Below are 56,069 nucleotides of genomic sequence, written 5' to 3'. Positions count from 1 at the left end.
ATGCTGCCGATGCTACTGCGCCTGTCGTCGCAGACCGGCCAACTCAACGAATTCGGTTGTGGGGCATCACACTCGGGTGAACACAAGTTCACCCGACAGGACGGTCGTGGGGCCGACCATCCCGAGCAGGTCGCCTGACACACCGAAGTCGTCACGCTGGACCTCGCACTGCCCCGACAGTCGACGTGTGGTGTCGTCGAGAACCTCGACATCGACCGGCAACTCGACCGGCTTCGACACGCCGCGGACCGTCAGGACGGCCGTCAGGCGGATCCTCTCGTCGGATGGCTCCAAACCCGTCACCTCGACGGTGATATCGGGATGAGTTTCGACGTCGAAGAAATCGGCCGACCGCAGGTGTGCATCGCGTTTCGCGATCCCGGTGCGCACCGACGCCGCCGTGACCACCACGCGGCCGGTTACCCCGGCACCGGCGGAGCCTTCGCCGCTGAATTCGGTGAACCGCCCGGTCACGGTGGCCAGGCCCCACAGGGTCTTGTTCCGGAATGCCACGGTGGACCGGTCTGGTACGAGCGTCCAGTTTCCGGCACTGGCGGTCAGGATGTCGCTGGTCGTGGACATGGCAGCTCCAATGCGTCGGGTCAGGCAAACAGGGGCGCGATGTCCCTCGGATCGAAGTATTCGTCGATGCGGTGGATCAGACCGTCCCTACCCACTTTGATCACGATGCACACCCGCAAGGCGATCAACGTGCCGTCGGGCGCGCCCGCGTGCAGCACATGCTGCTGGACGAACCCTCCCTCGAAGAATCGCCGCTCGAGCACTTCGTAACGGCGCTCGGTGGTGGTGTTGACGAACCAGTCGATGACTTTCAACGCCCGGACTCGGTCGTTGTCCTTGGAATCGCCGGCGTGCCATACCGCGACGTCGTCGGCCCACAACTGGGCCACGCCGTCCGTGTCGCCACGTGCGATCGCATCGAACAGCCGGTGCGCGATGTCGTCGACGCGTTCGGCTTCGGAAGGGGACATCATCGGCTCCTCGGTAGGGCTTGACCTCAACGGCTATTCAGGTTTCAGACTCGAATCATGAACTCCACGCCCGCACACTCCCTGTTCGACGAAGCCTACGAGTCCGGCACCGCGCCGTGGGTCATCGGTGAGCCGCAGCCGGCGATCGTCGAGTTGGAGCGGACCGGCCGCCTGGGAGGCAAGATGCTGGACGTCGGTTGCGGCGCCGGTGAGCACACCATGCTGCTGACGCGATTGGGTTATGACGTACTCGGCATCGACTTCTCCGAACATGCTGTTGCCCAGGCCCGCGAGAATGCCGCACGGCGGGGAATCGACGCGCGGTTCGCGGTGGCCGATGCGACCCGCCTGGGAGAGGCTCCGGGCCCGCGGTACGACACGATCGTCGACAGCGCGCTGTTCCACGTTTTCGACGATGCCGACCGGCCGCGCTACGTCGCGAGCCTGCACCGAGCGGCCCGAACCGGGGCGACGGTGCACGTCCTGGCCCTGTCCGACGCAGGTCGTGGATTCGGACCCCAGGTCAGCGAGGAAGTGATCCGTCGGGCCTTCTCCGAGGGCTGGGACCTGGAGTCGCTGGAGACCACGACCTATCGCGGTGTGGTGGGTCCGGCGCATGCCGAGGCCATCGGTGAGTCGGTTGGCGCCCGGGTCGACGAGCCGGCGTGGCTCGCCCGGATCCGCAGGCTCTGACGTGGTCACGGCTCGTCGTAACCCGGATGCGCGGCGGCCAGCCGTTGCCGTACCAGGGCGCGCAGGCAGGCGGTGACGTCGTCGGCCCGGTCATCGAGTTCGCCGGCCCGGATCGCCGACGCCAGCGCGGCCTCGTCGGTGAACCCGAGGCCGGCCAAGGCCTCGGCGGCCGGGCCAGGAGCATCGGCCAGCAGTTCGCGTTCGACCATGCGCAGCGCATTGGCTGCCACCCGGGCCTGAAATTTGACCGGAGCCGCGACCGACGCTCCGTCGCGCACCTCGGTGTCCAGGAACTCGGCGACCGCGGCGACGAGCTCGGCGGAGGTCGGGCGTCCGTACAGGTTGCTCACCAACTGCTCCCGTCCAGTAGGCACAGCAGGTCCCACTCGGTTTCACAGACACGACGGCCGATGGTCGCCAGCTCAACCGATGGGGTCTGCCCGCTCAGGTGGCGCTCGGCCTGGTAGCGGCAGATGACGCCCCAGCGCAGCGTGGCCAGCACCAGCCACCAGCGGATCGCCGACCGGTCCAGCGTGGCGCCGCCGGCGTCCTCGTAGGCGCCCAGAAAGCTCTCGATGCTGCCCAGGCCGCCGGCCCCGAGCTGCGCCGGCGCCCCGAACCGCCAAGCCCGGATGCAGAACCAGGCCAGGTCCTCATAGACCTCGCCGAGGTGTACCAACTCCCAGTCCAGCACCGCGGCCAGGCCGGAGTCGTCGACGATGACATTGCCCATCCGGAAGTCGCCGTGCACCAACCCGAGCGGCGACGCAGGCGGGCGGTTGGCCTCCAGCCAGCGAAAAACCCACTCGAAAGTGGCAGTGGTATCGCCCATCTCGTCGAGTTGTCCGCGCCATTGGGACACCTGGTCCTGTTCGACGAGGCTGGGCAGGGCGGGAGGTGAGGCCCGGTGGATTGCGGCAAGCGCCTGCGCGCACTGAGTGAGCAGCCGTGCCCGGCCGGCATCGTCGAGCGTGCGCTGAATCCGCCGCACGATGGTCTGGCCCCCGATGAAGTCGCAGATCAGGAACGGATCCCCAAGGGCGGCAACGGAATCGTCGGCGACCAGCACGTGCGGGACCGGTGCCCCGGCCAGTGCTGCCGCCCGTTGCGCCTCGGCCTCCAGTTCCATCCCGGCATGCACCTCATCGGGTGCACCGGTGCGCAGGATCAGCGGGCGCCGAGCGGTGCCGGTGATCGCGTCGAAGGACCAGGTGGTGCGGCTGGCCCCGCCGGTCAGCTCGCGCAGGTTCTCCACGGCCACGCCGTCACCGAGCACTCCGGTGAGGACCTGGACCAACTTAGGGGCGAGAAGGGCGGGCTCGGTCACCGCTTGGCCTTGCCGAACCCGAACAACCGCTGCGCCACTCGCCGCATCTGGATCTCCTCGGCTCCCTCGGTGATCCGGTAGCGCCGGTGGTGGCGGTAGATGTGCTCGAAGGGCTCGTGACGGCTGTAGCCGATGCCGCCGTGTACCTGCATGGCCCGGTCGGCGGCCTCACACACCAGACGGTTGGCGCGGTAATTGGCCATCGAGACCTTGTCGGACACCTCCATGTGGTGGTTCTGGTCTAGTTGAGTTGCCGCATAACGGACAAGCAGCCGGACCATCTGTGCCTCGGTCTGCAGTTCCACCAGCGGCCACTGCACGGCCTGGTTCACCGCCAGCGGCTTGCCGAACACCTTGCGCTCGTTGGCGTAGCTCACGGCGCGGTCGATACAGAACTGGGCGGCGCCCAAACTGCTGGCGGCCTGACGAATTCGGTTCTCGTGAAGGAAGGTCTGGCCGACCTCCAGGCCGCGGTCCACCTCGCCGAGCACCGCATCTGCGGCCACCCGCACATTGTTCAACTCGACCTCGCCGTGATCGGTGGGCATGTTGAACGTCCACCAGTAGAACGGGACGGTGAAGCCCTCCGAATCGGTGGGCACCAGAAACGCGGTGATCCCACGGGCCTGCCCTGGCTCACCCGAGGTCCGGGCAAAGATCAGATCGTGCGTGGCCCGGTGTACCCCGGTGTTCCACCGCTTGCGGCCGTTGATGATCCAGCCGTCTCCGTCCGGCACCGCGGTGGTCTCCAGCCAGGTGGCATCCGAGCCGTGGTCGGGCTCGGTCAAGCCGAAGGCCATCGAGCGCTTGCCGGTCAGCATCGCCTCGACCCATTCGGACTTCTGGGCCTCGGTGCCGAACCGGTCCATCATGATCACCTGCGGAAAATTGCCGACGATCGAGGACTCGTCCTGCAGATCGTTGTGCAGGCCGAGGCCCTTGTGCGCCAGATGTTCCCGGATCACTGCCATGTCCAGGTTGCTGCCGTCGCGGCCGCCGAACCGGGCGGGCAGACCGTAGCGCAGCCAGCCGGCGGCATCAGCGCGCCGACGCATCTCGCCGAGCAGGTCTTCCCAGGCCCGGGCAGGTATGCCGCCGTTCTCCCAATCGGTGCGGGCATATTCGCGGCGCTGGTCGAAATACTGCATGTGCTCGCGCTCGAGCGGCTTGATCTCGGTCTCGATGAACTCGTCCATGTCGGCGAGGACGGTTGAAAGATGTTCGGGTAAAGCAAAATCCACGATGATCTCTCTTTCTCGGGTCGAAAGCTCGGGTCAGAAGCCGTACAGGGTTCGTTTCCAGATGGTGGACAGGGTGGTGATGGCGTCGGCATCGTTGATCTCGATGCCGAGCCCGGACTGGCCTACGAAGACCGTGGTGAAGTTCTCGAACAACAACGCGATGGCCGCTCCGGCATGTTCGGGTTGCAGTCCCTGAGCGTGGCCCTGTCCCTGGGCGTGGTGCACCGATGCGATGACGATGTCGATACCGAACCGCCGGAACTTGTTCTGCACGTCGGCGAAACGCTGCTGCGTGGCCGCCAGCTGGGCGACCGCGATCATGATGCCGATGTTCTGTTTGAAGATGTTCCAATAACCCGTGACCACCGTGGTGAAGAACTCGGTGTCGTCGGGGGAATCCGGCAGGTGCAGGTTCAGTCCGGACGGCTCGACCACATCGTGCAGGAAGGACTCCGCCAGCGCGGCCAGCAGATCTTCTTTGTCGCTGAAGTATCGGTAGAACACCGCCGGGCTCTTACCCGCGGCCGAGGTGATGTCGGCCAGGGTGGTGCCGTGAAAGCCGCGCTCGGCGAACAGTTTCCGTGCGGCCAGCTCGATGGCGGACCGGGTCTGACGGCCCTTGGTGCCCAGCTCGGCGGCGGTCATCGACGTCTCAGCCCAGTATCCGGTCGCCGGCCCGAAGTAGTGCGCTGGGCAACTCATGGCCCACGGCGTCCTGGGCGATGCGGGCCGCGTCGACGGCCGCGGCCAACTCGACGTCGACGGCGATGTCGCTGTCGCGCAGCAGGTACACCAGGTCCTCGGTGGCGATGTTGCCGCTGGCACCGGGGGCGAACGGGCACCCCCCGAGCCCGCCGACCGACGCGTCCAGCCGGGTGACGCCGGCTTGCACGGCTGCGTAAGCACTGGCCAGTCCGGCCCCGCGGGTGTTGTGGAAGTGCGCGCCCAGTGGCAGGTCCGCGATCAGCGGCCGGACCTTCTCGATCAACGAGCTGACCCGTCGCGGGGTGGTGGTGCCGATGGTGTCGGCGATCGCTATCCGGTTCGCACCGAAACCAGCAGCCGCCGAGGCGATGTCGAGTACCCGCTGCGGATCGGTCGGACCGTCGAACGGACAGTCCCACGCGGTGGCGATGATCACCTCGACCGAGGTGTCGCTGTCGTGCGCGATGGCCACGATGTCGGCGATCTGTGCGGTGGCCTCGGCCGACGTGCGGCCGACGTTGGCATGGGAATGCGCATCCGATGCGGACACCACGTACTCGATCGACCGCAGGCCCGCGGCTATGGCTCGTTTGGCACCGTTGGGGCTGGCCACCAGCGCGGAGAACTCCACGTCGGGAAACCTGTGCAGTTCTTCGGCGAGCTCGGCCGCGTCGGCCAGCGCCGGCACCTTCGAGGGTGAGACGAATGCCGTCGCCTCCACCTCCCGCACTCCGGTGGCGACGATGGCTTCAAGGATCGCGACCTTGGCGGACAACGGAATCGGCGCCTCGATCTGGAGGCCGTCCCGTAGGCACACCTCGCGGATGTCGACCTTGTCGGGCAGGTTCATCTCACAGCACCCCCTCGGAGCGCAGGGTTTCCAGGTCTTGTGCACTGCGGCCGAGCAGGTCGCCGTACACCTCGTCGTTGTGCTGACCGGGCCGTGCCGATCCGGCGTTGCGGATGGTGCCGGGCGACTCGGAGAGCACCGGGACGACGCCGGGGCCCTTCACGGTCCGTCCGATCCGCTCATCGAAGTGGTCGGCGATCATGCCGCGGGCCTGCATTTGCCGATCCTGCACCACCTCGGCAACGGTGTTGATCGGCCCGCTGATCACTCCCGCCTCGGACAAGGTCTCGATGATCTCCTCGGGTTGCCGTTTCCCGGCCCATTCCCCGATGATCTTGTCCAGTTCGTCCTGATTGCGGCCGCGGGCAACGTGATTGGCGAATCGGTCGTCGGTCGCCAGCTCGGGGGTGCCCATCGCCGCACACAACCGGCGGAACACGGTGTCCTGGTTGGCCGCGATCACCACCCAGCTGCCGTTGGCGCTCTGGTAGATGTTGGACGGCGCAATGCCCTCCAACCGCGTGCCAGACGGTCCGCGCACCACCCCACCGATGTCGTAGTCGGGGATGGTGGATTCCTGTATCGCCAGACAACTTTCGGTCAGCGCGGTGTCGACGATCTGGCCCTCGCCGGTGACGGTCCGCCGATACAGCGCCGCCAAGGCGCCCTGGGCGGCGAACATGCCGGCCAGGCTGTCGCCGAGGGACAGGGCCAGCCGCGGTGGGGGACCGCCGGGGAAGCCGTTCATGTGGCGCAACCCGCTGGACGCCTCGGCCACCGAGGCGTAGCCGGCTTTGCCGGCGTCGGGCCCGGTCTGCCCGTAGCCGGATACCCGCACCAGGATGATGCCCTTGTTGCGTTCGCGCAGAACGTCGTAACCCAGGTTCCATTTCTCCAGGGTGCCGGGCCGGAAGTTCTCGACGATGATGTCGGATCGCTCCATCAGGTCCAGGAAGAGTTCGCGTCCTTTCTCGGTGCGAAGGTCCAGCGTGACGGCCTTCTTGTTGCGGGCATGCACGGTCCAGAAGAAGTGGTGCCCGTCGAGTTCGGCCTGGCCCCAGGTGCGCAGTGGATCCGGGGTGGCCGGCAGCTCGATCTTGATGACCTCGGCGCCCATGTCGCCGAGCAGGCGGCCGGCGAAGGGGCCGGAGATCAGGGTGCCGAGCTCGATCACCCTGATGCCGTCCAGCGCGCCCGCCGCTGTCACAGCGAAAACCCGTGCCGGTGCAGCCAATCCGTGCAGATCGAGACGGCCTGGCGCAGGGTATCCCGCTGATCCGGGCCTGAGTAGTAGTGGTTGGCGCCCGGGATCTCGTGCATCTCTTTGTCCTCATGCCCGATGGCCTCGTAGAGGCGACGGGTGTGGCTCGGTGTGCAGGCGTCGTCGGCGAGGTTTCCGATCACCAGAGCGGGCACCGCGATATCCGGTCCGGCCTTGACCGCGTCACCGTTGGCGTCGTCGTAGCTCCACTGCGACAACCAGCTGCGCAGGGTGCAGAACCGGGCCAGGCCGACCGGGCTCATGTTGACCACCTGGGGATCGCCGAGATAGCAGGTGCCCGGGGTGCGTTCATTGGGATCGACGGTCGGGTCCAGCCAGCGCGGGTCGGCCATGGTGCCGTGCACGACGAAGGCGAACTCGTCATCGGGACGTCCGGCGGCCTTGAGCTCGGCCAGCTTATCCTTGACCCACTTGGTGATTCGTCGGTTGCGGGCGATCTGAGCCTGGTGGTAACGCTCGAGGAAGTCGGGTGTGTACGGCGGCTGGTTGGGGTTGTCCGGGTTGTAGAGGTCGAGCTCGGGATCCCGCTTGGAGGGATCGTTCTCGTCCAGGATGGAGGCGTCCATCCATTCGGTCATGGTGCCGTGCCGGCTGATGTGTGCGGCCAGCAGCATGATTCCGTCGGCCGGGATCAACCCCAGTTTGGTCAGATCGGGCCCGTCCCCGGACGGGCTGGCCGTCACGGTCGGGTTTTGCGCCTGCTGTTGGTAGAACACCGACAGTGAACCGCCGCCGCTCCAACCGGCCAGCACCACCTTCTCGTAGCCCAGTCGGTTCTTGGCGTCCTTGATGCACTCGCCGAGATCCTCGACCACCTTCTCCATCAACAGGGCCGAGTCGGTGCCGCGGAACCGGCTGTTGCAGTAGATGACGTGGTGCCCGGCCCGGGCCAGGGCATTGATCATCGGCAGGTAGGCACCGCCGCCGATCGGGTGCATGAACACCAGCACGGTGTCGGACGGTTTCGCTTTTGGCCGCAGCAGGTAGCTCTCCAGCACCACGAGCTCGGCGACCCCGCCGTACACGTCGCGCACCGACGAGTTGTTCTGGTAGGCAACCAGATACGGGATGCGGTCGTACTCGTGCTTTACAGGTGCTTCAACTGTTGTCATTAGTGCTGCCCCAGGTCGTTGGCGAGGATTTCGGCGGACGGGATAAGACGACGACGGGTGTCGATGGCGATCACCGACCAGTCGACCCGGTCGTAGTCGTCGAATTTGCGGCGGGCGCGTTCGCGCGCCTTCTCGGGCGCCCCGTGGTGCACACCCTGCGGTGCATGGGAAACCAGGCCGGGCGGCATCGGGATGCCGTAAAGCGAGCCGCCGTGGAAGAACGCGATCTCGTCGTAGTCGACGTTGCGGTGATACCACGGGGTGCGTTCGGTGCCCGGCACGCTCTCGGCGGGCTTGGGCAGGAAGTTCATCACGTACACGCCGGTGGCCTGCATGAAGAGGTGCACCGTGGGTGGCAGGTGCACGCTTTCGGAGGTGATGACGGTGTAGTCCTCGATGTTGAAGGTGAACGGGAAGTTGTCGCCCCGCCAGCCTTCCACGTCGAGCGGATTGTGTTGGTAGAACAGCGAAGTCGGACCACCTTCATGGACCAACCGGACCTCGTACTCCTCCCGGCCGTCATCGTCGACGGGCTCCGGCTCGGGGATGGTCACCTGCGCCGGGTCGAACGGGAAGTGCCGCCCCAGGGTGCCCGCCGGCGGGACGCGGAAATCGTCGGTGGCTTGGATCATGAGGAAAGTGCTCGCTCCGTCCTCTCCACTGTCGGGCACCTGACGGAACGTGCAGGCTTTCGGGATGTAGACCCAGTCGCCCTCGCGGTAGCGCAGGGGGCCGAATTCGGTTTCCAGCAGACCTGCCCCCTTGTGTACGAACAACAGCAGGTCGCCGTCGACGTAGCGGACGAAGAACGGCATTTCCTCACTGCGCCGGCTCAACAGCACCTGGCAGTCGGCGTTGGAGAACATCAGCAGCGGGCCGCCTTGTGCATCGGTGGCATCGCTGGGTTTGAGCTCACTGGACAACACGTCGGTGGGGCGCAGGGGACCCACGGTGCGGTAGGCGGTGGGGTCGTTGCGCCGGTACATGTTGGCGGTGCGGCCGACGAATCCGCCGCGACCGAGCTCGTCGTCCTTGAGGCCGTCGAGGTCGGCATGTACCCGTTTCGGGGTCTTGCCTTTTCGCAGGTGGACGAAGGATTCCATGCTCGACTCCTGAACGGTGTGGGGCGAAAACTGAAAGTGACTTTACTTTTTGTTACCACTGGTGACAAGGGGTGCACGGGACTGAATCACCGGGTTTTGGCCTCGGCGCGCCGGGGTAGCCCTGGAGCGGGCGCCCAGGCTCGCTGCTGCCCGTCGGTGTCAACGGAAAGGACTCTGATGCGAAAGGAATTGGAAGGCCGCAGGGTGGGAATCCTTGCCGCCGACGGTGTGGAGCGCATCGAACTCGAACAACCTCGCGCGGCCGTCGAGAACGAGGGTGGCCACGTCGAGTTGCTGTCGCTCAAGGCCGACGACATCCAGGCCCGCGATCACGATCTCGAACCCGCAGGAACCTTTTCCGTGGACCGCACGGTCGCCGAGGCGAAGGTCGATCAGTTCGACGCGCTGATTCTGCCCGGGGGGACGGTGAACCCGGACAAGTTGAGGCTCGACGAGACCGCGGTGACGTTCGTCCGCGACTTCGTCCGATCGGGCAAGCCGGTGGCGGCGATATGTCACGGTCCGTGGACCCTGGTGGAGGCCGACGTGGTGCGCGGTCGCACGCTGACCAGCTATCCGAGCATCCGCACGGACCTCGGCAATGCCGGCGCCACCGTGGTGGACCGTGAGGTCTGCATCGACGGCAATCTGATCACCAGCCGGTCGCCACGGGATCTTCCGGCGTTCTGCGAGGCCATCACAGAGGCGTTGGCCTGCACTCCGGCCCAGACCTGACCGCTAGTCAGTGAAGGTTGGCAGGGTGATGCCCACTGCCGCGTTTTCCTCCGGAGTTCCGAGCCGGTACCCATACCGATGTGCGGTCTGGACGAAATGGTCTACGTCTTCCGCGGTTCGCGCTGGGGCATCGGCCGGGCGGCCGACCTCCTGAAAGAAGCGGCCCATCCGGGGCGTGGTGATCACCAGGTCAACGGCGGGCCGATCAGAGGTGTTGCGGTGCGCGTGGGGTACCTCACCGGGCACCTGGATGTAGTCACCGGGACGCGCGTGCCGCCACCGCAGGCCGTCTGGACCGGCCACCAGGACATCGTGGCCTCCGGAGACGACGTAGAAGTCCTCGAAGTCGTCGTGGCTGTGCAACGGGACGGTGACGCCAGGCGGGATGACCGCACGCATCACGCAGATCTGATTGGCGCCGTCGTCGGTCAGGGTGAGGAACTCGATCTGCGGTCCGAGGACTTCGAGAGCATGCCCACCGGTGCTCTCGGCGAGGTTCGTGATGATGCTGGAATCGAACGGCTGGGGCATGAATCTTCTTTCTGGCAGCTGGAATCAGGAGTGGAAGGCGCGCTGCAGGACACGGATTGCCTGGCCGATCGCCTCGGTTGCGGCTGAGGTCGTGCGAAGCGCATTGAGCATCATGAAGTCGTGGAACGTGCCGCCGTACCGGACGCTGGTGCAACACAGGCCGGCGTCGGTGAGCTTGCGCGCGTAGGCCTCTCCCTCGTCCCGGAGCACGTCGTACTCGCTGACGATGACGAAGGCCGGGGGAAGATCGGCAAGTTGTTCGGTGGTCGCCCGTAACGGTGAGACAGTGACCTCCCCACGTAGCGCGACGTCGGGAACATACGCATCCCAGAACCAGGCCATTGCCCGCGCCGTCAGGTGAGGTCCATCGGCGAACTCTCGGTAACTGTCGGTGTCTCGGGCGGCATCGGTGACCGGGTAGTACAGCGACTGATGGACGAACTCGACATCGCCTCGCCCCCTGGTCAGCAGCATCAGGGCGGCCGCGAGGTTACCCCCCGCGGAATCGCCGGCGACCGCCATCCGGTTGGCATCCAGCGCCCAGTCGGCGCCGTCACGGCGAATCCACCGGGCCACGGCGTACGCCTGTTCGAGCGCGTGGGGATAGCGTGCCTCGGGCGCGCGCTCGTAGTCGACGAACACCACCGCGGCGGGAACACCGACCGCGATCTCGCGGACGAGGCGGTCGTGCGTGCCCGCGCTACCGAGAACCCACCCCCCTCCGTGTAGGTACAACACCACGGGTAGAGGACGGTTCCAGCCCGACGGCCTGACAATGCGGGTCCGGCATCCGACCCCGTCGACGACGACTACCACCCAAGAGCTTTCGACCGCGGGTTTGTGGATGGGCGCCGCCTGGAGGGACTCGAGAACGGTACGCGCACGCGGGACGGTCATCTGATAGACCACCAGTGATCGCGCCGCGGCCTCGGCGAACTCGCGGGCCGCAGATTCCAGGGCGTAACGCGTCATCCGGTCACCCGCATGACTGCCGCCGGGCGTCCGAACCGAGGTCGCCGATGATCCTGCGGCGTCGCGCCAGGGAACTCAGAGCGCTCCGCAGTTGTTGGCGTCCGCGGTGCACCCGAGACATCACAGTGCCCGCGGGGACCCCCGTCACCTGTGCGATCTCCTTGTAGGGCAGCCCCTCCACGTCGGCCAGGTAGATGGTCAAGCGGTACTCCTCACTCAGCCCCATCAACGCGCTCCTGATCTCGTCATCCGGAAAGTGTTCCAGCGCTGAGACTTCCGCGGACCGAAGACCGCGTCCGAGCCGAGGTGATTGCTCGGTCAGCGCTGGAGCGGCGAAATCACCGACCAACACCTCGGCAGGTCGGCGCTGGGCTTTTCGGTGCCGGCTGATCCCGGCGTTGTGCATGATCTGGAACATCCATGCGTTGAGATTGGTGCCCTCCTCGAATGTGTGGAATCCACGGTAGGCACGCAACATCGTTTCCTGCACAAGGTCTTCGGCATCCTGGCGGCTGTTGGTCAGTCGCAACGCACCACGGAAGAGGCGTTCCCGCAGCGGCAGGGCATCGCGCTCGAAGCGGGCGGTGAGCTCGATGGAAAGGGTCGCCGCGGGCGGCCCGACCAGGTCGCCCGCGCACGCCCGCAGCATCAGGACGATTCCTTGCGGACCGCATCCTCGATCTGGTCACCGATTTCCTTGTCGATACTGCGCCAGTACTCGAATGCCCGCTGTAACACCTTTTCTGACACTCCGTTCCGCAGGTGCCCGGCCACGTTCGCAACCAGGCGCATGCGCTCGTCGGCGTCCATCACCTCTCGTACCAGAACACCGGCCTGAGCCCAGTCGTCATCATCGGGCCGCAAGGTGTACGCGGTGCGGACCATGTCGCCGTCGGAGTACCACAGGGCCTCTGCGGCGCGGGCCGGATCAGCCTGTGGGCCGCCGTACGAGTTCGGCGCGTACACGGGGTCGGTGGCATTCTTGACCCGAAGTGCGCCGTCCTTGGAATACCCGTTCACCTCGGATCTCGGTGCGTTGACCGGGATCTGCTTGTAGTTGACGCCGAGACGCGCACGGTGTGCGTCGTTGTAGGCGAACGTGCGGGCCAACAACATCTTGTCCGGGCTCAAGCCAGTCCCCGGCACCTGATTGGCGGGGGCAAACGCGGCCTGCTCGATCTCGGTGTGATGGTCGCTGAAGTTGCGGTCCAGCACCAGTTTTCCTACTTCCATCAGCGGATAGTCCGCGTGTGGCCAGACTTTGGTGAGGTCGAAGGGGTTGATGCGGTAGGTCTTTGCATCATCGAAAGGCATCAACTGCACCTTCAGCGTCCAGCTCGGATGATGGCCTTGGCGGATCGCGGTGTGCAGGTCGCGCTGGTGGAAGTCCGCATCCGCGCCTGCGAGTCTGTCGGCCTCCTGCTGCGTCATCGACTCGACGCCCTGATCGGAGATGAAATGGTATTTCACCCAGGTGATTTCACCGTCGGCATTGATCCAGCTGTAGGTGTGGCTGCCGTACCCGTTCATGTGCCGCCACGTCCGGGGGATGCCTCGGTCCCCGAACAACCAGGCGACCTGGTGCGCGGTCTCGGGGGACAGGGTGAAGTAGTCCCACTGCATGTCGTTGTCTCGCATGCCGGTGTCGGCGCGGCGCTTCTGCGATCGGATGAAGTGCTGAAACTTGAGTCCGTCGCGGAGGAAGAACACGGGTGTGTTGTTGCCGACGATGTCGAGATTGCCTTCGGTGGTGTAGAACCGCAGCGAGAAGCCGCGCGGATCGCGCCAGGTGTCCGGGCTGCCCCGCTCGCCGGCCACGGTGCTGAATCGGATCAGCGTATCGGTTCGCGTGTTCGGTTGGAAGACCGCCGCTCTTGTGAACGCGCTGACGTCGTGGGTCACCTCGAAATGCCCGAACGCGCCCGAACCTTTGGCGTGCGGTTGGCGTTCGGGGATGCGCTCGCGGTTGAAGTTGGCCATCTGCTCGATCAGGTAGTGGTCGTGCAGGAGAATCGGGCCATCGGGGCCGACGGTGAGCGAGTGGTCGTCGCTGGCGACGGGGATGCCAGCGTCGTTGGTGGTGGGCCGGTGCCGGTGCGCGGTCATGCGGAGCCTCTCTTTGACAAGCGTCGGGGGATAAGGGCAGTGGCCGCTACTCAGGCCAGCTGTTCCCGAGAATGGTGTCGACGAAGTTCTCGCGGATGAACGAGGCGTCGAAGTGTGCGATGACGTCGTCGTTCACGGTGCCGAATGTGGTGCCGGGGCGGTCCTTGATCCCACCGTAAAAGGCTTGCAGAATGCGGTTTTTGAAGTCGGGCCGCGGGTGTGCCGCTACGACGGCTGCAAGCGCATCGGGAGTCAAGTCGTCGCGTCCGATGCCCAGCACGTCCGTTTCGACTCCGGCGGTAACGAGCGCGACCTCGGGCTCCAGAAACTCCGGGACGCCGGGTGTGGTGTGCAGGGCGATGCCCAGCCACACGTTGCGGGCGGCGGCCTCGTCGATGCCGCGCTGCAGCAGGAACTCTCGCGCCGCGTTGGCGCCGTCGACCTCGAAACGCAGCGGGGAGGTGCTGCGATAGGCCTCGGTCAGGCCGAGATCGTGGAACATCGCGCCGGTGTAGAGAAGCTCCAGGTCCGGCTGCAGCCCACGCCGCCGGCCCTGCAGGGCGCCGAAGAAGAACACGCGTCGTGAGTGGTCGAAGAGCAGATCGTCGAGGGCGTCGCGGGCGAACTCGGTGACGTCACGGACGAGGGGCGTGTCGGGGAGAGCGATGTCGTAGACGGTGTCGACAGAAGGTGCGGCCACGGGGATATCCTGTTCAGATGGGTCGGCCGGTGCGGCCGACGACTGCCATCAGGTTCCGTCCGGGCCGCTCTGCTTCGCATCGGTCACTGCCTAGCCGTCATGGCCAGGCTGTCAGAACTGGACGTACTCGAGCTGTCCGCGCGACGTGATGCCGAGTTTCGTGAACACCTTCCGCAGGTGGTATTGCACGGTTTTGGTGCTGATGAACAGACGGGTGCCGATCTCGGGGTTAGAGAGCCCGTCGCGGGCCAATCGGGCTATCTGGGCTTCCTGCGCGGTGAGCTCGGCGGTCACCGTGGGTGCTGAACGCTTGCGGGCAGTTTCGCCGGTGGCCAGCAGTTCGTGCCGAGCGCGGTCGGCGAAAGCCGACATGCCAATCGATTCCAGCATCTGATGGGCCGTGCGCAGTTGTTCGCGTGCATCGACCCGGCGCCGCTCCCGCCGCAGCCATTCGCCGTAGAGCAGGTGGGCGCGGGCCAGGTCGGTCCGGACATGGCTGTCTCCCAGCCTGGCGATCGCCTCGCGGTAGAGGTGTTCGGCGTCGTCGCCCTGCGCCAGTAGGGCCCGTGAGCGGGCACCGACCCCCAGAGCCCAGTCGGTACGGCTCGCGTTCGCCATCTCCGTGATCCACTCGGCGGCTTCCGTCGCCGTGTCAGTCATCTCGCTGCGAGCAGCGGCTTCGATCAGCTCATGCGCAGCCCAGTTCGCGATCCCGGGATAGTGGAGGTCGGGGTATTCCTGTTGGTCCAACGCGCGTTGGGCCGCGGCCATCGCCTCCGGGTAGTTGCCCGTGCCGTTGTGCAGCAGGGCCCGTGTCCATTCGGCGATGGCGATGCCGATGCCCTCGCCGCGCTGAGGCACCTCGGTGAGGATCCTCTCGGTGAGCGCGGTGGACTCTGCGCGTTGGCCGCGCATGGCCGCGAGATACGCGGCGGCGTAGGGCCCCAGGTTGATGCCGGTCGCCTCCGTTGCCGCGGCCTGCTCCTCGATGAGTGCGGCCGCGGCGGACAACTCTCCGGTGAATACCAGCATGATGGCGCGGGTACTGAGCGCCAGCGGGAGTTCGGTGAGCGCTCCGACATCACGGGCTAGCTGAAGGTAGCGCGCCGACAAGGCATTCCAACGCTCGTCGTCCCACAGGTGCAGCGCAGCCTCGTTGACCAGCCACATCCACCGCAGTTCGTCGGTGGCCGTCATCGTTCCCGGGAAACTCGCCAGCGCGGCTCGGAGGCTGGGCACCGCCGGCGGATACCCCTCGACGAAATTGGTGGCCAGCCCGTTCAGGAGGTGATCGATCGCCCGGGGTGACTGTGGGGGCGCAGGGGCCGCGGCGGCGGCGCGCGACAGGTCCAGTACACCGCCGCCGGGGCTGGCGAGCCGGCCGGCGAAGGCGGCAGCGGAGATGCCGTCGAGATAGGTTTCCCTGGCGCGGTCGGAATCGACGGGTTCGAATCGCTTTGCCGCTCGCAACAGCAGGAGCGACGCCTCCCCGCCGCGACTGGCCGCGAACGCGAGCTGGGCGCGGAGCAGGTCGATACGCGCACGCTGACGCTCGTCGAGTGGTCCGGATTCGGCCGTGGTCACCAGGGAGATCGCCGTGTCGAAACGTCCCGCCTGCACCTTTACCTCGGCCGCGGCAAGTGCCCGTTCGCCGCGGCGGGCCGGGTCCAGCGTCAACAGTGCCGACCGTTCGAGAAACGCCGCCGCAGCAGCCAGGCCGCCGCGTCGCAGCGCCTGACTCGCGGAGCGCTCAAGATCGTCGGCGAGGTCGGCATCCGGTCCCGCAGCCGCTTCGGCGAAATGCCAGATGCGCCGATCCGGATCGTGCTCGGGGTCGGTCTCCTCCCCGATCGTGCGGTGCACCGACTGGCGGTCGGCCGCCGACGCTGACCAGTACGTCGCCGAGCGCACCAACGGGTGCCGGAACCGCACATGTGTGCCGACGTCGGCGAGACCGGCATCGGCGGCCTCGACCGCGGTGTCGGGTCCGATCCCCATGCGTGCAGCGGACCGCCAGACGAGGGCAGCGTCACCGGTCGGATCGGCCGCCGCGATCAGCAGCAGCCTGCGAGCGCCGGAAGAGAGGGCGGCGTACCGGCGGCGGAAGCTCTCCTCCAGAGCACCGGTAAGCGAATCCGCAGGCGGTAGAACAAAACCCCCGGCCAATGCGACCGCTGATGCGCCACGCGGAAGTTCCAGCAAGGCAAGAGGATTGCCGTGTGTCTCGGCGACGATCTGATCGCGGACGCGCGCGTCGATAGGGCCCCGTAGCGCTGAGTCGAGGAGCTGGCGCGCCTCGTCCTCCGGCAATTCCGCGACTGGGAGGTCCGGCAGGCCGACGACCTCTATCCGGCGTTCCCGGGTCGCGAACACCATCCCGACGGATTCCTCGCCGAGCCTGCGGGCGACAAATGCCAATGCCTTCGCCGATGCGCAGTCCAACCATTGCTGATCGTCGACAACGCACAACAGCGGCTTCTCCTCGGCCGCGTGTGATAGCAGGCCCAGCAAGCCGAGACCGAAGACGAACTGGTCCGGGGTGGGGCCCGGGCTGATTCCGAAGGCCACCTGCATGGCCTCGCGCTGTGGCACCGGGAGGTGATCAAGGCGGTCGAGGAACGGAGCACAGATCTGGTGTAGGCCCGCGTAGGCCAGTTCCATCTCTGACTCGACCCCCGCCGTCCGCACGATTCGCATGTTGGTTGCGCGCGCCGCGAGATAATCCAGCAGCGCGGTCTTGCCGATACCGACCTCGCCGTGGATGACCAGCGACCGGCTCTGGCCTGCGCGCAGTGCCGCGACGAGCTGATCGAGTATCGCGCGTTCGACTTGCCGGCCCGTCATCTTTGCGGGGGTGCTTCCCAGCCGTGCCGACACTCCACGACGCTATAACGTGACCTCCTCTCGACGCAGCCCGGGATTCGTCACATCGTGAGCATCGGCTTCAAGAGGTCCGCGACGGCCGCGGCGCGGCCGGGTTGATAGCCGTTCAGATTCGTCGCGGGGCTGAGAATCACTCCATCGACGCCGGCGTCGAGCACCTTGGTCTGAATCTGATCGGCCACCTGCTCGGGGCTTCCGAACACGACCTGCTGTTTCAGGTCGTCGGGGACGACGCTGTCGGTGACGTTCTCGTCGATGAGGGCGAGGACCAGCATGCTGGTCTCCAGCGTGGCGGGATCACGGCCGATCCTCTCGCAGCATTCCCGAACCACCTGCAACTTGTGGGGCAACTGGTCGAAGCCCGCACTGATGTTCAGATGGTCGAAGTGTTTGGCCGCCAGGGGAATAGTCTTCTTCTCGCCGCTGCCACCGATCACGAGCGGGATGTGATCGCGCAATCGCGGCTCGGCCATCGCCTCTTGTGTGCGGTAGTACGTGCCCTCGAACGTGGGCCGCTCACCGGCGAGCATCGGCAGGATGATCTGCAGCGCCTCCCCGAGTTTGTCGAAGCGGTCGGTGAAGGTGCCGAACTCGTAACCCAGTGCGTCGTGCTCGAATTCGAACCAGCCGGTACCGAGGCCAAGCACGGCCCGGCCTTGGCTGACAACGTCCAACGTGGTGACCGCCTTGGCCAGCAGTGTCGGGTTGCGGTAGGTGTTGCCGGTGACCAACGTGCCGAGCTGCACGCGTTCGGTCGCGGTCGCGAGGGCACCCAGGGCGGTGTAGGCCTCGAGCATCGGCTCGTCCGGTGCGCCCAGCCCGGGTAGTTGATAGAAGTGATCCATGACGAACACTGAGTCGAAGCCCGCCGCTTCGGCTTCCTTCGCCTGCGCGATCACGGTGGGGAACAAATCGGCTACGCCGGCGCCGTACGAGTAGTTCGAAACCTGAAGTCCCAGGCGGATGGTCAACGTGAACCTGCTTTCTGATCGTGTCGAATTGTTCGGGCCAAACGGTCAACTCGTACCGCTGCGGGTGTCACACCTCGGGCAGCCGTTTGCTGAGTTCCGCCATGGTCAACAGCTCGCGTCGGGCATCGTCGAGGTAGGGCATGCCGATCCCGTACTCCTGCCAGCGGGCAGCGACCTTGGCTTCCAATGCCGGGTCGACCTTGTCGATCGGCGGGTAGTGCCGCCCACCCCACTCCGGGCGAGGCTCGAACTCCCAGCTCCGGGTCGCGTCGATGAGCACCCTGGTCCATTCACCGGCCCCGAACCGAGCGCTGTCATTCTTTTCCGGCGGGGTGGACGGATCCAGCGGTGACCCCATGGTCTGCCCGTAGAAGGCGATGTCGCCGAGACCGGCGTTGACCCGGTACGTCATCGCCCAGTCCAGCGCGACCGGATCGTGGACGTCGACGTCCTCCTCGACGACCATGACGTTCTTGTGGAACCAGACCGATCCGCCGGTTCCCCACAACGCAGCGGCTACCTGCTGCGCGTGCCCGCGATAAGCCTTGTGGATCTGCACGATGGTGTTCTGGCCGTTGGTCACCTCCGTCATCCACAGGTCGGTGATGCCGCCGATTCCCAGGTCCTCCAGCATGTTCCAAGTGATGGCCGATCGCGCGAAATTGATGATGCTGTCTTCGTTGAAGAATCCCGGCCGGATCCCTTCGAGGGTGCCGCGCAGCACCGGATCGTCGCGGTGGGTGATGCGGGTGACGTGCAGAACCGGCGCCGGCGCGGCGCTGCCGAGAAATCCGGGGTATTCCGCGAACGGCCCTTCTTCGACGAACGTCACGGGGTCGGGGTCCAGGTAGCCCTCGACGACGATCTCGGCGCTCGCCGGCACGTGCAGTGGCACCGTATCGCAGGCCACCAGATCCACCGGTCGGCCGAGCAGTGCGCCCATCATGTCCCATTCGCAGACGTTTCGCGGGAAAGGACTCCCGGCGCAGAACGGCAGTACGTCGTGCCAGCCGTAGACGATCGCCACCGGCATGGGCTCCGGCGTGTACCCCTCCAGGTGGCCGCCCCACCCCTGGCTGGGCACCATGAGCTTGGCGATCTTGTCGCGGTCGACGATCTGTCCGCGATACAGGCCGATGTTGTCACGTCCCGTTGCCTTGTCCGCGGTGACGACGCCACAGAAGGTGTCGATGTACCGACCGCCGTCCGCCGCATGCCATTTGGGCACCGGGAACTGAAAGAGGTCCACGTCGTCGCGCTCGACGACGTTCGCCTTGACCGGGCCGGTCTCGACGACACGCGGCGGCACCGGATTTCTGAACGTGTTCTTCAGATGGCGCACGATCTCCGAATCCCCGGTTCCCTCAGGTAGTCCCAGCATCAGCTGAATCTGGCGACGGTTGCCGATCGCTGAGGTCAGAAACTTGGTGCAGCGAGTGGTCTGGTGGTCGACGATGTTCTCGAATAGCAGTGCCGGTCCGTCGAGGGAGAGGTTGACGCGGGTGATTGCACCGATCTCCTCGTTCCAGTCGACTGCCGCCGTGACGCGCCGCAACTGGTCGGCGGCCTGCAGCGTGGTCAGCCAGCTCCGGAGGTCGGGGCCGGTGTCCGACTTCTCTGGCCGACCGTTCTGCTGTGGGCGTGTCGAGGCCGTCATTTCGTTCTCCTCACTGGATCGGAACTTGTCCGATGGATGGGTGTGACCGCGGAGTCCCCGTCGCCGGCCTGACCGTCCTTCCAACGCCTGATCAGCGAGTGTGGAATACCCAGTTGATCGAGCAGGCGACCGACCACGTAGTTTGTCGCCTCGTCGAGCGATGCGGGTCGGTCGTAGTAGGCGACCGTCGGGGGGAATATCACCGCGCCGGCGCGGGCCAGATAGTGCATGTTGTCCAGGTGGACCTCGCTCAGGGGCGCCTCCCGAGCCACCAACACCAGCTTGCGGCGTTCCTTGAGCGTGACATCGGCGGCCCGGGTGATCAGGTTGTCGCTGTACCCGATCCGGATGGCGCTCAAAGTCTTCATGCTGCACGGGCACACGACCATTCCGTCGGTGAGGAACGAACCACTGGAGATGCCTGCCGCGAGATCGCGGGAACTGTGGGTATGCGAGGCGAGCGCGCGGACTTCGTCGACGCTGTGGTCGGTCTCGAGTTTGATGGTCGCCCGGGCCCAGTCGCTGAGAATCAGGTGCGTCTCGACGCCGAGTTCGGCCAGTATTTCCAGCAGGCGGATGCCGAGTGCGGCGCCCGTCGCCCCGGTCATGGCCACCACCAGGCGCATCGGCGAATACGTGTCGTGCTTCGCTGCCATACAACTATGAATGCCTGAACGTCGCGATCGATTGCATGACGTGGAAAGTCGTCGGCCGGCTAGCCAGTACGGCTAGCCACTTGCGGATGCGAGCGCCTCTCGATTCCCGCGATCGTGTGATGGTGCACAGCTATGCCGGTATGAAAAGCATTCTCCGCAAACGTATTTTGTCGCTGCTCCTCGTCGCGGCGGTGCTGTCGGTCAACGCCTGCTCCGCCGCTTCGCGCGAGGACGCCAAGATCGCGCTCGGTGCGGCGTTCCGCACGTTCCACGTCTACGCCCAGTCGGGTACCGCTGCAGCATTCGTCGACTCATGGATCGCCACCTTCGGCGGTCACGCACAACCCCCGGTGAATGACATCGACCTGACGCCCTACCCGAGTAAGGCGACCGCGATCATGTTGTCGTCGCCGGTAGCCGCTCTCTCGGTGTACGAGTTCAGCACGGGCATTCCGTATCCGTTCGGATCCGAGGTCTCCGGCTGGGGAGTCACCGACGTGGATCAGGCGGTTCAACAGGCCTCGGCCGCGCATGCCCATGTGCTGGTGGCCCCATTCGACGATCCGCTGGGGCGGGACGCGGTCATCCAGTTTCCCGCCGGCGCCGCGGTGCAGTTGTGGCACCTGTTCGAGTTGCCGCCGAATCTGTACCCACCGCTGACCACGAAGCCGGACCTCCGCATGTATGTACCGGAAAGCACCATGGACCAATTTCTGGTGTCATATCTGGCCTTCACCCAAGGCGAGAAGGTGTCTGACGACGCCACGGCAGACGGCGCGCAGATCGGTCTAGCGGGCAAAACCTATCACCGGGTGCTCGCCACATCGGATTACGGGAACACCGTCATCATCGGCACCGACGGTCAGTTGCCGTATCCGTTCGGTCGGGAGTCCGCGGGAATAGCTGTGGAGAGTGTCGCTGAAACGGTGGCGAAGGCGAAGGCGAAGGGGGCCACCGTGTTGTGGGGCCCGCACGCCGGGCCGGACGGGCACAGCGTGATCGTGCGGTTCCCTGGGGATTACGTGGTCGAGATCCACGACGACCAGATGCGGTGAGTTGCCAGCTCTTTCCGAATTCCGTTGCCAAAGAACAACATCCACACAGGAGATGCGTCAGATGGCCAGTCCCGACCTGAAGGACAGCGAGATCTCGTCTGTCATCGCCAAGGAAGACGCGGTATTGCTGCTGATCGACCATCAACCCCAGATGCTGTTCGGGGCTCGCAGTGCGACGGACCCGCAGAGCCTGGTGAACAACGTGACAACGCTGGCCAAGCTGGGCCGGCTGTTCGAGATCCCGACCATCCTGACTTCCATCGCCGCCGAATCCTTCGGCGGGCAACTGATTCCCGAGCTGCGCGAGGTCTTTCCGGGCCACCATGTCATCGACCGCACCTTCATCAATGCCTGGCAGGACGGCCGTATCCGGGACGCCGTCGCTGCTACCGGTCGGACGAAGCTGATCATCGCCGGACTCTGGACCGAGGTGTGCTTGACCCTGCCGGCGCTGTCCGCCAAGGAGCAAGGCGTCGACGTCTACGCGGTGGTGGACGCGTCCGCCGGCTCCTCCCAGGCTGCTCACGATGCGGCCGTCCAGCGGATGATCCTGGCCGGCGTCGCGCCGGTTTCGGTCGCTCAGCTGCTCTCCGAGTTCCAGCGTGACTGGGCGCGCGAGGAAACTTATGGCCCACTCAACGAGATCATCACGCAACACATGGGTGCCTGGGGACAGGGCGTGACCTACGTCAGGGAGTTGCCCAGACCGCCGCGGTGAGCTGCGATCAGCACGCCGCTCAGATCATCGACGTCCGGGGGATCTTCATCCCCAGCGCCAGCGCACCGGCCAACTCGCGGCTGGTGTCGTAGTCGAACACCACATGGCCGGACAGGACGTCGACGTCGCGCTTGAAGCGTTGCAGGGGGCTGGACAGGAAATGGATGCTCGCGCCGCCGGCGCCCAGTAGGTCGGCGATGACGGCCTTCGACTCGCTGACGATGTGCGCCGCCGACAGCCGCGCCTGCGCGCGCACCGGTTTGTCGACCGGGTCGCCGGACGCCACGACCGCTTCGATCTCGCCGACGGTGTCGGCCAGCAGAGCCCGCAACGCGCGCACCCGTACCTGAGCCCCGGCCAGGTGGGCCTGAGCGATCGGCTTGTCCTTCTGTATGACGCCTTCGTAGGGCAGTACGCGTTCGCCCAGGCGCTGCGCGTAGATCTCGGTGACCCGCTCGGCACTGCCCAGTGCCGGCATCGCGGCCAACAGGGCCAGTGCGGGCACCATCGGCCAGCGGTAGGCGGAGCCGTCGTGCAGTCCGGCACCCGGAGCCGTTCCGGAATAGATGTCGAGCACCTTCACCAACCGGTGCTCGGGCACGAAGACGTCGGAGGCGATGGCGTCGTTGGACCCGGTGGCTCGCATGCCGTCGGTGTGCCACACATCGGCCACCGTCACGTCGCTGATCGGCAGCAGCGCCAGCGCCGGGTACAGCCCGTCGTCGGGGCCGCACAACGCCGCGACGATGATCCAGTTCCCGTGCATGACGCCGGTGGCCCAGGACCACCTGCCGGTCAGGCGAATGCCTCCGTCGACCGGTAGTCCCCGCCCGGTCGGCGCCAACGGGGCCGGAGCAAGGAACGGTCTGCTGGCGAACGCCTCCTCCTGGGCCTGCTCACCGAACAGCGACAGCATCCAGTTGTGCAGGGCCAGGAAGCCGATCGTCCAGGCGCTCGAGGTGCAGCCGTGGGCCATCCGGCGTACGGGGTCCAGGATCTGCGGGAAATCTCCCTGCCGACCGCCAAACCGCGCGGGTACCAACAGTTCGGTGAAACCGGAGTCGACAAGCTCGGCCACCGTCGCATCGGGAAGCCGGCGCAACTCCTCGGCCTCAGCGGCCCGCTCGGCCAGGCGGGCGACGAATTCGGCGGTGATGGAGCGGTCGGTGGTGAGGGGGGAGGTCATGTGCCGAAAGTTACCATACTTTTTAGTATGGTCAGGTTTCGGCCCGAGTGAGGGCGTGTGCAGGCAATTTGGAATACCGGTTGGCGACGATCGGATAACCCTCCGGACACCGGTTGTGAACGGATAAGCATCGGTGTTCATCGAGCGCCGCCGGTGCGGTCCGGGGGAGGAACGCGTTTTTGCAGGTAGATCGCCTTCCGATGGGCGCGAGATAAAGCCGAATTCACTTTTCTGAATCCGTAGATATGCAGTTCGTTGGCGCGCCGCGGGTTTTCCCTCGTCGTGGACGCGTGATTTACTCAAGGCGCAACAACTGAATTCTTCGGTCCGCTCATCAGAGGCACCGGCTCGGACGAGCGGGCGTGACAGTGCAACGACGACTCGGTCGTTGCCATGTCGCTTGGCGACGCTGATCGCCGACCGCGCAAATGGCGTAATGACCGGAAGACGGATGGATTCGCAGTATGACCTTCATTGACAAGATTCGTGGCCATTGGGCCCGCCGCATGACGGTGGCGGCCGTGGCAGCTCTGTTGCTGCCTGGCTTGATCGGCGTTGCCGGCGGATCGGCAACCGCTGGGGCCTTCTCCCGCCCGGGCCTGCCGGTTGAGTACCTGATGGTCCCGTCGCCGTCGATGGGCCGCGACATCAAGATTCAGTTCCAGAGCGGTGGGCCGGGTTCGCACGCGGTGTACCTGCTCGACGGCCTGCGCGCTCAGGACGACTTCAACGGCTGGGACATCAACACCAACGCGTTCGAGATGTTCCTCGACAGCGGCCTGTCGGTTGTCATGCCCGTCGGTGGCCAGTCGAGCTTCTACTCCGACTGGTACAACCAGGCCTGCGGTAAGGCCGGTTGCACCACGTACAAGTGGGAGACCTTCCTGACCAGCGAGCTGCCGCAGTGGCTGGCCGCCAACCGCGATGTCGCCGCGACCGGTAACGCCGCGATCGGCCTGTCGATGGCCGGCTCCGCCGCGCTGATTCTGGCGACGTACCACCCTGACCGGTTCATCTACGCCGGTTCGATGTCGGGCTTCCTGAACCCCTCCGAGGGCTGGTGGCCGTTCCTGATCAACATCTCCATGGGTGACGCCGGCGGCTACAAGGCCAACGACATGTGGGGCCCGACCGAGGACCCGAACAGCGCCTGGAAGCGCAACGACCCGATGGTGCAGATCCCCACGCTGGTGGCCAACAACACCCGCCTCTGGATCTACTGCGGCAACGGCCAGCCCAACGAGCTCGGCGGCGGCGATCTGCCCGCCACCTTCCTCGAAGGCCTGACCATCCGCACCAACCGGACGTTCCAGGACAACTACATCGCCGCAGGCGGTACCAACGGTGTGTTCAACTTCCCGGATTCCGGTACCCACAACTGGGCCTACTGGGGTCAGCAGTTGCAGGCCATGGTTCCGGACCTGCAGCGGGTGCTCGGCTAACCAGCCCCGCGAACAGACACAGAACTGCCCCAAATCTTCGGATTTGGGGCAGTTTTGTATCTGGCGGGAGAAGGTATCTGGCGGGCGAAGTGTCAGAAGCCTCCGGCGACCCTCACCACCGCGCGTCCCGAGTAGCGGCCGGCCCGGACCTCGTCGAGCACCGCGACGACGTCCTTGGCGTCGACCTCGTGGGTGACCTCGTCGAGATGGTGAGGTTTGAGCTCACCGCCCAACTGCTGCCACAGCTCGCGTCGCGGTCCGATGGGCATCTGTACCGAGTCGATTCCCAGCAGGGATACGCCGCGCAGGATGAACGGCATGACCGTGGTGTTCAGTGCCGTACCGCCGGTCAGCCCGCTGGCCGCCACCGCGCCGCCGTACTGCAGACTGCTCAGCACGTCGGCAAGTGTGGCGCCGCCGACACAGTCCACGGCCCCGGCCCACCGCGTCTTGCCCAGTGGCCGGGGTTTGGCCTCGGGATCGGCCGGGAGGCGGCCGATGACGTCGGATGCGCCCAGGGCACGGAGATGATCGGCCTGATCGGATTTTCCGGTCGACGCCACCACCTGGTAGCCGGCAGCTGCCAGCAGGTCCACGCTGACCGACCCGACGCCGCCGGTCGCTCCGGTCACCACGACCGGACCGTCCTGGGGTGCGACGCCGTGCCGGGTAAGGGCCTGCACGCTCATCGCAGCGGTGAATCCGGCGGTGCCGATCGCTGCGCCTTCACGCGGTGTCAGCGGGCCCAGTGCCACCACTTGATCGGCCGGTAGCCGGGCGTACTCGGCGTAGCCGCCATGATGACCGGTGCCGATCTGATACCCGTGGGCCAGCACCAGATCGCCGGGCGCGAAGTCGGGGGACGCCGAGGCGACCACCTCGCCGGTGAGGTCGATACCCGGGACGATCGGATAGTCGCGCACCACACCGCCCTTGGGGGTCAGTGCGAGCGCGTCTTTGAAGTTGACGCTGCTGTACTGCACCCGGATGGTGACCTCGCCGTCCGGCAGGTCGGATGCCTGCAGCGTCTCGACCGCCGCCTCGATACGGTCGTCTTCCTGCCGCGCGACGAGCGCTTGGAATGTGTCCATGACGTCACCCTAGTTGGCCGAGCAGACGCAAAACTGCCCAAAACCAGGCGGTTTTGGGCAGTTTGCGGCTGCTCGGCGGAAGCGGAAGCGCTACTTCAGCTCGGCCGAGGACAGGCCCAGCAGGCGGCGGGCTACCACCAGCTGCTGGATTTGCTGCGTGCCCTCGAAGATGTCGAGGATCTTGGAGTCGCGGGCCCACTTCTCCAGCAGGGTCTGCTCGGAATAGCCCACGGTTCCGGCCATTTCGACGGCCTTGAGGGTGATGTCGCTGGCCACCCGGGCGGCCTTGGCCTTACCCATCGAGGCTTCCTTGGAGTTGGGGATGCTGTTGTCGGCCTGCCATGCGGAGCGGACGGTCAACAGGTACCCGGCCTCCCAGTCGGCCTCCATCCGCAGGAACTCCGCGGCGGGGGCACTCTGCGCGTGGGCCGGCTTGTCGTAGGAGATCTCGATGCCGGCGTCGGTGAGAATCGCGCGCAGATCCTCCAAGGCGGCGCGGGCGATGCCGACCGCCATGGCCGCCACGATCGGCCGGGTGTTGTCGAAGGTCTCCATGACCCCGGCAAAACCCTTCTCCACGTGGATCTCTGGATCGCCCAGCAAGTTGTCCTTGGGGATGCGGGCGTTCTCGAAGCGGATGACCGCGGTGTCGGAGGCCTTGATGCCGAGCTTGTGTTCCAGGCGCTCGACGGTCACCCCGGGATGCTCGCGCGGCACGATGAACGACTTGATCGCCGCGCGGCCGAGGGACTTGTCCAGGGTCGCCCACACCACGATGTGGGTGGCCCGCGAACCTGCCGTGACGAAGATCTTCTCGCCGTTGATCACGTACTCGTCGCCGTCGAGCACCGCGGTGGTGGTGACGGCCGCCGAGTCGGAGCCGAACCCGGGCTCGGTGATGGCCATCGCGGCCCACACGTCCTTGCCGAGGCGCTCGAGCTGCTCGGGTGTGGCCACCGAGGAGATGGCGGCGTTGCCCAGGCCCTGCCGCGGCACCGAGAGCAGCAGGGCGACATCGCCCCAGCTGATCTCCAGAGCGTTGAGCAGCGCAGACATGTTGGCGCCGTTGACGGTGACCTTCTCGCCCTTGGTGTTGGCGTCGTCACGGAACGCCTCGGCGCCGGCGAACGAGATGGTCTTGGCGCTCGAGATGCCTTCGAACAGCGTGGCCAGGGTGTCCAGCTCGACCGGATAGGCGTGCTCGGCGAGGTCGTACTTGCGCGAGATCGGGCGAAGCATCTCGGCGGCGCCCTGGTGGCCCTTCTCGATGACCGCCTGGAGCTTGCGGGGCATTTCCAGATTGATTGCCATGATTAGTCTTTCGGTTCAAATACGCGGAACGATGGCTGGACTAGATCACCACGACACCCTCGGCGACGCCGATGGCCCGCAGATCGCGGTACCAGCGCTCGACCGGATGTTCCTTGGTGTAACCGTGACCGCCCAGCAGCTGCACGCCGTCCAGACCGATCTGCATGCCCTTGTCGGTGCCGAGCTTGCGGGCCAATGCCGCCTCGCGCGCGAATGACAGGCCCTGCTCGGCGCGGGCGGCACCGCGCCAGGTGATCAGCCGCAGGCCGTCGAGCTCGATGGCGATGTTGGCCGTCATGAACGCCACCGACTGGCGGTGGGCGATCGGCTCGCCGAAGGCCTGGCGTTCCTTGATGTAGGGGATGACGTAGTCGAGCACCGCGTGCGAGGTGCCGACGGCCAGCGCGGCCCAGCCCAGCCGGGACAGCGCGATCGCCTCGCTGTAGTCCTGGTCGGTGGCACCGTCCTCACCCAGGAGGTTGCTCAGCGGCACGGCCACGTTGTCGAGTTCGACCTGGCCCAGTGCCGCGGCACGGATACCCATGCTCGGATCGGCCTTGACCGTGAGGCCCGGTGACGCGGCCTCGACGATGAACAATGCCGGCTTGCCGTTCAATTGTGCTGCCACGATGAAGATTTCGGCATCGGCGGCCGCCGGTACCAGAGACTTGACGCCGGACAGGCGGTAGCCGCTGGGGGTGCGCACCGCGGTCGTCTTGAGTGCGGTGGGGTCGAACAGGGCGTGCGGTTCGGCGATCGCGACGCAGGCTTGCGGCACGTTCTCGCCGGCGAACTCTTTGAGATAGGTGGCCTGCTGATCGGCGCTACCCCAGTGGGTCAGCGCCGCGGCGACACCGCCGGGTGCCAGGATCGGCAGGGCCAGGCCCATGTCGCCGTAGGCCAGGGCCTCGGCGACGAGCGCGTTGGTCACGGTGCTGCGGTGCTCGGCGATGCCGTCGAAGTCCTCGGGCACATTCACGGCGGTGATGCCCAGTTCGGCGGCCTTGGCGATCAGATCCGCGGGGTAGGTCGCTGCCTCGTCGGCGTCATGCGCGGCCGGACGCAGGATCTCCTCGGCGAACTCCCGGACCGTCTCGACGATCATCTGCTGGTCTTCGTCGGGGGTCAGGTCGAAGTAATCGGCGCCGCTGGCCTTGAGTCGGGTGGGCGCCTTGCCCAGGCCCTGGATGCGCTGAAACTGGCGGGTGGCTGCACCGGCGGTCGAAAAGACCTGCTTCACACCGTATTTCAGGCTGCGGTTGAGCGGATCGCGCAGGCCGTATCGGTCCAGGAACTCCTGGCCGACGATGGGCGTGATCAGCGCCAACCCGATGTCGGTCGCTGTCCGCTTGTGCTTGTGCAGTCCGACCGCGCTTTGCCGGCCGGAGCTGGAGGGACGGGAGGGGGTGCCGTTCTTGGACGGCAGGGTGTTGGTCATGTCAGCTGCCTCTGTTGGTCGTGGCGACGCATCTGACCGTATCTTACTCCGGAGTAAGGTAGGGCATCTGTTACCAACTTCACACCGTCTGCGGTCCGGCTTCCGCGGCCGAGAGCTGGTCGTGCCGCTCGCGGTTCGAGTGCACCTCGTCCATGTGGGCCTCGGCCCAGGATTTGATTCCGATCATCAGACGGTGCAGGGAAAGGCCCAGTTCAGTCAGCTCGTAGGTGACCGTGACAGGCACGGTCGGCGTCACGGTCCGGGTGAGTAATCCATCGCGTTCGAGGGATCGCAGGGTCTGGGTGAGCATCTTCTGGCTTACCCCGGCCAGGCGGCGGGACAGCTCGGAGTAGCGCATCGGACGCGGTTGGCCCGCATCGCCGATTCCGGGCTGCGGGCCGTCGCCCCCGAGTGCGGCCAGGATCAGCGCGACCCACTTGTCGCTGATCCGGTCGAGCAGTTGGCGGCTGGGGCAGTTCGCCAGGAAGGCGTCGTATTCCAGCTTTGCTCGCGCCCGTTTCTGGGCCGCGGTCGTCGTCGGCATGTCGGGCTCCGTTCGTCCGTGGTGAGTTACGCACCTTGAAGTGCCTACTTCCCATTAGAGAGCTACCACTCCATCGTGGAGTAGGCAAGCATTCCGCCACAAGATGTTCAGGAGTGAATTTTCATGTCTGTTCCCACGTTTCGCGCCGCCGTCGTCCGCACGCCCAGCGGGCCCGACTCGATCGAGATCATCGACGTCCCGGTGGCTGAGCCAGGCCCCGGCCAGGTCCGGATGGCGATCGCGGCCGCGGCGGTCAATCCGGTCGACCTCGGTGTGGCCGCCGGTGTGTTCCACGATCTCGGACTGGTCGACCAGCCGCATTGGACGGGGCTCGGCTGGGATTTTGCGGGCACAGTGGAGGCCACGGGCCCCGGCGTGGACCTCGTCGTGGGTTCACGGGTCGCCGGGGTGGTCGACGGATTCGACCGCGACTACGGCACCTATGCCGAGCGTTTGCTCGTGCCCGCCGCCGATGTTGCTGTCGTGCCCGACGGGCTGGACTTGATCGCGGCAGCGACGGTGCCGCTCAACGGATTAGCCGCAGCACAGATCCTCGATCTTCTCGGCGACGCCCCCGCCGAGGGGCGCCGGCTCCTGGTCACCGGCGCCGCCGGAGCGGTCGGGGGTTATCTCCTGGTGCTGGGCCAGGAGCGCGGCTGGCAGGTGACCGGTCTGGCCCGCGAACAGGACGAGGAGTTCGTCCGCGGGCTCGGAGCCGACTTCACGACCCACGCCGAATCGGGGTGGGACGCGGTCGCCGATGCCGGTGCGATGCAGCTGGCAGCGCTGGCGCTGGTCCGCGACGGCGGGCTGTTCGTCGGGGTGCAACCCAGCGCCCAGCCACCGAGTGAACGCGGCATCACCGTCGCCGCCGTGGTGGCCCACCCCGACGGTGTACGGCTGGCCGACCTTCTCGCCCGCACGGTGTCCGGGCAGTTGCCGGCCCGGGTGCATGCCGTGCTGCCGTTGGATCAGGTGGCCGATGCACACCGGGGGCTTGCCAAAGGCGGGATACGTGGCCGGTACGTGCTCCGCCCGTGAACTACGTGAACTACCGGCCGCCGAGCCGGGTCAGCACCGCGTCGTGCAGCAAGCCGTTGGTGGCCAGCGCGCTACCTCCATGCGCCCCTGGGGCGCCGTCGATGCTGGTGAACCTGCCGCCGGCCTCACGGATGAGGATGTCGAGGGGAGCGATGTCCCACAGCTTCACCTCGGGTTCGCAGGCGATGTCGACGGCCCCTTCGGCGACCATGCAGTACGACCAGAAGTCACCGTAGGCGCGCACCCGCCAGACCGCGTCGGTGAGTTCGACGAACCGGCCGCGTCGGTCCTCCCACCCGGTCGTCAGGTCCGAGTACGACAGGCTGGCCGACGCGAGCTCGGCAACCCCCGACACCGAAAGTCTGCGAGTCGCACCCGCGAACGAGCCGAATGCCCCCTGGCCCAGCCCGGCCCACCAACGGCGCGCCAACGCCGGTGCGCTGACCACGCCGACGGTCGGGACGCCGTCTTCGAGCAACGCGATCAACGTGCACCACACCGGCACGCCGCGGACGAAGTTCTTGGTCCCGTCTATCGGATCGATCACCCATTGGCGGCCGGTCAATGTCGTTGTGCCACCGAACTCTTCACCGAACACCGTGTCGGCCGGGCGGGCCGCGGCCAGTGCGGCCCGCAACGATTCCTCGGCGCCGCGATCAGCGTCGGTGACCGGAGTCAGGTCTGGCTTGGTCTCGATGCGCAGATCCAGGGCGCCGAAGCGGTCCATGGTCAAGGAGTCGGCCTTGTCGGCCAACTCAAGGGCCAGCGTCAAGTCATCTGCGACGGTGCTCATGCCTGAAGTCCTACCATGGCCTGGTGTGGGAAATCGGCATGCTCCTGTTGATCGTGGGCGCACTCGTGGTGCTGGTGGCGCCGTGGATCATGCGGCGGCGGGGGATTCGGGGTGAACTGGCGCACGGCACGTTGCTCGTGACCGGGGTGAGCCCGCGACCCGATGTGGAGGGCGAGCAGTACGTCACGATCACCGGCGTCATCACCGGACCCACCGTCACCGAACATGTCGTGTATCAGCGCATGGCCGTCGACGTGAACGAGTGGCCGACCATGGGCGCGCTCCTACCGGTCGTCTACTCGCCGGGAAACCCGGACAAGTGGGCCTTCGCGCCTGCGGAGCCGCCGCCGGCCTGATCAGAGGGTGCCGATCAGGTGTGGGCGATGCGAAGCAGTTCGGCCACACTGGCCAGCTTCACCCGTGGCCGTCCCAACGGCTCACCGGCGGCGCGCTCATGCGCGTCGATCAGCTGCCAGTGTTCACCGGTGACGAGCTTGGGCTGGTGTTCCAGCAGCCATTCGGCGAGGGCGGTTGCGTAATCCGCACCGCGCTCGTCGACGCCGCGCGCACGTAGGTCGTCGAGCAGGGTGTCCACGGTGTCCTGCGAGTCTTTCTTGTTGCTGCCGATCACACCGGACGGTCCCCGCTTGATCCAGCCCACGACATATTCGTTGCGGCTGCCGTCGATACGTCCCGCGGTATGCGGAATCGTGCCCGAGCGTTCGTCGAACGGCAGTCCTGGTGTCGCCACGCCCCGGTAGCCGACCGCACGCACCACCAGCTGGACGGGCAGTTCTTCGCGATCGCCGGTGTCCTTGGCCACCACCCGGCCGTCGGCGTCGCGGACGAGTTCGTTGCGGCCCAGCACAATCGACTCGACACGATCCTCGCCGTGCAATTCGATGGGGGAGGTGCAGAAGCGGAAAATAATGCGGCGCTTGGTTTCTCGCGGTTGCTGGTCGATGTACTTGCGTAACACCTTGATGTTCTGTTTGACGGTTTTGCCCGCCGCCTCCAGATCTTCGTCGGTGATGCCGTCGAAATCGGCGGGATCGAGGATGACGTCCACGTCACCCAGCGCCTCAAGGTCGCCCAGCTCGCGCAATTCCAGTGTGGTGAACGTGGCCTGCAACGGTCCGCGACGCCCGATCACGACGACCTCTTCGACTCCGCGGGTGTCCAGCGAGGCCAGGGCGTGGTCGGCGATATCGGTGTTGGCGAGGGCCTGGGGGTCGCTGACCAGGATGCGGGCCACGTCCAGTGCGACGTTGCCATTGCCGACCACCACCGCGCGGCCACCCGCCAAATCGGGTGCCATGCCGTCGAAATGGGGATGGGCGTTGTACCAGCCGACGAAATCCACTGCGGCCACGCTGCCCGGCAACTCTTCGCCGGGAATGTGCAGGGCGCGGTCGGATTGCGCGCCGATGGCATAGACCACCGCGTCATAGCGTTCCGCCAACTCGGCAGGCGTGATGTGTTCGCCCACCTTGATGTTGCCGAAGAACCGGAACCGGGCGTCGGCCGCGGTCTTGTCGAACTGCGCGCTGATCGACTTGATCTTCGGATGGTCCGGCGCCACTCCCGAACGCACCAGCCCCCACGGGGTGGGCAGCATCTCGAGCATGTCGACGCGGACGTCGCGATCGGAGTCGGGCGAATCGGCGAACTTCAGCAACGATGCGGCAGCAAAGAATCCCGAGGGGCCGGAGCCGACGATCGCTACGTGATATGGGCGCATACCCTGCCTTCTTACGAGCGGAAAAGCCGTTACAGCCCGGCTCTTGGTGTGCTGGGCCGGGTACCAACCGACTCTAAACACAGATCGTCGGCGCTGCCGCGAGTCGGAGAGAACTGCCGCCGAAATGCCGCCGGGTACCCTGAATATCCGTGGATCCAGACCGTCAAGCCGCCGTAGCCTCACTCGACACCACCCTGACGACCGTGGAGCGGGTGCTCGACATCGATGGCCTGCGTCAGCGGATCGACATGCTCGAGCAGCAGGCCTCCGATCCGAACCTCTGGGACGACCAGTCGCGGGCGCAGAAAGTCACCAGTGAGCTCTCGCACGCGCAGAACGAGCTGCGCCGGGTGCAGGAGCTGCGGCAGCGCGTCGACGACCTGCCGGTGCTGTTCGAACTCGCGTTTGAGGAAGCCGGGGCAGAGGCTGACGATGCGGTCGCCGAGGCCGATGCCGAGCTCGCCAACCTTCGCGAAGACATCGAGACCCTCGAGGTCCGCACCCTGCTCTCGGGTGAGTACGACGAGCGCGAAGCCGTGGTGACGATCCGCTCCGGTGCCGGCGGCGTCGACGCCGCGGATTGGGCCGAGATGCTGCTGCGGATGTACACCCGGTGGGCCGAGAAGCACGACTACCCGGTCGAGGTGTTCGACACCTCCTACGCCGAGGAGGCGGGGATCAAGAGCGCCACGTTCGCCGTGCACGCCCCCTTCGCCTACGGCACCCTCTCGGTGGAACAAGGCACCCACCGGTTGGTGCGCATCAGCCCGTTCGACAACCAGAGCCGGCGTCAGACGTCGTTCGCCGATGTCGAGGTGCTGCCGGTGGTGGAGACGACCGACCACATCGAGATCCCGGAAGGGGACCTGCGCGTGGACGTGTACCGCTCTAGCGGTCCCGGCGGGCAGTCGGTGAACACCACCGACTCCGCGGTCCGGCTCACCCACATCCCGACCGGAATCGTGGTGACCTGTCAGAACGAGAAGTCCCAGCTGCAGAACAAGGTCGCGGCGATGCGGGTTCTGCAGGCCCGGCTGCTGGAACGCAAACGCCTGGAGGAGCGCGCGGAGATGGATGCGCTCAAGGGGGACGGCGGCAGCTCGTGGGGCAACCAGATGCGGTCCTATGTTTTGCACCCCTACCAGATGGTGAAAGACCTGCGCACGGAGTACGAGGTCGGCAATCCGGCCACGGTGCTGGACGGAGACATCGACGGATTCCTGGAAGCGGGTATCAGATGGCGCAACAGAAAAGATGAAGACGACTAACACGCTGATGGCCCTGTCACTCGCCGACCGCTGGCACGATTTTTGGCACGGCGAGATGGGCGTGTGGATCCTCACCACGGGCCTGCGGATCGCACTGCTGCTCATCGGCGGTCTGCTCGCGGCCCGCTTCATCAACTGGGCCGCGCAACGCGTGGTGCGCCGCATCGACGCGGAATATCAGGAAAGCGACGCACTGGTGCGCTCGGAGAGTGCCAAGCACCGGCAGGCGGTCGCCTCGGTGATCTCGTGGGTCTCGGTGGCGCTGTTGTTCGTCATCGTGCTCGTCGAGGTCACTGATGCGCTCGAGGTGCCGATCGCCTCCCTGGTCGCCCCGGCGGCGGTGCTCGGTGCCGCCCTGGGTTTCGGTGCGCAGCGCATCGTGCAGGATCTGTTGGCCGGCTTCTTCATCATCACCGAAAAGCAGTACGGCTTCGGGGATCTGGTCCGACTGACCATCGGTGCCAGCAACGAGGCCGAGGGCACGGTCGAGGACGTGACGTTGCGGGTCACCAAGCTGAGGTCTTCCGAAGGCGAGATGTACACGGTGCCCAACGGGCAGATCGTCAAGGCGCTGAACCTGTCGAAGGACTGGGCACGCGCGGTCGTCGACATCCCGGTGCCGGTGAGTGCTGACCTCAACCTCGTCAACGATGTACTCAACGAGGTCGCCGAGAAGGCGGCCGAAGATGGCGAGCTGTCGAAGCTGCTACTGGACAAGCCGCAGTTGATGGGCGTGGAGAGCATCGGCCTGGACACCGTGAACCTGCGGATGGTCGCACGCACTTTGCCGGGCAAACAGTTCGACGTGGGCAGGCGGCTGCGGGTACGGGTGGTGCGAGCGCTGCGCCGTGCCGGCGTGGTGACGTCGTCGGATGCCTCGGTCGCAGCGGCCGGAGACATCATTCACCCGACAGCGGTCGCCGAAACACAGGCCACGACCACGACCGCGGCACCGGCCGGCTCGGCACAGGAGCAGAAGAAGTGAAGCTGGACTTCACCCGGGTGACCGACGCCGCCGCCCGACTGTGGCGCAGCCGAGTGGGCCGGCTTCGTACCTCGACGGTGGTGTTGATCGCGGTGTTCATCGCGCTGGCGTGGGTGCAGCAGGAGTACGCGCCCAAACACACCGCGCCGCAGATGCCTGACACCCAGGTCGTGCCGCCCGGGTTCGTACCCGATCCCGAGTACACCTGGGTGCCGCGCACCAAGGTGCAGCCTCCGCGGACCACGACCCCGACCGAGACGCCGGAGACCACCGAAACCACAGTCCCGACCACCACGACGCCGACCGAGACTCCGGAGACCACCGGCACCGCCCCGCCGGGTGCGCCGACGAGTTCGACCACGCCGCCGCCTGGGGCGCCGAGTACGACGGTGTTTGATCCTGACGGTCCGGGGCTGCTGCCTCCCGTCACGTTGCCGGTGTCGCCCGGCCAGGCCCCGAGCCCCGCGCCCGAGCAGCCGCAACCCGGTCAGGAGTCGGTGGCGCCGACATTGCCGCGATAGCCTGACCTGCCGAATGCTTGCGCACCGCTACACTGGCGTGCCGTGATGATCACCCTCGACCACGTGACGAAGCACTACAAGTCTTCGGCGCGCCCAGCGCTCGACGACGTCTCGTTGAGAATCGACAAGGGTGAGTTCGTCTTCCTGATCGGCCCGTCGGGTTCGGGCAAGTCGACGTTCATGCGGCTGCTGTTGGCGGCCGAGACGCCCACGTCGGGCGACATCCGTGTGTCCAAATTTCACGTCAACAAGCTGGCGGACCGCCACGTCCCGAACTTGCGCCAGGTCATCGGCTGCGTATTCCAGGACTTCCGGCTGCTGCAGCAGAAGACTGTGTTCGAGAACGTGGCGTTCGCCCTTGAGGTGATCGGCAAGCGCGGCGAGGTGATCAACCGAGTCGTCCCGGACGTTCTGGAGATGGTCGGCCTGTCCGGCAAGGCCAACCGGCTGCCGAGCGAGCTGTCCGGTGGCGAGCAGCAGCGCGTCGCCATCGCGCGGGCTTTCGTCAACCGGCCGTTGGTGCTGATCGCCGACGAGCCCACCGGAAACCTGGATCCCGAGACCAGCAAGGACATCATGGATCTGCTGGAACGGATCAACCGCACCGGAACCACGGTGCTGATGGCCACCCACGACCATCACATCGTCGACTCCATGCGCCAGCGGGTCGTCGAACTCGAACTCGGCCGGCTGATCCGTGATGAGCAGCGCGGCGTCTACGGAATGGATCGCTAAGTGCGCTTCGGCTTTCTTGTCAATGAAGTCCTGACCGGGCTTCGTCGTAACGTCACGATGACCGTGGCGATGATTCTCACCACAGCCATCTCGATCGGGTTGTTCGGTGGCGGTCTGCTGGTGGTGCGGTTGGCCGACCAGTCTCGCGACATCTACCTGGACCGTGTCGAGAGCCAGGTGTTCTTGACCGACGACATCTCGGCCAACGATCCCAGCTGCGACGGCGACGCGTGTAAGGCGCTGTACCGCATGATCGACGACCGCGACGACGTGCGCTCGCTGAGCTTCCTCAACCGAGAGCAGGCCTACGACGACGCGATCAAGAAGTTCCCGCAGTACAAGGATGTGGCGGGCAAGGACGCGTTCCCGGCGTCGTTCATCGTCAAGCTCAACGACCCTGAGCAACACGAGGCGTTCGACAAGGCGATGCAGGGCCAGCCCGGTGTGCTCAACGTGCTCAACCAGAAGGACCTGATCGACCGCTTGTTCGCGGTGCTCGACGGCCTCAGTAGCGTCGCTTTCGCGGTGGCGCTGGTGCAGGCGATCGGTGCGGTGCTGCTGATCGCGAACATGGTCCAGGTGGCCGCCTACACGCGCCGTACCGAGATCGGCATCATGCGTCTGGTCGGCGCGACCCGCTGGTATACCCAGTTGCCGTTCCTCGTGGAGGCAATGATCGCGGCGCTGATCGGTGTGGTGATCGCGATCGTCGGGCTGATCGTGGTGCGCGCGGTGTTCCTGGAGAAGGCGCTCGACCAGTTTTATCAGTCGAATTTGATTGCCCGGGTCGACTACGCTGACGTGCTCTACTTCAGCGCACCGTGGATGCTGTTCCTCGGCCTGGCGATGTCCGGCATCACCGCGTATGTGACGCTGCGGCTCTACATACGAAGGTAGTCGTGAACTAGTGGCGACCAAGAAGTCCAGCCCCGCCGGCAATAAGCAGATTGTGGCCAGCAATCGCAAGGCGCGGCACAACTACATGATTCTCGATACCTATGAGGCGGGTATCGCGCTGATGGGCACCGAGGTCAAGAGCCTGCGCGAAGGCCAGGCCTCACTGGCTGACGCGTTCGCCACCGTCGACGACGGCGAGATCTGGCTGCGCAACGTCCACATCGCCGAGTACCACCACGGCACGTGGACCAACCATGCGCCGCGGCGCAACCGCAAATTGCTGTTGCACCGCAAAGAAATCGACAACCTGATCGGCAAGGTTCGCGACGGAAACCTGACCCTGGTGCCGCTGTCGATGTACTTCTCCGACGGCAAGGTCAAGGTGGAACTGGCTCTGGCTCGGGGTAAGCAGGCCCACGACAAACGTCAGGATCTGGCCAAGCGGGATGCCGACCGGGAGATCATCCGCGAGCTGGGCCGCCGCGCCAAGGGCATGTAGCTCTCCGTTGCACCGCGTGCAACCGACGCACTACGTTCGGCCGGGTGAGCAGCTCTGCGCGCCCGGTCACCCGACTCGACAAAACCGACGTTCTCGACGGCCTGTTCGGTGAATGGGGTGTGCTCGACGGGCTCGTCGAGGGGCTGTCCGACGAGCAGTGGCACGCCCAGACACCGCTGCCCGGTTGGACCGTGCGCGATGTGCTGGCGCACGTCATCGGAACCGAGTCCATGCTGCACGGGGCGACCGCCCCGGACGCCGACACGGACGTGTCGCCACCGGCGCATGTGCGCAACGACATCGGGGCACTGAACGAACTCTGGGTGCGGCAATTGAGCACGGTCGGCACGGCCGAGCTGCTCGAGAAATTCCGGGAGGTCACCGCTGCCCGGCGCAACGAACTGGAGCAGGTCAGTGACACCGACTGGGAAGCCGTCACGGCTACCCCGGTCGGTCCGGACAGCTACGGCCGGTTCATGCGGGTACGAATCTTCGATTGCTGGATGCACGAGCACGACATCCGGGACGCGCTGCGGCGCCCGGCGCAGAATCCGGCCGGTGTTCCCGCGCGGCTGGCGCTGGACGAGCTGCTGTCGAGCATGGGATTCGTGGTCGGCAAGCTCGGGGGAGCTCCCGACGGATCGCGGGTCCGCATCGAGCTGACCGGGCCACTACGACGCACCGTCAACGTCGCCATCGACGGGCGTGGCCGTCTGGTCGAGAGCTTCGACACCGAGCCGACCGTGACGATCACCCTGGACGGGCTGTTGTTCACCCGGCTCGCCGGCGGTCGAACCACCCCGGACCGGCATGCCGCAGAGGTGAGCTACCGCGGTGAGGAGGCGGTCGGACGGCGCATCGTCGACCATCTGAACTTTGTGATCTGAACCGTGACGCGCCCCGGAATAATCACTTGGCGTTCGCCGTTGGTAGTCGCGTACCATTGATTGTCCTGCCGAAAGTCGGCAGGGATGCGAGGGGCTGATCGGTTTCGACTTCGCGCATCGAATCAAGGGAAGCGTGCCGGTGCAGGCAAGAGACCACCGTAAGCGTCGTTGCAACCAATTAAGCGCCGATTCCAATCAGCGCGACTACGCACTCGCTGCCTAAGCGACTGCGTGTCTGTCAGACCGGGAGCGCCCTCGGCCCGGACCCTGGCATCAGCTAGAGGGACCCACCCACGGGTTCGGTCGCGGAATCCGTGGGGACATCAAACAGCGACTGGGATCGTCATCTCGGCTTGTTCGCGTGACTGAGAGATCCGAGTAGAGGCACAGCGAACTGCGCACGGAGAAGCCTCGAGGACATGCCGTAGGACCCGGGTTCAATTCCCGGCAGCTCCACCGAGAAGATGCAGGTCAGGGATATGATCCCTGGCCTGTTTTCTTTTGCCGTCACCACGTTGGCGCGGCGGGGCACCCGCATTCGACCAGGCGACGGTGGTGATCCACCTGGGATACGGGTTAGGTTGAGACATGTTTTCTCGCCGCATCGCTACCCCTCGCAAGGGCAGTGCGCGGTCAGGTGGTCGCTGGGTCGGGCTTGGCGCTGCTGCACTTCTCACCTCCGGTTTTCCGCTCGTCGCGGTGACCGCGCCGCCGGTGGCGGCCGCCGACGACTGCGCCGATGCGGAAGTCGTCTTCGCCCGCGGTACCGATGAGCCGCCCGGTATGGGCCGGGTCGGCGATGCCTTCGTCGACTCGCTGCGTAAGCAGACCGCCGGCCTGACCATCAACACCTACGCGGTCGACTACAAGGCCAGCAAGCTGCAGTTGCACGGTGGTGATGGTGCCAAGGACGCGATTTCCCACATCAAGTCCACGCTGTCCTCGTGCCCCGACACCCAGATCGTGCTCGGCGGCTATTCGCAGGGTGCGAGCGTAATCAACATCGTGGCCGGCAATCCGCTGGGCGGCATCAAGTGGGGCGATTCGCTCCCGTCCGAATATGCGGACAACGTCGCGGCGATCACCACCTTCGGCGACGTAGGCACCCGCACCAAGCAAACGATCTCCACCCAGAGCGCACTGTTCGGGTCAAAGGCGATCGACCTCTGTAACCCGATGGACCCGATCTGTCACGAGGGCCAGGGCAACGAATGGAGCGGACACACCGAGGGGTATGTCCCGGTGTACACCACCCAGGCGGCAGCATTCGCCGCCGCCAAGCTGCTGGCCGGTTCCGGCCAATCGGTGCCCGGGTACGGTCCGGCGCTGCCGGACTACGGCTATGGGCCGGGGTATGGACCGGACTCGTCGATGTCCGGCCCGACGTCACCCGGCTACGCCCCGGCCCCGGGTTATGCGCCGGCGCCCGGGTATGACCCTGACACATCCCTGCACGGTCCGTCGCCGGCCTACGGCCCGGACACGCCCGGTTACGGGCAGCAGCCAGGTCCTTCGACTCCCGCGCCCACGGCGACGTCGCCGATCGGATGGGTCTGAGCGCTTTCAGACCGCTGCCTGCGATGGCAGCGAGATCGCGATCTCGGTACCGCGGGTGTCATGGACGTCCAACATGCCGCCGAGGGCCAATACCTTGGCCCGTATCGACGCGAAGCCGATGTGACCGGCTTCGACGCTCAGCGCGAGGCGCTCCGGTTCTATGCCCACGCCGTCGTCGGCGACGCACAGTGTGGCGCGCCCGTTCGACCGCCGCAGGGTGAACCTCAGGTTGTCGGCCTGGCGTGTTTGATCGCGTTCGTCGAAAACTCGCGCGCCGCACTGTAGAGCAAATGATCGGCGTCGGTTCGCAGATCGTCGGGCCAGTCGTGGAAGTCGACGTGGACGGCAAGGCTGGTGCGCGCGGCGATGCTGTCGGCCAGAGAGGTGACGGCGGCCCGCAGCCCGGCTCGTGCCAGCACCTCGGGGTGTAGTTCACGGACCACGTCGCGCAGCAGTCGGGAGCATTCGCCGAGCGCCACATCGACGCGGTCCATGGATTCGGTGGACCCTTCGCGCACCTCTTCCATCTCGCGTCGTGAGGCCAGGACATACTGCAGTGCTCCATCGTGCAGCCGTTCGGACAGGGTTTGTCTCTCCCGCTTTTCGAGCGTGACGATTTCTTCGAGCAGGTGACTGCGTTCTTGGGCCAACCGCGCGATCGTTCGCTCTTTCGACTGCTGGATCCACGACAGCGCGACCGAACCCGCGGCCAACCCGAACAACAAGCCGGTGGTGGTGAGAATCGAGCCCCACGGTTCGTCGCCGTTGGCCGCCTGATTGACCCAGAGCACGACGACGTATGCGGCGACGGTAGGGACGGCGATGACCGAGCTCACGAAAGGATCGAGCTGGGCCGCCGCGATCAGCGGGATCAGGAACAGCCCGTAGTGGAGCACATCGGAGGTCCAGGTGTTCGGCGAGCTGAGGCCGGACTGCACTGAAAGTACCGACACCACAGCGACATCCGCGCACAGCATCAGCAGGGCAACCCAGCGCCTGGCCCCGATCCCGGCGTCGTTGGAAGGCCGCAGCGCCCAGAAACCCCAGCAGGCGATCGTTGCCAGGTAGCCGATCAAGAGCAGGCCGTAGACCAGGCGGTAACTTTCGGGCGGTTGCAGGAACAACGCGAAGAAGATGAACGCCACCAACAGAACCCGCAGCGCGAGTTGCAGCAGCAGCCCGCGAAAAGCTGCGCTCCGCGAGTGATACCCCAAAGCCGTTGCCGCCGCGCGCCTGACCATTCTCGACTCCCGCCAACCGCAAGGTTGGCAGGAGTATAGGGCGATTCGATCGCGTGCTGAGGCGGGTTGACGAGTTTTTCGGGCTTCTGGCGCCGGTGGAACTTCGCCTGCGATCATGGATGACGGTCCCTGCCTGCGACGAAACGGGGAGTTGATCGAATGTTGTCTGCGCAGCGCGAGTTTGCGGCGTACGGGCCGTCGCACTTGATCGTGCTCGCGGTGTTCGTGACGGGCGCGGTGCTTCTGGTGACGATCGGCCGTCGGCAGTCCGAGTCGCAGGCCCGCACCCTGAGCCGTGCCCTGGCGGTAGTCCTTGTCGCGGCTTTCGGTGTGGCACTGGCCTACAAGCTCGCCGACCCCACGATCGACACCTCGGTGCCACTGCAGTTGTGTGACCTCGCCGAACTGGCGGCGGCGTATGCGCTGTGGTCACAACGGCATTGGGCCTTCGTCCTCACCTACTACTGGGGCCTCGTGCTGAGCTCGCAGGCATTGCTCACCCCGGATATCGGGACGCCGAAGGAGGGCGCTCCCGACTTTCCGCACCACCTCTTCGTCACGTTCTTCACGCTTCACGTTCTCGTCGTGTGGGCGGCCATCTATCTGACGTGGGGCAGAAGGATGCGGCCGCGCTGGCGCGACTATCGGTTCGCGGTGATCGCAACCTTGGGCTGGGTGGCATTCACCCTTGCCTTCAACGTGGTCATGGGAACCAACTACGGCTACCTGAACCGCAAGCCTCCGACCGCGTCCGTGCTCGACATACTGGGTCCATGGCCGGTGTATCTGCTGGCCGAGGTCGCGATCGTCCTCGTCGTGTGGGCGCTGATGACCTGGCCGTGGGAGCGGGCGCGGCAACGCGAGGCCACGGTTGCCGACAAGCTGTGAAATTGCTGTCCGTTGACGTGCCAAGTGATTGTTGACACCGACACTTTGACGAGCTAGGTATATTACGCGCGCTTGCGAATGTGTATCGCTTGCGCCCTGTCCCACCAGGCGACAGTGGCCTGATCGGGAGGGGCGGGTTGTGCAGACTACGGCATCGCATACACGCATAGCCCGGGTGATCCGCACGCTGGCGGTGCCCATCTTGCTCGGCTGGATCGTGCTGACCGTCCTGACCAACGTGTTCGTTCCGTCGCTGGAAAAGGTCGGCGAGGAGAACACCGTCGGGTTGAGCGCACAAGACGCACCCGCGATGATCGCCATGCGCAAGATCGGCAGCGACTTCCAGGAATTCGATTCCGACAGCAACGCCATGGTGGTGCTCGAGGGTGAGCAGCCCCTGGGCGATGACGCTCACCATTACTACGACGGGATCGTCGACCAGCTCGAGGCCGACACCGCCCACGTGCAGCACGTGGCCGATTTCTGGGGCGACCCGCTGACGGCCTCGGGAGCGCAGAGCAACGACGGCAAGTCGGCCTACGTCCAGGTCTATCTGCGCGGCAACCAGGGCGAGACGTTGGCCAACGATTCGGTGGCCGCGGTCCGCGACATCATCAACCAGTCGTCGCCTCCGCCCGGCATCAAGGTGTATGTCACGGGCGGTGCGCCGCTGGTCTCCGATCAGCACCATGCCGGTGACAAGAGCGTTGCCCGCGTCACGGCCATCACGCTCGTCGTGATCGCGGTGATGCTGCTGATCGTCTACCGGTCGGTCGCCACCATGATTCTGGTTCTGGTCATGGTGTTCGTGGAGCTCGGCGCGGCGCGCGGCATCGTGGCGTTCCTGGCCCACACCGGGGTGATCGGCCTGTCGACCTTTGCGGTCAACCTCCTGACGTTGATGGTCATCGCGGCCGGCACCGATTACGCGATTTTCGCGATCGGTCGTTATCAGGAGGCGCGTGGCGCCGGGGAAGATCGAGAAACCGCGTATTACACGATGTTCGGCGGCACCGCTCACGTGATCCTCGGGTCCGGGATGACGATCGCCGGCGCGATGCTGTGTCTGAGCTTCACCCGCTTGCCGTACTTCCAGACCATGGGGGTGCCTTGCGCGGTGGGCACATTCGTCGCGGTCATCGCTGCGCTGACGATGGGTCCGGCAGTAGTCGTGATCGGCAGTAGGTTCGGGCGTTTCGAGCCCAAGCGCAGCATCCGCTCGCGGGGCTGGCGCCGCGTCGGTATCGCGGTGGTGCGGTGGCCCGGGCCGATCCTGGCCGCGACGTTGGGCCTGGCGCTCATCGGCCTGCTCACCCTGCCGGGGTACAGGACCAATTACGACGCCCGCAAGTACCTGCCCGCCGATCTGTCGGCGAATGTCGGATATGCCGCTGCCGAACGGCATTTCAGCGCCGCGCGGATGAACCCCGAACTGCTGATGATCGAGACCGACCGCGACCTGCGGAATCCCGCGGACTTCTTGGTCATCGACAAGATTGCCAAGGGGATCGTCAGGGTTTCCGGCGTGTCGCGGGTGCAGGCGATCACCCGGCCCAATGGCCGTCCGATCGAGCACACCAGTATCCCGTTCCTGCTCAGCAGGCAGGGCACGACCAACACGATGAACCGTAAGTATCAGCAGGACCGGATGGCCGACATGCTGGTGCAGGCAGACGAGATGCAGAAGACCATCGACACGATGGAGCGGATGTCGCGGCTGACCCAGCAGATGGCCGATATCACCCATTCGATGGTGGCCAAGACCAAGGTGATGACCCTTGACATCGCCGAAATGCGGGAAAACATCGGCAATTTCGATGATTGGCTGCGTCCGCTGCGCAATTACTTCTACTGGGAGCCGCACTGTGCCGACATCCCGGTGTGCTGGTCGTTGCGGTCGATCTTCGACACCCTCGACGGGATCGACGCCCTCACCGACGACGTGCAGGAGCTGGTACCCGAGCTGGAGCGGCTGGATTCGTTGATGCCGCAGTTGGTCGCGCTGATGCCCCAGCAGATCGAATCCATGAAGACCATGAAGACGATGATGCTGACGCAGCGGTCCACGCAGGCCGGTCAGCAGGATCAGATGGCCGCCATGCAGGAGAATTCGACGGCCATGGGCAAGGCCTTCGACGATGCCCGCAATGACGACACGTTCTACTTGCCGCCGGAGGCCTTTGACAACAAGGACTTCAAGCGTGGCATGAAGAACTTCATCTCGCCCGATGGAAAGTCGGTGCGGTTCATCATCAGCCACGAGGGGGATCCCGCGACGCCGGAAGGCGTCAGCCATGTGGACCCGATCAAGCTGGCGGCCAAAGAAGCGCTGAAGGGCACGCCGCTGGAAGGTTCCAAGATCTATCTGGCCGGTACTGCGGCGACGTACAAGGACATGAAGGACGGGTCGTTCTACGATCTGCTGATTGCCGGAATCGCGGCGGTATCGCTGATTTTCATCATCATGTTGCTCATTACGCGCAGCGTGGTGGCTGCGGCGGTGATCGTTGGCACGGTGCTCTTGTCCCTCGGCGCGTCCTTCGGATTGTCTGTGCTCGTCTGGCAGCACCTCCTCGGTCTGGAACTGCATTGGATGGTGCTGGCCATGTCGGTCATCTTGTTGCTGGCGGTCGGTTCCGACTACAACCTGCTGTTGGTGTCCCGGTTCAAGGAAGAACTCGCCGGCGGTTTGAAGACCGGCATCATCCGGGCGATGGCCGGAACCGGTTCGGTGGTGACGTCGGCGGGATTGGTCTTCGCTTTCACCATGGCGTCGTTCGCGTTCAGCGATCTCAAGGTGATGGCACAGGTGGGCACCACCATCGCGCTCGGTCTGCTGTTCGACACTCTTATCGTGCGGTCGTTCATGACCCCGGCGATCGCGGCGATGCTGGGCCGGTGGTTCTGGTGGCCGCAGGTCGTGCAGTCGGCGGCGTCCAAGCGGCGGCTGGCAGCGATCCGGCGCGAGCGCACATTCAACGCCGGGATATGAAGCTGCCCGTGTGGGAGCTGAAAACGCTCGCACACGGGCAGTTTCGTTTGACTACTTCTTGTTGCCCCCAGGCCGCGGAGGTGGCGGCGGCTTGGCCTTCGTGGTCGGCTCGAACTTGCCGCCCTTCTTCGGATCGAAGCTTCCTGCCACGGTGATCCCTCTCGTTCGGTTCGATCGTTCCACCGGCTCCCACCGTAGCCGCAACACGCCGCGCATGGTTGCGACACGGTCACGGGACGGTACCTATCAATGCATCGGTAGCCACATCGGCAACATTGATCACTAACGTCACATCAGCCAACTGTGACGTCATGTCGACGTCCCTGCATTGGGAAGGTGTGACATGTCGCGACGTCCTCGAGGTGCTTCGACGATGGCTGCGGCGGCCGCAATCGGGCTTGTCGTGGCCGTCGGGGTGGCGCCCGCGGCATCGGCCGAGCCCTGCGAAGGTGCCGCTGCGGCCGCGCAACCCCTGCCGCATCAGGCCTTTCAGATCCCCAAGCCGTCCCGGCTCGCGCCGCTCAACCGTCCGATCGGGCACAAGCCGGTCGGGGCCAACGACCAGGCGCCCTTGCCGAGACTCGGGCAGTTGCCGTTGGCCCTTCTCAAGGCGCTGATCCCCAACACCGGGCAGGTCAGGCAGAAGGCCGCCGTCGTGCCGGCGCCCAATCCCGGTGGTGCCCAGCCTGTCCCGAATGCGGCGCAGCCCGCTCCAGCCCCGGCAGCGGCGGCTCCCGCCCCGGCGCCCGCAGCACAACCCGCGCCGGGCGCGCCTCCGGGCACGTCGATCGTCGGGTGGGTCACTGGTCCCGACAGCCCCAACCAGACGATCAAGCGGTTCGCCATCACCGGAACCGACCTCGGAATCATGTGGGACAACGGTGATCCGGTGAACCGCCAGGTGTTGATGGCCTTCGGCGACACCAATGGGTACTGCGGCATTCCCGGCAAGCAATGGCGGTACAACGCGCTGTTCCGCAGCCAGGACGGTTCGCTGTCTCGCACCATCGCCGTACCCGACGGCGTGGTGGCCAACAAGTACTCCGGTTCGCCCGTCTGGCGTCAAGGGATTTCGAAACAGATCATCAACAGCATCGGCCGGGCGCCGGAGGAGACCGGGATCATCCCGACCGCGGGAATCGCGGTCGGACGCAATCAGTATCTGAACTTCATGTCGATCCGGAACTGGGACAGCCCGGGTGCGTGGTCGACCAATTTCTCCGCGATCGCGATGTCACCGGACAACGGTGAGAACTGGGGTGTCTATCCGGGCACCATTCGTACGCCCGGTGGGGGCAACGAAAACTTCCAGATGGGGGCTTTTCTCAAGCCGGGTCCGGGCGATCCCTACATCTACACGTTCGGCACCCCGAACGGGCGTGGCGGTTCTGCCTACATCGCCCGGGTGTCGCCGGCCTTCATCCCGGACCTCACGAAATACGAGTACTTCAACGCCGACCGCAACGCCTGGGTGCCGGGCAATCCGGCCGCGGCGACACCGGTCATCCCCGGCCCGGTGAGCGAAATGTCGGCCCAGTACAACACGTATCTCAAGCAGTACCTGGTGTTGTACGGCAACGGGGCCAACGACGTCGTGATGCGCACCGCACCGGCACCGCAGGGCCCTTGGGGCCCCGAGCAGTTGATCGCGCCCTCGTCGCAGATCCCTGGCGGCATCTACGCGCCGTACCTACACCCGTGGTCGACGGGCAAGGAGCTGTACTACAACCTGTCGCTGTGGTCGGCCTACAACGTCATGTTGATGAAGACCGTGTTGCCTTGACCCGACCGTTGACGTGCCGCAGCGCAGCCACCGGAGCCAACATCGCCTCGAGGCCGTACTCGAACACCGCGTCGTAGTCGGTGGGCGACTGCAGGGCCGCGACGAGTGCCTGATCAGGCCAGTCGGCGGTCCACAAGGAGGGGTCCTCCTCGTCGTGCGCCGGCCCGCGCACGGCTGAGAACAACATCACCGCAGAGGCGGTCACGTGCACCTGCACGGCCCGGAGCACCAGCGCGGCGTGCGCCCCGGTCACCCCGGCCTTGGCAAGCTCGGCGGCAAGCTTCTGCTGGACCGGCAGGAACAGCGTCGGGGTGCGGTCCCGCTCGTGGGCGATGGCCAGCAGGTGCTGGCGGCGGATCAGCAGACCGCGCTGGTTGCGGGCCAGCGAGGCAATCCGATCCACGGGAGCGTCGCCTTCCATCGGCAATCCGGCCATCTCAGTTATCAGACGGTCGACCAGGTTGTCGAAGAGCGCGTCACGGCCGCCGACGTGCCAGTAGATCGAGGTGACGGCCACGCCGATCCGCTCGGCGAGCGCGCGCATCGAGAAGGCCTCCACCCCATCGGATTCGATGAGGGTAGCTGCCGCGTCGAGGATGACGTCGGCGTCGATCGGCTTTGCCTTCGGACTCATCCGCGGGGTTCCGCCTCGCAGATGCGCTCAGGCTCGGGCAGGTCGAGGTAGCGCTCGAGATTGCGGTGCATGTTGATGATTCTGCGCTCCTCCGCGGAGAGCACCAGATGGGTGAAGCCGGGCTGGTGCAAACCGCGCTGCAGGCCGGTCAGTACGGCGATGTCCTGGCTCATCACCACGCCGGGATGAGCATCCTCGGCGCTCATCCGGACATCCGTCGGACTGACCCGCGGCGCCTGCGCGGGCATCCGGGTCATCAGTGTCATTACGAGTTGGCCGCGGTCGGGGTCAGGCCCGGGCAACGAGGTCATCACGGTCAGATGATCGGCGCTGGCCAACAGTGTCAGGTTGGGGAAGATGTTGTACTGGTGCAGGCACATCACCTGGTCGGTGCTGGCCCAGCCGATGTCTACGCCGCGTCCGGCGGCGAATTCCTTGATCTGCGTGGCGATCACGTCGGCCACGGTTTGCCCGGCGGTCTGCCGTTCACGCGGAAATGGCGTGTCTTCGGCGACACCCATCAGGGGGCCCTGGGTGTAGACGTAGGCGTCCCAGACCTCCTCGTCGCTCAGTGCGCCTGCCAGTCGCGGACTCGGAACTCCGTAGAGCGATTCGGATTTGCCCGTGTGTCCCCAGATCTGCTGGGGCGCGTACACGTCGTCCATGCACCGGTGCAGTTCGGGATGCAGGGTCTGGACATGGTAGGTCTCGCTGTAGCCGTCGGCGATGGTCTTCCAGTTGGCGTCGACGTCGATGGTCATCGTTGCGTAGCAACGGAAGTCGCCGAGCCCGCACCAGGCGATGTCGCCGGGTACCGCCTCCAGGTAGTCGGCCAGTGGCATGGCCTCGGGGTCGAGGTTGACGAAGACCAACCGTTCCCAGGTGTCGACCTGTACCGGGGCCAGCGGGAACTCCGACATGTGCACCGTCCCGAAACCCTTGCGGTTCGGGATCCGTTTGAGCGTGCCGGCCAGGTCCCAGGTCCACCCGTGATAGCCGCATTTCAGTTCTCGCAGCGACGAACCGGTGCCGCTGCACAGGGCGTTGCCGCGATGGCGGCAGGCATTCTGGAAGGCGCGTAGCTCGCCGTCTTCGCCGCGGACGATGAGAACCGAGTACGGGCCGCACCGGTATTCGAAGTAGTCGCCTGGCTCGGCAACGTGGTCGACGGTGCATGCCTGTTGCCACACCCGGGGCCACATCCGTTCGACTTCGAGGCGGGCGAAAGAGGGTGAGATGTAGCGGTCGGCCGGCACCAGCGTCGGGCGCGCCGGCGGGTCGCCGATCGCATCCGCACGTCGCGGACTGTCGGTGCAGGTGTGGGTTGAGCTGTGGGTCATGGGACACCTCCCGCTGAGAAGGAGAATCTCGGGACGTCGCAATGTAACGGTGTTACATTGCGACCGTAGCGGCCTGAACGCCTCAAGGGAGCAAAAACGTGTTCGATCTCAAAATCACCGGCGGCACCGTGGTCGACGGGACCGGCGCCGACCGGTTCACCGCCGACGTCGCGATCAAGGACGGTCAGATCGTCGAGGTGCATCGCCGGGGCCCGAATGACCCGGCGCTGGCCGGCGACGCAGCCGAAACCATCGATGCCACAGGCAAGGTCGTCGCCCCGGGGTTCGTCGACATCCACACGCACTACGACGGCCAGGTCTCCTGGGACGCTGTGCTCGAACCGTCCAGCAATCACGGCGTCACCACCGTGGTGGCGGGGAACTGCGGCGTGGGCTTCGCGCCCGTCCGGCCCGGCCAGGAAGACTGGCTGATCAAGTTGATGGAGGGTGTCGAGGACATCCCTGGCACGGCGCTGACCGAGGGCATCACCTGGGGCTGGGAAACCTTCGGCGAATACCTCGACGTGATCGGAAAGCGCGAGTTGGCTGTCGACATGGGCACCCAGGTCGCCCACGGCGCCGTGCGGGCCTATGCGATGGGAGAACGCGGAGCCCGCAACGAACCGGCCACTGCCGATGACATCAAGGCCATGGCCGAGTTGGTGCAGGAGGCCATCGAGGCCGGTGCGCTCGGCTTTTCGTCTTCGCGGACGCTGGCGCACCGCGCCATGGACGGTGAGCCGGTGCCCGGCACGTTCGCCGCAGAGGACGAGCTGTTCGCCCTGGGCCGGGCCACCGCAGCCGGCGGCGCGGCGGTGTTCGAGCTGGCTCCGCAGGGTGCGGCCGGCGAAGACATCGTTGCACCCAAGACGGAACTCGAATGGATGCGCAGGCTCGGCGAGGAGGTCGATTGTGCGCTGAGCTTCGCCCTGATCCAGGTCGACGCCGATCCCAATCTCTGGCGTGAACAGCTCGATCTGTCGGCTGCCGCGCATCAGGCCGGGAGTCGGTTGTTCCCGCAGGTGGCCGCGCGACCGTTCGGCATGCTGCTCGGTTTTCCCGGCCATCACGCCTTCACCCACCGCCCGACCTACCGGCGCCTGCAGGCCGAATGCACCCGCGAGGAACTCGCCGAGCGGCTCGCGGACCCCAAGGTGCGTGCGGCGATCCTGGCCGAGGAAGATCTGCCGATCGACCCGAACAAGTTGTTCGACGGGATGTTCATGTTGGCGCAGAACGCGGCAAACCGGCTGTACCACATCGGGGAACCGCCAGACTACGAGCCGACCGACGAGCGCACGGTCGCGGCGATCGCCCAGCAGCGCGGGGTGGACCCGTTGGCCGCGATGTACGACCTGATGCTCGAGTCCGATGCCGGTGCCATGCTGATGTACCCGATGTTCAACTATTCCGACGGCAACCACGACGCGATCCGCGAGATGCTCACCCATCCGGCGGGTGTGCTCGGCCTGTCCGACGGTGGCGCGCACTGCAGCATGATCTGTGACGCCTCCTATCCGACGTTCCTGCTGACGCACTGGGCCCGCGACCGCCACCGCGGCGACAAGCTGCCGTTGGAGTACGTGATCCGTAAGCAGTCGCACGACACCGCGCAGCTCTACGGCATGTCCGACCGCGGCGTGATCAGCGTGGGCAAGAAGGCGGACGTCAACGTCATCGACCTGGATGCGCTGACCCTGCACGCCCCGAGGATGGCGTATGACCTGCCCGCCGGCGGAAAGCGGTTGGTGCAAGGTGCAAGTGGCTACGACGCGACGATTGTCAGCGGCGCGGTGACCCGCCGTCACGGTGTCGACACCGGGGCTCGTCCGGGCCGTCTGGTGCGCGGGACTCGTTGATCTGTAGGGTCTTTCGCCATGGCGGATTTCCGTTACGACCCGCGTCAGCGGCCCGCGCAGCCTCCGGCACCGGCCGCTGACGCGTTCACCATCCACTCTGCGGTTGTCGCTGAAGGGGTTTCGCTGGCGTTCGTCCGCGAGGGCGTCGGCGGCGTGCCACTTCTGCTGGTACACGGCTATCCCGAGACGAAGCGGATCTGGTGGCGCAACATCGAGGCCCTGGCGGCGGCCGGCTTCGAGGTCATCGTGCCCGACCTGCGCGGGATGGGGGACAGTTCGATCCCGCCCGACGATCAACACGACATCGTCACCTACTCGCGGGATCTGTATGCGCTGGTTCATGACGAGCTGGGCCACGACTCCTGCCTGATCGCGGCGAGCGACGTCGGGGCGGTGGTGAGTACCGACCTGATCCACCGGTTCCCCGGGTTCGTCACGGGTTTCTGTGTTTTCAACACCGTGCCGCCCATGGGGGTCGACTATTCGGGGATCGGCACCCGGCATCCGGGGTTCGTCGGCGGCGCGGCCGACCCGACCGGCGACTACCGCTGGATGCAGGGCGCCTTCCCCGACGAGCTCGCCGCGATGCTGCCCACGCCGGAGGCGCGTCGGCAGTGGGTGGCCGCGATGTACACCAATCGGCTGTGGGGCTCGGCCTATGCGTTCGCCCAGCCCGACGTGGATTTCATGACCGAGCCGTTCGCCGACGAAGCACGGCTACGGGCCGGCTGGGCGTCCTACCAACTCGCCTACGGCCGCGCCATGTCCGAGATCCCGCTGATGGATGCCGTGCAGGTGCCCACCCTGGTGCTCTACGGTCCCGACGACCATGTGGTCGGCGAGGATTTCGTTCCCCGCGCCGAGCGAGCGTTTCTCGATCGCATTGGGCCGCTGGTGATTCCGGGGGCCGGTCACTTCCTGCAATGGGAACGTGCGGACATCTTCAACCGGTTGCTACCTGCGGTGTTCGGTGATGTCATCGCTGCTCATCGACCGGTTGGGCCAGAATCGATCCACCCAGCCACCGTCTGACGAAGCCCCGTAACTCGTCGCGGCCGCGGGCGGGATCGTTGGGCGCGACGAAGAACGACAGCATCATGCGGAGCGTGAATTCCACCAGCTCACGCAGGGCGCCCTCGTCGTATCCGTACTTCTCCCAGTCGACATCGAAGCGGGTGATCATCCGCATGCCGAACGCCTGACCTTCGTCAGAGGCGACGTTCACTGAGCTGGTTGCGGCCTGCGGCCCCGACAGCATGATGCGCAGATGCGGTACGCGGGCGACCTCTTCCAGCGTGAACATGACGCCTTCGGTCATCGCCTCGGCCGGGTCGGTGATGCCGCGCACGCTCTCGGCGAGCCGGTCGAGAAAGCCGTCGACCGTGGCGATGGCCGCGGCGTGCATCAGCGATTCGGCGGTGGGGAAGTAGCGATAGACGGTCTGGCGGATGACGCCGAGCGATGCGGCCACGTCGGCGATGCTGATCCCGGTGCCGGTCTCGGCGATCAACTGCACCGCGGCGGCCACGATGCGTTCGGAGGCCTCTTCGTCGCTGCCGGGCGGTCGCCCGTCCCATCCGCGTCTACGCGCCATCGTCGGGATTCTCGGCCGGCAACATATCTGCAGGATATCGCCACCCGTCGTTGACGGGCCGACGCCGCGTGTAGTAATCATACAACTAAGGCGTTATTTGTATGATTGCTCGGACAAGCGAGGTGGCACCGATGACGGATCTGATCGTGCGGAAGATGAGGTTCGCTTTCGCGGACCACCGCGTCCCGTTCCTGTGGAACGAGACCAACCCGGCGTTCTCGTCGATGGCCAACGCGGTGTCGTTCCTGGCCATCGCCTTCGAGAAGATGATCGGCCACATGATCACCGAGGCCATGCCGTTCATCACCGACCCCGAGGTGGCCGAGGAAGCCCAGGCCTTCGTGCGGCAGGAAGGCCAGCACGCGATGGCCCACCGTCAGCACGCCAAGGGCTTGATCAAGACCTATCCGGGTCTCAAGGAGACCCTCGACGAGGTGGTCAAGGCGTTCGACGATCTGACCGCCGAGACACCACTGAAGTACCGGTTGGCCTACACCGCCGATCTGGAGGCGACGTTCACCCCGGTGTTCAAATTGATGCTCGACCATGACGACACGCTGTTCGCGCCGGGGGACGACCGGGTGGCGTCACTGTTCCTGTGGCACTTCGTCGAAGAGGTCGAGCATCGCAGCTCGGCGCTGATCATCTACGACGCGGTAGTCGACGATCCGTGGTACCGGATGCGGGTCGCGCCGTCGATCTTCAAACACGTGTGGGCGGTGCTCAAGGTGGCCTGCGACGGCTTCAACAAGCACGTGCCACTGGAGGAACGCAAGATCGACGCGATGTCGATGTTCGGTATGCAGGCGCGGAAAAAGACCCTGCTGCAAAAGCTTCCGTTCACCAAGACTCCGTATGACGGACCGGTGGAGAACGCGTTCGCGCATCTGCCGGTACGCGAGATGCTGACCGCACTGGCCGGCGTCGTGCGCAGCCAGGTACCCGGCCACAATCCGGCCCACGAGAAACTGCCGGCATTGGCCGACGAGTGGTTCCGGCGCTACGAGGACGGTTACGAGGTCACGCAGTGGTACACCGCCGGTGAGGCGACCGAGAAGAAGGCGAGCGCGGCCAATGTCTGACCTGTGTACCCCGACGTTCTCGGGACTGGCGGAGCGCCTGGGCTTTTCCTGTGACACGGCCGGTGGGCTGGTCGAGTTCCGCAACCCGTTCGGGCTGGAGAACTGGACGCTTCCGGTGCTGGAAGCCACCGTGATCGTGGGTGCGGTGCTGGCCCTGGTGTACGCGATCGTGCGGCTGCGCCGGCACAACGACCCGACCAACCTGGTGCTGTGGTTCGGTGCCATCGCCTATCTGCTGATCATCGAACCGCCGCTGTATTTCCCCGGCGCGTTCGGGATCGCCGACCACGTCGACACGATGTTCGCGCACAACGTGTTCACCGTCGACTTCCTGTGGGGCCGGCTGCCGCTCTACATCGTCGCGATCTACCCGATGATGGCGACGGTCGCGTACGAGATCGTCCGGATCCTCGGTGTTTTCCGTCGCCGCGGTGTGTTGATCGGCGCCATCTGCGTCGGGTTCGTCCACCATGCGTTCTACGAGATCTTCGACCACCTCGGGCCCCAGCTGCGGTGGTGGGAGTGGACTCTGGACCACCCGATGAACCAGCCGTTCTTCGATTCGGTGCCTTTGCCCAGCGTGGTGGTGTTCGCTGCGCTGTGGCCGATGTCCCTGGCCTTCTGCGTGCAGCTCTTCGTCGGGCGCCACGTCCAGGACGGTAAGACCTTCACCGGGCTGCAGATCCTGGGCCGCACGATCGTCGTCGGCGTCTTGGCGTCCATCGGCACTGCGGTGCTGCCCCTGCCCGCCACCCTTGCCGCATCGATCTCGGGCAGTACGACGGTGGGCGGGGTGGTCTATGCCGCCGAACTCGTCGTGCTCACCGTGGTCGCGATCCCGGTGCTGTTCCGTCAATGGTCGAGCCTGCGCAAGGACAGCGACACGACCACCGTGCGCTACTCCAACCCGCTGATCCTGCGTTATGCCGTGGTGTATCTGGCGGTCATGACGGTCCTTTGGTTGACGGCGCTGCCGGCCTACTTCGGCGCAGTCGACGGTTGGACCGCCTCCGGCGACCCGATCGGCAGCCTCGGCTACACCGTCATCTGCCTGGTGATCGCCGGTCTGTCGATCGCTGCGGCGGCGACCGTAAATCCCGCCGGCCTGCAACAACAGCCCGACGCGGTGCCGTCGGTCACGGCCGGCAACCCGGAATGAGCAGCGAACCCACAGGCGCGGCACGCAACTGACGCGCCGGACGATGCGGCAGAATTGCGGAGGTGCCGACACCGCCGCAATACCCTGGCGACCCCGGCCGGCGAGGCAGGGGTCCCGTGCCGCCGCCCGACCCGGTCACCCGGCGGCTGCCCCGTTCACGACGGGGCGAGGCGCCGACCGAACAGATCCGGGCCCGCCCTCAGCCGCCTGAGGCCGCCACCGAGAAGATCATGCGTAGGCGTCCGCCGGTGGCTCCTCGGCCGGCGGGACCACCGCCACCGCCGCCACAACCGTCTGTTGCCGGTCGTGGCGAACCCGAATCGACGAAGCCGTCGTCTCGGTGGCGCAGCCCGCAGGGGATGATCCTGACCGCGGTCATCGTCGTCGCACTCGTGGTGATCGGGCTGACCGGTGCCGAACTGTACGCCCGGCACAAGGCGGGCTCGGTACTCGTCGCGGTGGCCGAGTGCGTGGTGGAGGACAACGCCTCGGTCTCTTTCGGTGTCAAACCGCCGTTCCTGTGGCAGCACATCAACGGTCACTACACCAACATCTCGGTGCAGACCGCGGGTAAGCAGGTGCAGGCCGCCAAGGGGATGACTGCCGATGTGGCGTTGTCCGACATCCGGTTGCAGGGCACCGAGGATTCCAAGGGCACCATCGGATCGTTGAGCGCCACCCTGAGTTGGACCTCGGCCGGTATCAAGGACACGGTGGCCGAGAATCTGCCGGGGGTCGGCGCACTGGTCTCCGACGTCAGCACGGACCCGGCGGCGGGCACCATCACGCTGCAGGCCGTGGGGAACACCAAGGTGACAGCGAAGCCGGTGGTGACCAACGGCAACCTCGATCTGCAGGTCACCGATGTCAGCGGTCCGTTCGAGAAGGACACTGTGCAGGCCGCTCTCGACGGCCTCACGACGAAGCTGAACGACGCCTACCCGCTGGGTATTCACGCCGACAGCGTCGCGGTGACCGATACCGGGGTGGTGGGCAAGTTCTCCAGCCAGAACGCGTCCATTCCCGGCGATGAAGCCGACGACGCCTGCTTCGCCAAGCTCTGATGCGTACCCGGATCACGGTGGCCACTGCACTGACGCTCGCGGCGCTGTGCGCACCTCTGGCCCGGGCCCAGGATCCCAGCCCGCTGCTCCCGCTGGTCGATACCGCTGCCCAACGCCTGCAAACAGCAGACCCGGTGGCGGCCAGCAAGTTCCGCACCGGTGGGACGATCGAAGACCCGCGCCGCGAGCAGCAGGTGATCGACGCGAC

General features: G+C 65.9%; 56 protein-coding genes and 1 other RNA gene (2 of these 57 running past the window's edge). 25 read left to right on the top strand and 32 right to left on the bottom strand.

Annotated features, from left to right (window positions below; genetic code table 11):
* The 3 genes from BKG60_RS06045 to BKG60_RS06035 form a co-directional block, all read right to left on the bottom strand.
* A protein-coding gene (locus tag BKG60_RS06045) for an Rv3143 family two-component system response regulator (protein ID WP_070186966.1) crosses the window boundary here: on the bottom strand, positions 1–2 show a 2-nt sliver of it. The gene continues 397 nt to the left of window position 1, outside the view; only 2 of the gene's 399 nt are visible here; the start codon is cut by the window's left edge — 2 of its three bases fall inside, at positions 1–2; its stop codon lies beyond the left edge, outside the window.
* A 64-nt stretch (positions 3–66) separates the two neighbouring features.
* On the bottom strand, positions 67–582 hold the full coding sequence (locus BKG60_RS06040; RefSeq protein ID WP_075909377.1) for a YceI family protein: 516 nt from the start codon (positions 580–582) through the stop codon (positions 67–69).
* 20 nt (positions 583–602) lie between these two features.
* Complete coding sequence (locus tag BKG60_RS06035) at positions 603–992, bottom strand: nuclear transport factor 2 family protein (RefSeq protein WP_070186997.1); 390 nt, start codon at positions 990–992, stop codon at positions 603–605.
* A 57-nt stretch (positions 993–1,049) separates the two neighbouring features.
* Here BKG60_RS06035 and BKG60_RS06030 point away from each other — a divergent pair, with 57 nt between their 5' ends.
* Entirely contained in the window at positions 1,050–1,685 is a 636-nt protein-coding gene (locus tag BKG60_RS06030) for a class I SAM-dependent methyltransferase (RefSeq protein ID WP_075909376.1), read from the top strand.
* Positions 1,686–1,690: 5 nt separating this feature from the next.
* Here the strand turns inward: BKG60_RS06030 and BKG60_RS06025 are convergent, their stop codons facing one another.
* The 8 genes from BKG60_RS06025 to BKG60_RS05990 are packed head-to-tail and all read right to left on the bottom strand — an operon-like array spanning position 1,691 to position 9,305.
* Positions 1,691–2,035 (bottom strand): DUF6285 domain-containing protein, encoded by a 345-nt coding sequence (locus tag BKG60_RS06025; RefSeq protein WP_075909375.1) that lies wholly within the window; start codon positions 2,033–2,035, stop codon positions 1,691–1,693.
* Positions 2,032–3,012, bottom strand: coding sequence for a phosphotransferase family protein (locus tag BKG60_RS06020; protein ID WP_075909374.1), 981 nt, complete (start codon positions 3,010–3,012; stop codon positions 2,032–2,034). The genes BKG60_RS06025 and BKG60_RS06020 overlap by 4 nt, the downstream gene beginning before the upstream one ends.
* The gene (locus BKG60_RS06015; protein ID WP_075909373.1) at positions 3,009–4,253 is read right to left on the bottom strand and encodes an acyl-CoA dehydrogenase family protein; all 1,245 of its coding nucleotides are present in this window, start codon (positions 4,251–4,253) and stop codon (positions 3,009–3,011) included. Before BKG60_RS06015 ends, BKG60_RS06020 begins: the two co-directional genes overlap by 4 nt.
* Positions 4,254–4,286: 33 nt before the next feature.
* Complete coding sequence (locus BKG60_RS06010; protein WP_075909372.1) at positions 4,287–4,898, bottom strand: TetR/AcrR family transcriptional regulator; 612 nt, start codon at positions 4,896–4,898, stop codon at positions 4,287–4,289.
* A 7-nt stretch (positions 4,899–4,905) separates the two neighbouring features.
* Positions 4,906–5,808 carry a hydroxymethylglutaryl-CoA lyase gene (locus tag BKG60_RS06005; protein WP_075909371.1) on the bottom strand — a complete coding sequence of 301 codons (903 nt, stop codon included), beginning with the start codon at positions 5,806–5,808 and terminating at the stop codon, positions 4,906–4,908.
* A 1-nt stretch (position 5,809) separates the two neighbouring features.
* Positions 5,810–7,015 (bottom strand): CaiB/BaiF CoA transferase family protein, encoded by a 1,206-nt coding sequence (locus BKG60_RS06000; protein ID WP_075909370.1) that lies wholly within the window; start codon positions 7,013–7,015, stop codon positions 5,810–5,812.
* Positions 7,012–8,202: an alpha/beta hydrolase family protein gene (locus tag BKG60_RS05995; RefSeq protein ID WP_075909369.1), complete on the bottom strand. Its 1,191-nt coding sequence runs from the start codon at positions 8,200–8,202 to the stop codon at positions 7,012–7,014. Before BKG60_RS05995 ends, BKG60_RS06000 begins: the two co-directional genes overlap by 4 nt.
* On the bottom strand, positions 8,202–9,305 hold the full coding sequence (locus BKG60_RS05990) for a homogentisate 1,2-dioxygenase (RefSeq protein ID WP_075909368.1): 1,104 nt from the start codon (positions 9,303–9,305) through the stop codon (positions 8,202–8,204). The genes BKG60_RS05995 and BKG60_RS05990 overlap by 1 nt, the downstream gene beginning before the upstream one ends.
* A 177-nt stretch (positions 9,306–9,482) precedes the next feature.
* Between BKG60_RS05990 and BKG60_RS05985 the strand changes: the two genes are divergently transcribed.
* The gene (locus tag BKG60_RS05985) at positions 9,483–10,040 is read left to right on the top strand and encodes a type 1 glutamine amidotransferase domain-containing protein (RefSeq protein ID WP_075909367.1); all 558 of its coding nucleotides are present in this window, start codon (positions 9,483–9,485) and stop codon (positions 10,038–10,040) included.
* Between the two features lie 3 nt (positions 10,041–10,043).
* Here the strand turns inward: BKG60_RS05985 and BKG60_RS05980 are convergent, their stop codons facing one another.
* The 9 genes from BKG60_RS05980 to BKG60_RS05940 form a co-directional block, all read right to left on the bottom strand.
* Positions 10,044–10,571 carry a cupin domain-containing protein gene (locus BKG60_RS05980; protein ID WP_075909366.1) on the bottom strand — a complete coding sequence of 176 codons (528 nt, stop codon included), beginning with the start codon at positions 10,569–10,571 and terminating at the stop codon, positions 10,044–10,046.
* Between the two features lie 24 nt (positions 10,572–10,595).
* Positions 10,596–11,543, bottom strand: a complete 948-nt coding sequence (locus BKG60_RS05975) for an alpha/beta hydrolase (protein WP_075909365.1) — start codon at positions 11,541–11,543, stop codon at positions 10,596–10,598.
* Positions 11,544–11,547: 4 nt separating this feature from the next.
* Entirely contained in the window at positions 11,548–12,192 is a 645-nt protein-coding gene (locus tag BKG60_RS05970) for a sigma-70 family RNA polymerase sigma factor (protein WP_075909364.1), read from the bottom strand.
* Positions 12,192–13,649, bottom strand: a complete 1,458-nt coding sequence (locus BKG60_RS05965) for a catalase (protein WP_075909363.1) — start codon at positions 13,647–13,649, stop codon at positions 12,192–12,194. The genes BKG60_RS05970 and BKG60_RS05965 overlap by 1 nt, the downstream gene beginning before the upstream one ends.
* Before the next feature lie 46 nt (positions 13,650–13,695).
* Positions 13,696–14,349 (bottom strand): HD domain-containing protein, encoded by a 654-nt coding sequence (locus BKG60_RS05960; protein ID WP_075909362.1) that lies wholly within the window; start codon positions 14,347–14,349, stop codon positions 13,696–13,698.
* Positions 14,350–14,460: 111 nt separating this feature from the next.
* The gene (locus BKG60_RS05955) at positions 14,461–17,193 is read right to left on the bottom strand and encodes a helix-turn-helix transcriptional regulator (protein WP_075909361.1); all 2,733 of its coding nucleotides are present in this window, start codon (positions 17,191–17,193) and stop codon (positions 14,461–14,463) included.
* Positions 17,194–17,273: 80 nt separating this feature from the next.
* The gene (locus BKG60_RS05950; RefSeq protein WP_075909360.1) at positions 17,274–18,203 is read right to left on the bottom strand and encodes an LLM class F420-dependent oxidoreductase; all 930 of its coding nucleotides are present in this window, start codon (positions 18,201–18,203) and stop codon (positions 17,274–17,276) included.
* A gap of 67 nt (positions 18,204–18,270) precedes the next feature.
* On the bottom strand, positions 18,271–19,860 hold the full coding sequence (locus BKG60_RS05945; RefSeq protein ID WP_075909359.1) for a UbiD family decarboxylase: 1,590 nt from the start codon (positions 19,858–19,860) through the stop codon (positions 18,271–18,273).
* Entirely contained in the window at positions 19,857–20,486 is a 630-nt protein-coding gene (locus tag BKG60_RS05940; RefSeq protein ID WP_075909394.1) for a UbiX family flavin prenyltransferase, read from the bottom strand. The genes BKG60_RS05945 and BKG60_RS05940 overlap by 4 nt, the downstream gene beginning before the upstream one ends.
* Positions 20,487–20,602: 116 nt before the next feature.
* Between BKG60_RS05940 and BKG60_RS05935 the strand changes: the two genes are divergently transcribed.
* Entirely contained in the window at positions 20,603–21,571 is a 969-nt protein-coding gene (locus BKG60_RS05935) for a VOC family protein (protein ID WP_131827514.1), read from the top strand.
* A 61-nt stretch (positions 21,572–21,632) separates the two neighbouring features.
* Entirely contained in the window at positions 21,633–22,289 is a 657-nt protein-coding gene (locus BKG60_RS05930) for a hydrolase (RefSeq protein WP_075909392.1), read from the top strand.
* A 19-nt stretch (positions 22,290–22,308) separates the two neighbouring features.
* On the opposite strand, the gene BKG60_RS05925 is transcribed toward BKG60_RS05930, so the two are convergent.
* Positions 22,309–23,475 carry an acyl-CoA dehydrogenase family protein gene (locus tag BKG60_RS05925; protein ID WP_075909358.1) on the bottom strand — a complete coding sequence of 389 codons (1,167 nt, stop codon included), beginning with the start codon at positions 23,473–23,475 and terminating at the stop codon, positions 22,309–22,311.
* 464 nt (positions 23,476–23,939) lie between these two features.
* Between BKG60_RS05925 and BKG60_RS05920 the strand changes: the two genes are divergently transcribed.
* Entirely contained in the window at positions 23,940–24,917 is a 978-nt protein-coding gene (locus tag BKG60_RS05920) for an esterase family protein (protein WP_070184640.1), read from the top strand.
* Between the two features lie 92 nt (positions 24,918–25,009).
* Here BKG60_RS05920 and BKG60_RS05915 read toward each other — a convergent pair whose 3' ends face one another.
* From BKG60_RS05915 to BKG60_RS05900, 4 genes are all read right to left on the bottom strand, one after another.
* Entirely contained in the window at positions 25,010–26,008 is a 999-nt protein-coding gene (locus BKG60_RS05915; protein ID WP_070184641.1) for an oxidoreductase, read from the bottom strand.
* A 90-nt stretch (positions 26,009–26,098) separates the two neighbouring features.
* The gene (locus BKG60_RS05910) at positions 26,099–27,319 is read right to left on the bottom strand and encodes an acyl-CoA dehydrogenase family protein (protein ID WP_070184642.1); all 1,221 of its coding nucleotides are present in this window, start codon (positions 27,317–27,319) and stop codon (positions 26,099–26,101) included.
* A gap of 40 nt (positions 27,320–27,359) precedes the next feature.
* Positions 27,360–28,757 carry an acyl-CoA dehydrogenase family protein gene (locus tag BKG60_RS05905; protein ID WP_070184643.1) on the bottom strand — a complete coding sequence of 466 codons (1,398 nt, stop codon included), beginning with the start codon at positions 28,755–28,757 and terminating at the stop codon, positions 27,360–27,362.
* A gap of 79 nt (positions 28,758–28,836) precedes the next feature.
* A complete protein-coding gene (locus tag BKG60_RS05900) occupies positions 28,837–29,301 on the bottom strand; it encodes a winged helix-turn-helix transcriptional regulator (RefSeq protein WP_075909357.1) in 465 nt (154 codons plus the stop codon).
* Between the two features lie 123 nt (positions 29,302–29,424).
* Here BKG60_RS05900 and BKG60_RS05895 point away from each other — a divergent pair, with 123 nt between their 5' ends.
* Positions 29,425–30,342, top strand: coding sequence for an NADP-dependent oxidoreductase (locus BKG60_RS05895; RefSeq protein ID WP_075909356.1), 918 nt, complete (start codon positions 29,425–29,427; stop codon positions 30,340–30,342).
* Between the two features lie 10 nt (positions 30,343–30,352).
* On the opposite strand, the gene hisN is transcribed toward BKG60_RS05895, so the two are convergent.
* Positions 30,353–31,135 (bottom strand): histidinol-phosphatase, encoded by a 783-nt coding sequence (gene hisN, locus BKG60_RS05890; RefSeq protein ID WP_075909355.1) that lies wholly within the window; start codon positions 31,133–31,135, stop codon positions 30,353–30,355.
* Positions 31,136–31,173: 38 nt separating this feature from the next.
* Here hisN and BKG60_RS05885 point away from each other — a divergent pair, with 38 nt between their 5' ends.
* The gene (locus BKG60_RS05885) at positions 31,174–31,491 is read left to right on the top strand and encodes a hypothetical protein (protein ID WP_371726057.1); all 318 of its coding nucleotides are present in this window, start codon (positions 31,174–31,176) and stop codon (positions 31,489–31,491) included.
* Between the two features lie 14 nt (positions 31,492–31,505).
* Here the strand turns inward: BKG60_RS05885 and BKG60_RS05880 are convergent, their stop codons facing one another.
* Positions 31,506–32,876: an FAD-dependent oxidoreductase gene (locus BKG60_RS05880; RefSeq protein ID WP_075909354.1), complete on the bottom strand. Its 1,371-nt coding sequence runs from the start codon at positions 32,874–32,876 to the stop codon at positions 31,506–31,508.
* A 149-nt stretch (positions 32,877–33,025) separates the two neighbouring features.
* Here BKG60_RS05880 and prfB point away from each other — a divergent pair, with 149 nt between their 5' ends.
* From prfB to BKG60_RS05835, 9 genes are all read left to right on the top strand, one after another.
* Positions 33,026–34,144 carry a peptide chain release factor 2 gene (prfB, locus tag BKG60_RS05875; protein WP_070184649.1) on the top strand — a complete coding sequence of 373 codons (1,119 nt, stop codon included), beginning with the start codon at positions 33,026–33,028 and terminating at the stop codon, positions 34,142–34,144.
* Complete coding sequence (locus BKG60_RS05870) at positions 34,131–35,129, top strand: mechanosensitive ion channel family protein (RefSeq protein WP_075909353.1); 999 nt, start codon at positions 34,131–34,133, stop codon at positions 35,127–35,129. Before prfB ends, BKG60_RS05870 begins: the two co-directional genes overlap by 14 nt.
* Positions 35,126–35,650 carry an Rv3103c family proline-rich protein gene (locus tag BKG60_RS05865; protein WP_070944458.1) on the top strand — a complete coding sequence of 175 codons (525 nt, stop codon included), beginning with the start codon at positions 35,126–35,128 and terminating at the stop codon, positions 35,648–35,650. The genes BKG60_RS05870 and BKG60_RS05865 overlap by 4 nt, the downstream gene beginning before the upstream one ends.
* 45 nt (positions 35,651–35,695) lie before the next feature.
* Positions 35,696–36,385 carry a cell division ATP-binding protein FtsE gene (gene ftsE / locus BKG60_RS05860; protein ID WP_070184652.1) on the top strand — a complete coding sequence of 230 codons (690 nt, stop codon included), beginning with the start codon at positions 35,696–35,698 and terminating at the stop codon, positions 36,383–36,385.
* Complete coding sequence (ftsX, locus tag BKG60_RS05855; protein ID WP_070184653.1) at positions 36,386–37,282, top strand: permease-like cell division protein FtsX; 897 nt, start codon at positions 36,386–36,388, stop codon at positions 37,280–37,282.
* Between the two features lie 10 nt (positions 37,283–37,292).
* On the top strand, positions 37,293–37,781 hold the full coding sequence (gene smpB, locus BKG60_RS05850; RefSeq protein WP_070184654.1) for an SsrA-binding protein SmpB: 489 nt from the start codon (positions 37,293–37,295) through the stop codon (positions 37,779–37,781).
* 44 nt (positions 37,782–37,825) lie between these two features.
* Positions 37,826–38,668: a maleylpyruvate isomerase family mycothiol-dependent enzyme gene (locus BKG60_RS05845; RefSeq protein WP_075909352.1), complete on the top strand. Its 843-nt coding sequence runs from the start codon at positions 37,826–37,828 to the stop codon at positions 38,666–38,668.
* Between the two features lie 90 nt (positions 38,669–38,758).
* Positions 38,759–39,127, top strand: a transfer-messenger RNA (tmRNA) gene (gene ssrA, locus BKG60_RS05840).
* Between the two features lie 129 nt (positions 39,128–39,256).
* Positions 39,257–40,225, top strand: a complete 969-nt coding sequence (locus BKG60_RS05835) for a cutinase family protein (protein ID WP_075909351.1) — start codon at positions 39,257–39,259, stop codon at positions 40,223–40,225.
* Between the two features lie 6 nt (positions 40,226–40,231).
* Here the strand turns inward: BKG60_RS05835 and BKG60_RS32345 are convergent, their stop codons facing one another.
* Together BKG60_RS32345 and BKG60_RS05830 are read right to left on the bottom strand one after the other, a co-directional pair.
* Positions 40,232–40,414 carry a hypothetical protein gene (locus BKG60_RS32345; RefSeq protein WP_341350328.1) on the bottom strand — a complete coding sequence of 61 codons (183 nt, stop codon included), beginning with the start codon at positions 40,412–40,414 and terminating at the stop codon, positions 40,232–40,234.
* Positions 40,415–40,449: 35 nt separating this feature from the next.
* Entirely contained in the window at positions 40,450–41,466 is a 1,017-nt protein-coding gene (locus tag BKG60_RS05830) for a sensor histidine kinase (RefSeq protein WP_239252454.1), read from the bottom strand.
* Between the two features lie 159 nt (positions 41,467–41,625).
* On the opposite strand from BKG60_RS05830, the gene BKG60_RS05825 reads away from it, so the two are divergent.
* The 3 genes from BKG60_RS05825 to BKG60_RS05815 all read left to right on the top strand — a co-directional run bounded on the left by BKG60_RS05825 (position 41,626) and on the right by BKG60_RS05815 (position 47,129).
* Entirely contained in the window at positions 41,626–42,354 is a 729-nt protein-coding gene (locus BKG60_RS05825; protein WP_070944437.1) for a YwaF family protein, read from the top strand.
* A 139-nt stretch (positions 42,355–42,493) separates the two neighbouring features.
* Positions 42,494–45,346 carry an MMPL/RND family transporter gene (locus tag BKG60_RS05820; RefSeq protein ID WP_075909350.1) on the top strand — a complete coding sequence of 951 codons (2,853 nt, stop codon included), beginning with the start codon at positions 42,494–42,496 and terminating at the stop codon, positions 45,344–45,346.
* A gap of 373 nt (positions 45,347–45,719) precedes the next feature.
* Positions 45,720–47,129, top strand: a complete 1,410-nt coding sequence (locus BKG60_RS05815) for a DUF4185 domain-containing protein (protein WP_075909349.1) — start codon at positions 45,720–45,722, stop codon at positions 47,127–47,129.
* Here the strand turns inward: BKG60_RS05815 and BKG60_RS05810 are convergent.
* The gene (locus BKG60_RS05810) at positions 47,101–47,763 is read right to left on the bottom strand and encodes a TetR/AcrR family transcriptional regulator (RefSeq protein WP_075909348.1); all 663 of its coding nucleotides are present in this window, start codon (positions 47,761–47,763) and stop codon (positions 47,101–47,103) included. The two genes, BKG60_RS05815 and BKG60_RS05810, sit on opposite strands and share 29 nt — an antisense overlap.
* Positions 47,760–49,103, bottom strand: coding sequence for an aromatic ring-hydroxylating oxygenase subunit alpha (locus tag BKG60_RS05805; RefSeq protein WP_075909347.1), 1,344 nt, complete (start codon positions 49,101–49,103; stop codon positions 47,760–47,762). The genes BKG60_RS05810 and BKG60_RS05805 overlap by 4 nt, the downstream gene beginning before the upstream one ends.
* A 98-nt stretch (positions 49,104–49,201) precedes the next feature.
* On the opposite strand from BKG60_RS05805, the gene BKG60_RS05800 reads away from it, so the two are divergent.
* Both BKG60_RS05800 and BKG60_RS05795 read left to right on the top strand, forming a co-directional pair.
* Positions 49,202–50,962 carry an N-acyl-D-amino-acid deacylase family protein gene (locus BKG60_RS05800; RefSeq protein ID WP_075909346.1) on the top strand — a complete coding sequence of 587 codons (1,761 nt, stop codon included), beginning with the start codon at positions 49,202–49,204 and terminating at the stop codon, positions 50,960–50,962.
* A gap of 18 nt (positions 50,963–50,980) precedes the next feature.
* Complete coding sequence (locus BKG60_RS05795) at positions 50,981–51,994, top strand: alpha/beta fold hydrolase (RefSeq protein ID WP_075909345.1); 1,014 nt, start codon at positions 50,981–50,983, stop codon at positions 51,992–51,994.
* Here BKG60_RS05795 and BKG60_RS05790 read toward each other — a convergent pair.
* On the bottom strand, positions 51,939–52,556 hold the full coding sequence (locus BKG60_RS05790; RefSeq protein ID WP_070184665.1) for a TetR/AcrR family transcriptional regulator: 618 nt from the start codon (positions 52,554–52,556) through the stop codon (positions 51,939–51,941). The genes BKG60_RS05795 and BKG60_RS05790 overlap by 56 nt on opposite strands.
* A 131-nt stretch (positions 52,557–52,687) precedes the next feature.
* Here BKG60_RS05790 and BKG60_RS05785 point away from each other — a divergent pair, with 131 nt between their 5' ends.
* The 4 genes from BKG60_RS05785 to BKG60_RS05770 form a co-directional block, all read left to right on the top strand.
* Entirely contained in the window at positions 52,688–53,638 is a 951-nt protein-coding gene (locus tag BKG60_RS05785) for a metal-dependent hydrolase (protein ID WP_075909344.1), read from the top strand.
* A complete protein-coding gene (locus BKG60_RS05780; protein ID WP_075909343.1) occupies positions 53,631–54,797 on the top strand; it encodes a hypothetical protein in 1,167 nt (388 codons plus the stop codon). The genes BKG60_RS05785 and BKG60_RS05780 overlap by 8 nt, the downstream gene beginning before the upstream one ends.
* A 116-nt stretch (positions 54,798–54,913) precedes the next feature.
* Entirely contained in the window at positions 54,914–55,861 is a 948-nt protein-coding gene (locus BKG60_RS05775) for an LmeA family phospholipid-binding protein (protein WP_371726051.1), read from the top strand.
* Positions 55,861–56,069 carry the beginning of a chorismate mutase gene (locus BKG60_RS05770; protein ID WP_070184669.1) on the top strand. It continues 346 nt past the right edge of the window, so 209 of the gene's 555 nt are visible here — the first part of the coding sequence; it begins with the start codon at positions 55,861–55,863; its stop codon lies off the right edge, out of view. Before BKG60_RS05775 ends, BKG60_RS05770 begins: the two co-directional genes overlap by 1 nt.

The organism is Mycobacterium syngnathidarum, from assembly GCF_001942625.1.
Lineage (GTDB): Bacteria > Actinomycetota > Actinomycetes > Mycobacteriales > Mycobacteriaceae > Mycobacterium > Mycobacterium syngnathidarum.
Note: the sequence above shows the minus strand (reverse complement) of the source record. Positions and strands in the feature narration are given on the sequence as shown.

Excerpts from the sequence above, each read along its gene's own strand:
- BKG60_RS06040 (WP_075909377.1), bottom strand. The coding sequence starts at position 582 with ATGTCCACGACCAGCGACATCCTGACCGCCAGTGCCGGAAACTGGACG.
- BKG60_RS06035 (WP_070186997.1), bottom strand. The coding sequence starts at position 992 with ATGTCCCCTTCCGAAGCCGAACGCGTCGACGACATCGCGCACCGGCTG.
- BKG60_RS06030 (WP_075909376.1), top strand. The coding sequence starts at position 1,050 with ATGAACTCCACGCCCGCACACTCCCTGTTCGACGAAGCCTACGAGTCC.
- BKG60_RS06010 (WP_075909372.1), bottom strand. The coding sequence starts at position 4,898 with ATGACCGCCGCCGAGCTGGGCACCAAGGGCCGTCAGACCCGGTCCGCC.
- BKG60_RS06005 (WP_075909371.1), bottom strand. The coding sequence starts at position 5,808 with ATGAACCTGCCCGACAAGGTCGACATCCGCGAGGTGTGCCTACGGGAC.
- BKG60_RS05995 (WP_075909369.1), bottom strand. The coding sequence starts at position 8,202 with ATGACAACAGTTGAAGCACCTGTAAAGCACGAGTACGACCGCATCCCG.
- BKG60_RS05990 (WP_075909368.1), bottom strand. The coding sequence starts at position 9,305 with ATGGAATCCTTCGTCCACCTGCGAAAAGGCAAGACCCCGAAACGGGTA.
- BKG60_RS05985 (WP_075909367.1), top strand. The coding sequence starts at position 9,483 with ATGCGAAAGGAATTGGAAGGCCGCAGGGTGGGAATCCTTGCCGCCGAC.
- BKG60_RS05980 (WP_075909366.1), bottom strand. The coding sequence starts at position 10,571 with ATGCCCCAGCCGTTCGATTCCAGCATCATCACGAACCTCGCCGAGAGC.
- BKG60_RS05975 (WP_075909365.1), bottom strand. The coding sequence starts at position 11,543 with ATGACGCGTTACGCCCTGGAATCTGCGGCCCGCGAGTTCGCCGAGGCC.
- BKG60_RS05970 (WP_075909364.1), bottom strand. The coding sequence starts at position 12,192 with ATGCTGCGGGCGTGCGCGGGCGACCTGGTCGGGCCGCCCGCGGCGACC.
- BKG60_RS05965 (WP_075909363.1), bottom strand. The coding sequence starts at position 13,649 with ATGACCGCGCACCGGCACCGGCCCACCACCAACGACGCTGGCATCCCC.
- BKG60_RS05955 (WP_075909361.1), bottom strand. The coding sequence starts at position 17,193 with ATGACGGGCCGGCAAGTCGAACGCGCGATACTCGATCAGCTCGTCGCG.
- BKG60_RS05945 (WP_075909359.1), bottom strand. The coding sequence starts at position 19,860 with ATGACGGCCTCGACACGCCCACAGCAGAACGGTCGGCCAGAGAAGTCG.
- BKG60_RS05940 (WP_075909394.1), bottom strand. The coding sequence starts at position 20,486 with ATGCGCCTGGTGGTGGCCATGACCGGGGCGACGGGCGCCGCACTCGGC.
- BKG60_RS05935 (WP_131827514.1), top strand. The coding sequence starts at position 20,603 with ATGCGAGCGCCTCTCGATTCCCGCGATCGTGTGATGGTGCACAGCTAT.
- BKG60_RS05930 (WP_075909392.1), top strand. The coding sequence starts at position 21,633 with ATGGCCAGTCCCGACCTGAAGGACAGCGAGATCTCGTCTGTCATCGCC.
- BKG60_RS05925 (WP_075909358.1), bottom strand. The coding sequence starts at position 23,475 with ATGACCTCCCCCCTCACCACCGACCGCTCCATCACCGCCGAATTCGTC.
- BKG60_RS05920 (WP_070184640.1), top strand. The coding sequence starts at position 23,940 with ATGACCTTCATTGACAAGATTCGTGGCCATTGGGCCCGCCGCATGACG.
- BKG60_RS05915 (WP_070184641.1), bottom strand. The coding sequence starts at position 26,008 with ATGGACACATTCCAAGCGCTCGTCGCGCGGCAGGAAGACGACCGTATC.
- BKG60_RS05910 (WP_070184642.1), bottom strand. The coding sequence starts at position 27,319 with ATGGCAATCAATCTGGAAATGCCCCGCAAGCTCCAGGCGGTCATCGAG.
- BKG60_RS05905 (WP_070184643.1), bottom strand. The coding sequence starts at position 28,757 with ATGACCAACACCCTGCCGTCCAAGAACGGCACCCCCTCCCGTCCCTCC.
- BKG60_RS05900 (WP_075909357.1), bottom strand. The coding sequence starts at position 29,301 with ATGCCGACGACGACCGCGGCCCAGAAACGGGCGCGAGCAAAGCTGGAA.
- BKG60_RS05895 (WP_075909356.1), top strand. The coding sequence starts at position 29,425 with ATGTCTGTTCCCACGTTTCGCGCCGCCGTCGTCCGCACGCCCAGCGGG.
- hisN (WP_075909355.1), bottom strand. The coding sequence starts at position 31,135 with ATGAGCACCGTCGCAGATGACTTGACGCTGGCCCTTGAGTTGGCCGAC.
- BKG60_RS05885 (WP_371726057.1), top strand. The coding sequence starts at position 31,174 with ATGCTCCTGTTGATCGTGGGCGCACTCGTGGTGCTGGTGGCGCCGTGG.
- BKG60_RS05880 (WP_075909354.1), bottom strand. The coding sequence starts at position 32,876 with ATGCGCCCATATCACGTAGCGATCGTCGGCTCCGGCCCCTCGGGATTC.
- BKG60_RS05870 (WP_075909353.1), top strand. The coding sequence starts at position 34,131 with ATGAAGACGACTAACACGCTGATGGCCCTGTCACTCGCCGACCGCTGG.
- ftsE (WP_070184652.1), top strand. The coding sequence starts at position 35,696 with ATGATCACCCTCGACCACGTGACGAAGCACTACAAGTCTTCGGCGCGC.
- BKG60_RS05835 (WP_075909351.1), top strand. The coding sequence starts at position 39,257 with ATGTTTTCTCGCCGCATCGCTACCCCTCGCAAGGGCAGTGCGCGGTCA.
- BKG60_RS05830 (WP_239252454.1), bottom strand. The coding sequence starts at position 41,466 with ATGGTCAGGCGCGCGGCGGCAACGGCTTTGGGGTATCACTCGCGGAGC.
- BKG60_RS05825 (WP_070944437.1), top strand. The coding sequence starts at position 41,626 with ATGTTGTCTGCGCAGCGCGAGTTTGCGGCGTACGGGCCGTCGCACTTG.
- BKG60_RS05815 (WP_075909349.1), top strand. The coding sequence starts at position 45,720 with ATGGCTGCGGCGGCCGCAATCGGGCTTGTCGTGGCCGTCGGGGTGGCG.
- BKG60_RS05810 (WP_075909348.1), bottom strand. The coding sequence starts at position 47,763 with ATGAGTCCGAAGGCAAAGCCGATCGACGCCGACGTCATCCTCGACGCG.
- BKG60_RS05805 (WP_075909347.1), bottom strand. The coding sequence starts at position 49,103 with ATGACCCACAGCTCAACCCACACCTGCACCGACAGTCCGCGACGTGCG.
- BKG60_RS05795 (WP_075909345.1), top strand. The coding sequence starts at position 50,981 with ATGGCGGATTTCCGTTACGACCCGCGTCAGCGGCCCGCGCAGCCTCCG.
- BKG60_RS05790 (WP_070184665.1), bottom strand. The coding sequence starts at position 52,556 with ATGGCGCGTAGACGCGGATGGGACGGGCGACCGCCCGGCAGCGACGAA.
- BKG60_RS05785 (WP_075909344.1), top strand. The coding sequence starts at position 52,688 with ATGACGGATCTGATCGTGCGGAAGATGAGGTTCGCTTTCGCGGACCAC.
- BKG60_RS05780 (WP_075909343.1), top strand. The coding sequence starts at position 53,631 with ATGTCTGACCTGTGTACCCCGACGTTCTCGGGACTGGCGGAGCGCCTG.